At 59.8% G+C, this 57,671-nt stretch carries 49 protein-coding genes (1 of these 49 running past the window's edge); 28 read left to right on the top strand and 21 right to left on the bottom strand.

The annotated features are described in order from the left end of the window. Positions 1–142: 142 nt before the first annotated feature. Together nfuA and AC1DHT_RS12370 are read right to left on the bottom strand one after the other, a co-directional pair. A complete protein-coding gene (nfuA, locus tag AC1DHT_RS12365; protein ID WP_007946504.1) occupies positions 143–727 on the bottom strand; it encodes a Fe-S biogenesis protein NfuA in 585 nt (194 codons plus the stop codon). Positions 728–838: 111 nt separating this feature from the next. Next, positions 839–3,130, bottom strand: a complete 2,292-nt coding sequence (locus AC1DHT_RS12370) for a fatty acid cis/trans isomerase (protein ID WP_427536601.1) — start codon at positions 3,128–3,130, stop codon at positions 839–841. A 155-nt stretch (positions 3,131–3,285) separates the two neighbouring features. On the opposite strand from AC1DHT_RS12370, the gene metH reads away from it, so the two are divergent. Continuing rightward, a complete protein-coding gene (gene metH / locus AC1DHT_RS12375) occupies positions 3,286–6,996 on the top strand; it encodes a methionine synthase (protein ID WP_427536599.1) in 3,711 nt (1,236 codons plus the stop codon). Between the two features lie 553 nt (positions 6,997–7,549). Here the strand turns inward: metH and AC1DHT_RS12380 are convergent. Further along, a complete protein-coding gene (locus AC1DHT_RS12380; RefSeq protein ID WP_427536597.1) occupies positions 7,550–8,020 on the bottom strand; it encodes a DUF1289 domain-containing protein in 471 nt (156 codons plus the stop codon). 408 nt (positions 8,021–8,428) lie between these two features. Here AC1DHT_RS12380 and acnB point away from each other — a divergent pair, with 408 nt between their 5' ends. Then, on the top strand, positions 8,429–11,029 hold the full coding sequence (acnB, locus tag AC1DHT_RS12385) for a bifunctional aconitate hydratase 2/2-methylisocitrate dehydratase (RefSeq protein WP_427536645.1): 2,601 nt from the start codon (positions 8,429–8,431) through the stop codon (positions 11,027–11,029). A 94-nt stretch (positions 11,030–11,123) separates the two neighbouring features. Here acnB and AC1DHT_RS12390 read toward each other — a convergent pair whose 3' ends face one another. Together AC1DHT_RS12390 and AC1DHT_RS12395 are read right to left on the bottom strand one after the other, a co-directional pair. Beyond that, positions 11,124–12,782: a SulP family inorganic anion transporter gene (locus tag AC1DHT_RS12390; protein WP_427536595.1), complete on the bottom strand. Its 1,659-nt coding sequence runs from the start codon at positions 12,780–12,782 to the stop codon at positions 11,124–11,126. A gap of 231 nt (positions 12,783–13,013) precedes the next feature. Next, on the bottom strand, positions 13,014–14,294 hold the full coding sequence (locus tag AC1DHT_RS12395; protein ID WP_427536593.1) for a serine/threonine transporter: 1,281 nt from the start codon (positions 14,292–14,294) through the stop codon (positions 13,014–13,016). Positions 14,295–14,760: 466 nt separating this feature from the next. Here AC1DHT_RS12395 and AC1DHT_RS12400 point away from each other — a divergent pair, with 466 nt between their 5' ends. Then, a complete protein-coding gene (locus AC1DHT_RS12400) occupies positions 14,761–15,711 on the top strand; it encodes a 2-hydroxyacid dehydrogenase (RefSeq protein ID WP_442114514.1) in 951 nt (316 codons plus the stop codon). Positions 15,712–15,726: 15 nt separating this feature from the next. Here AC1DHT_RS12400 and tssA read toward each other — a convergent pair whose 3' ends face one another. From tssA to AC1DHT_RS12425, 5 genes are read right to left on the bottom strand one after another with little or no spacing between them, the layout of a single operon-like run. Then, positions 15,727–16,827, bottom strand: a complete 1,101-nt coding sequence (gene tssA, locus AC1DHT_RS12405) for a type VI secretion system protein TssA (RefSeq protein ID WP_427536589.1) — start codon at positions 16,825–16,827, stop codon at positions 15,727–15,729. Beyond that, positions 16,824–20,642: a type VI secretion system protein gene (locus tag AC1DHT_RS12410; RefSeq protein WP_427536587.1), complete on the bottom strand. Its 3,819-nt coding sequence runs from the start codon at positions 20,640–20,642 to the stop codon at positions 16,824–16,826. Before AC1DHT_RS12410 ends, tssA begins: the two co-directional genes overlap by 4 nt. Further along, entirely contained in the window at positions 20,639–21,406 is a 768-nt protein-coding gene (locus AC1DHT_RS12415) for a DotU family type IV/VI secretion system protein (protein ID WP_427536585.1), read from the bottom strand. Before AC1DHT_RS12415 ends, AC1DHT_RS12410 begins: the two co-directional genes overlap by 4 nt. Before the next feature lie 18 nt (positions 21,407–21,424). Beyond that, positions 21,425–22,756 carry a type VI secretion system baseplate subunit TssK gene (gene tssK, locus AC1DHT_RS12420; RefSeq protein WP_427536583.1) on the bottom strand — a complete coding sequence of 444 codons (1,332 nt, stop codon included), beginning with the start codon at positions 22,754–22,756 and terminating at the stop codon, positions 21,425–21,427. 60 nt (positions 22,757–22,816) lie between these two features. Then, complete coding sequence (locus AC1DHT_RS12425) at positions 22,817–23,287, bottom strand: type VI secretion protein (RefSeq protein ID WP_427536581.1); 471 nt, start codon at positions 23,285–23,287, stop codon at positions 22,817–22,819. Between the two features lie 205 nt (positions 23,288–23,492). Here AC1DHT_RS12425 and tssB point away from each other — a divergent pair, with 205 nt between their 5' ends. From tssB to AC1DHT_RS12485, 12 genes are all read left to right on the top strand, one after another. Then, positions 23,493–24,065, top strand: a complete 573-nt coding sequence (gene tssB, locus AC1DHT_RS12430; protein WP_427536579.1) for a type VI secretion system contractile sheath small subunit — start codon at positions 23,493–23,495, stop codon at positions 24,063–24,065. A 28-nt stretch (positions 24,066–24,093) separates the two neighbouring features. Continuing rightward, a complete protein-coding gene (gene tssC, locus AC1DHT_RS12435; RefSeq protein ID WP_427536577.1) occupies positions 24,094–25,581 on the top strand; it encodes a type VI secretion system contractile sheath large subunit in 1,488 nt (495 codons plus the stop codon). Positions 25,582–25,655: 74 nt separating this feature from the next. Beyond that, positions 25,656–26,156, top strand: a complete 501-nt coding sequence (locus tag AC1DHT_RS12440) for an Hcp family type VI secretion system effector (protein WP_123583811.1) — start codon at positions 25,656–25,658, stop codon at positions 26,154–26,156. Between the two features lie 15 nt (positions 26,157–26,171). Continuing rightward, positions 26,172–26,615: a type VI secretion system baseplate subunit TssE gene (gene tssE / locus AC1DHT_RS12445; protein ID WP_427536575.1), complete on the top strand. Its 444-nt coding sequence runs from the start codon at positions 26,172–26,174 to the stop codon at positions 26,613–26,615. After that, positions 26,599–28,389: a type VI secretion system baseplate subunit TssF gene (tssF, locus tag AC1DHT_RS12450; protein ID WP_427536573.1), complete on the top strand. Its 1,791-nt coding sequence runs from the start codon at positions 26,599–26,601 to the stop codon at positions 28,387–28,389. The genes tssE and tssF overlap by 17 nt, the downstream gene beginning before the upstream one ends. Further along, complete coding sequence (gene tssG / locus AC1DHT_RS12455; protein WP_427536571.1) at positions 28,353–29,378, top strand: type VI secretion system baseplate subunit TssG; 1,026 nt, start codon at positions 28,353–28,355, stop codon at positions 29,376–29,378. Before tssF ends, tssG begins: the two co-directional genes overlap by 37 nt. A gap of 2 nt (positions 29,379–29,380) precedes the next feature. Beyond that, complete coding sequence (gene tssH, locus AC1DHT_RS12460; protein ID WP_427536569.1) at positions 29,381–31,930, top strand: type VI secretion system ATPase TssH; 2,550 nt, start codon at positions 29,381–29,383, stop codon at positions 31,928–31,930. 67 nt (positions 31,931–31,997) lie between these two features. Continuing rightward, positions 31,998–33,113 carry a hypothetical protein gene (locus AC1DHT_RS12465; RefSeq protein ID WP_427536567.1) on the top strand — a complete coding sequence of 372 codons (1,116 nt, stop codon included), beginning with the start codon at positions 31,998–32,000 and terminating at the stop codon, positions 33,111–33,113. Positions 33,114–33,204: 91 nt separating this feature from the next. Further along, positions 33,205–33,372, top strand: coding sequence for a hypothetical protein (locus tag AC1DHT_RS12470; protein ID WP_427536565.1), 168 nt, complete (start codon positions 33,205–33,207; stop codon positions 33,370–33,372). 6 nt (positions 33,373–33,378) lie between these two features. Beyond that, on the top strand, positions 33,379–34,827 hold the full coding sequence (locus tag AC1DHT_RS12475; protein ID WP_427536563.1) for a hypothetical protein: 1,449 nt from the start codon (positions 33,379–33,381) through the stop codon (positions 34,825–34,827). Positions 34,828–34,919: 92 nt separating this feature from the next. Continuing rightward, positions 34,920–36,929, top strand: a complete 2,010-nt coding sequence (locus AC1DHT_RS12480) for a type VI secretion system Vgr family protein (protein ID WP_427536561.1) — start codon at positions 34,920–34,922, stop codon at positions 36,927–36,929. Positions 36,930–36,942: 13 nt separating this feature from the next. Then, on the top strand, positions 36,943–37,485 hold the full coding sequence (locus AC1DHT_RS12485) for a toxin-antitoxin system YwqK family antitoxin (protein WP_427536559.1): 543 nt from the start codon (positions 36,943–36,945) through the stop codon (positions 37,483–37,485). A gap of 162 nt (positions 37,486–37,647) precedes the next feature. On the opposite strand, the gene AC1DHT_RS12490 is transcribed toward AC1DHT_RS12485, so the two are convergent. Beyond that, entirely contained in the window at positions 37,648–38,040 is a 393-nt protein-coding gene (locus AC1DHT_RS12490; RefSeq protein ID WP_347929641.1) for a DUF4280 domain-containing protein, read from the bottom strand. Positions 38,041–38,229: 189 nt separating this feature from the next. On the opposite strand from AC1DHT_RS12490, the gene AC1DHT_RS12495 reads away from it, so the two are divergent. The 3 genes from AC1DHT_RS12495 to AC1DHT_RS12505 all read left to right on the top strand — a co-directional run bounded on the left by AC1DHT_RS12495 (position 38,230) and on the right by AC1DHT_RS12505 (position 41,530). Then, a complete protein-coding gene (locus tag AC1DHT_RS12495; RefSeq protein WP_427536556.1) occupies positions 38,230–39,297 on the top strand; it encodes a phosphotransferase family protein in 1,068 nt (355 codons plus the stop codon). A gap of 37 nt (positions 39,298–39,334) precedes the next feature. Continuing rightward, positions 39,335–40,102: an SDR family oxidoreductase gene (locus tag AC1DHT_RS12500; protein ID WP_427536554.1), complete on the top strand. Its 768-nt coding sequence runs from the start codon at positions 39,335–39,337 to the stop codon at positions 40,100–40,102. A 312-nt stretch (positions 40,103–40,414) separates the two neighbouring features. Then, entirely contained in the window at positions 40,415–41,530 is a 1,116-nt protein-coding gene (locus AC1DHT_RS12505) for a Gfo/Idh/MocA family protein (protein WP_427536552.1), read from the top strand. Between the two features lie 28 nt (positions 41,531–41,558). Here the strand turns inward: AC1DHT_RS12505 and AC1DHT_RS12510 are convergent, their stop codons facing one another. The 3 genes from AC1DHT_RS12510 to AC1DHT_RS12520 form a co-directional block, all read right to left on the bottom strand. Beyond that, positions 41,559–42,986, bottom strand: a complete 1,428-nt coding sequence (locus AC1DHT_RS12510; RefSeq protein WP_427536550.1) for an FAD/NAD(P)-binding protein — start codon at positions 42,984–42,986, stop codon at positions 41,559–41,561. A gap of 421 nt (positions 42,987–43,407) precedes the next feature. Then, positions 43,408–43,746 (bottom strand): hypothetical protein, encoded by a 339-nt coding sequence (locus AC1DHT_RS12515; RefSeq protein WP_427536548.1) that lies wholly within the window; start codon positions 43,744–43,746, stop codon positions 43,408–43,410. Positions 43,747–43,928: 182 nt separating this feature from the next. Continuing rightward, a complete protein-coding gene (locus AC1DHT_RS12520) occupies positions 43,929–44,492 on the bottom strand; it encodes a helix-turn-helix domain-containing protein (RefSeq protein ID WP_427536546.1) in 564 nt (187 codons plus the stop codon). On the opposite strand from AC1DHT_RS12520, the gene AC1DHT_RS12525 reads away from it, so the two are divergent. The 7 genes from AC1DHT_RS12525 (at position 44,487) to AC1DHT_RS12555 (ending at position 51,825) form a co-directional block, all read left to right on the top strand. Further along, a complete protein-coding gene (locus AC1DHT_RS12525; protein ID WP_427536544.1) occupies positions 44,487–45,512 on the top strand; it encodes a DMT family transporter in 1,026 nt (341 codons plus the stop codon). The genes AC1DHT_RS12520 and AC1DHT_RS12525 overlap by 6 nt on opposite strands. A gap of 243 nt (positions 45,513–45,755) precedes the next feature. Further along, positions 45,756–48,674: a monovalent cation/H+ antiporter subunit A gene (locus tag AC1DHT_RS12530; protein WP_442114517.1), complete on the top strand. Its 2,919-nt coding sequence runs from the start codon at positions 45,756–45,758 to the stop codon at positions 48,672–48,674. After that, entirely contained in the window at positions 48,674–49,018 is a 345-nt protein-coding gene (locus AC1DHT_RS12535) for a Na+/H+ antiporter subunit C (RefSeq protein ID WP_003202835.1), read from the top strand. Before AC1DHT_RS12530 ends, AC1DHT_RS12535 begins: the two co-directional genes overlap by 1 nt. After that, positions 49,015–50,700: a monovalent cation/H+ antiporter subunit D gene (locus AC1DHT_RS12540; protein ID WP_427536540.1), complete on the top strand. Its 1,686-nt coding sequence runs from the start codon at positions 49,015–49,017 to the stop codon at positions 50,698–50,700. Before AC1DHT_RS12535 ends, AC1DHT_RS12540 begins: the two co-directional genes overlap by 4 nt. After that, positions 50,697–51,185 (top strand): Na+/H+ antiporter subunit E, encoded by a 489-nt coding sequence (locus tag AC1DHT_RS12545; protein WP_347929634.1) that lies wholly within the window; start codon positions 50,697–50,699, stop codon positions 51,183–51,185. Before AC1DHT_RS12540 ends, AC1DHT_RS12545 begins: the two co-directional genes overlap by 4 nt. Then, positions 51,182–51,460, top strand: a complete 279-nt coding sequence (locus AC1DHT_RS12550) for a K+/H+ antiporter subunit F (protein WP_019690998.1) — start codon at positions 51,182–51,184, stop codon at positions 51,458–51,460. Before AC1DHT_RS12545 ends, AC1DHT_RS12550 begins: the two co-directional genes overlap by 4 nt. Then, positions 51,457–51,825, top strand: coding sequence for a Na+/H+ antiporter subunit G (locus AC1DHT_RS12555; RefSeq protein ID WP_427536538.1), 369 nt, complete (start codon positions 51,457–51,459; stop codon positions 51,823–51,825). Before AC1DHT_RS12550 ends, AC1DHT_RS12555 begins: the two co-directional genes overlap by 4 nt. 142 nt (positions 51,826–51,967) lie before the next feature. Here the strand turns inward: AC1DHT_RS12555 and AC1DHT_RS12560 are convergent, their stop codons facing one another. From AC1DHT_RS12560 to AC1DHT_RS12575, 4 genes are all read right to left on the bottom strand, one after another. Continuing rightward, the gene (locus AC1DHT_RS12560) at positions 51,968–52,405 is read right to left on the bottom strand and encodes a DUF3995 domain-containing protein (RefSeq protein WP_427536536.1); all 438 of its coding nucleotides are present in this window, start codon (positions 52,403–52,405) and stop codon (positions 51,968–51,970) included. Positions 52,406–52,545: 140 nt separating this feature from the next. Further along, positions 52,546–53,559, bottom strand: coding sequence for an ABC transporter substrate-binding protein (locus AC1DHT_RS12565; protein ID WP_427536534.1), 1,014 nt, complete (start codon positions 53,557–53,559; stop codon positions 52,546–52,548). A 119-nt stretch (positions 53,560–53,678) separates the two neighbouring features. Next, a complete protein-coding gene (locus AC1DHT_RS12570; RefSeq protein ID WP_123583364.1) occupies positions 53,679–53,882 on the bottom strand; it encodes a hypothetical protein in 204 nt (67 codons plus the stop codon). Beyond that, positions 53,883–54,353 (bottom strand): hypothetical protein, encoded by a 471-nt coding sequence (locus AC1DHT_RS12575; RefSeq protein ID WP_371922481.1) that lies wholly within the window; start codon positions 54,351–54,353, stop codon positions 53,883–53,885. Between AC1DHT_RS12575 and AC1DHT_RS12580 the strand changes: the two genes are divergently transcribed. The 3 genes from AC1DHT_RS12580 to AC1DHT_RS12590 all read left to right on the top strand — a co-directional run bounded on the left by AC1DHT_RS12580 (position 54,327) and on the right by AC1DHT_RS12590 (position 55,354). Then, the gene (locus AC1DHT_RS12580; RefSeq protein ID WP_427536651.1) at positions 54,327–54,491 is read left to right on the top strand and encodes a hypothetical protein; all 165 of its coding nucleotides are present in this window, start codon (positions 54,327–54,329) and stop codon (positions 54,489–54,491) included. The two genes, AC1DHT_RS12575 and AC1DHT_RS12580, sit on opposite strands and share 27 nt — an antisense overlap. Before the next feature lie 273 nt (positions 54,492–54,764). Continuing rightward, a complete protein-coding gene (locus AC1DHT_RS12585) occupies positions 54,765–55,016 on the top strand; it encodes a hypothetical protein (RefSeq protein WP_427536532.1) in 252 nt (83 codons plus the stop codon). A 107-nt stretch (positions 55,017–55,123) separates the two neighbouring features. After that, positions 55,124–55,354, top strand: a complete 231-nt coding sequence (locus tag AC1DHT_RS12590; RefSeq protein ID WP_427536530.1) for a hypothetical protein — start codon at positions 55,124–55,126, stop codon at positions 55,352–55,354. A gap of 42 nt (positions 55,355–55,396) precedes the next feature. Here AC1DHT_RS12590 and AC1DHT_RS12595 read toward each other — a convergent pair whose 3' ends face one another. The 3 genes from AC1DHT_RS12595 to AC1DHT_RS12605 form a co-directional block, all read right to left on the bottom strand. Beyond that, positions 55,397–55,600, bottom strand: coding sequence for a hypothetical protein (locus AC1DHT_RS12595; protein ID WP_019691007.1), 204 nt, complete (start codon positions 55,598–55,600; stop codon positions 55,397–55,399). 135 nt (positions 55,601–55,735) lie between these two features. Continuing rightward, positions 55,736–57,388: a methyl-accepting chemotaxis protein gene (locus AC1DHT_RS12600; protein ID WP_442114518.1), complete on the bottom strand. Its 1,653-nt coding sequence runs from the start codon at positions 57,386–57,388 to the stop codon at positions 55,736–55,738. 173 nt (positions 57,389–57,561) lie between these two features. Then, on the bottom strand, positions 57,562–57,671 hold the final stretch of the coding sequence (locus tag AC1DHT_RS12605) for a TraR/DksA family transcriptional regulator (RefSeq protein ID WP_427536527.1). 295 nt of this gene lie beyond the right edge of the window; the window shows 110 of its 405 coding nt (coding positions 296–405); its start codon lies beyond the right edge, outside the window; its stop codon occupies positions 57,562–57,564.

A 57,671-nucleotide genomic window follows, 5' to 3' on the forward strand; every position in this document is an offset into this window, starting at 1 on the left:
CGCTCCCACAGGGGATACTCCGCTCCCACAGGGGATACTCGGTCAAATGTGGGAGCGAGCCTGCTCGCGATGGCGTCAGTGAATTTCACCCATAAAAAAACGGCGCTCACGGGCGCCGTTTTTTCATGTCGCAGCGAACACCTTAGTAGTAGGCGTTTTCTTTCTGCGTGTGGTCGGTCACGTCACGGACACCCTTGAGCTCGGGAATACGCTCAAGCAGCGTGCGCTCGATGCCTTCCTTCAGGGTCACGTCAGCCTGGCCGCAGCCCTGGCAGCCGCCACCGAACTTCAGCACGGCGATGCCGTCTTCAACCACATCGATCAGGCTGACCTGACCGCCGTGGCTGGCCAGACCCGGGTTGATTTCGGTTTGCAGGTAATAGTTGATGCGCTCGTTGACCGGGCTGTCAGCGTTGACCATCGGTACTTTGGCGTTTGGCGCCTTGATGGTCAGTTGGCCGCCCATGCGGTCAGTGGCGTAGTCGACCACCGCATCGTCCAGGAATGCTTCGCTGAACGAATCGATGTAAGCGGTGAAGCTTTTGAGCCCCAGCGCTGTATCTTCAGGTTTTTCTTCGCCCGGCTTGCAATAGGCAATGCAGGTTTCGGCGTATTGAGTGCCAGGCTGGGTGATAAAGACCCGAATGCCGATCCCCGGGGTGTTCTGCTTGGAGAGCAGATCAGCCAGATAATCGTGGGCGGCGTCGGTAATAGTAATGGCGGTCATGGAAGTTCCTCGCAGGCTTGGGCGCAGTTTACGCCAATCATCGCGCCGGACAAAGTCCCAGTATTTTTGTCGGGAAAGATCCAGTCGCCGCCAGGGCGACCGGCCGCTCGATCACAGGTTTTCATAGCGATTCATGTCCAGTACGCCCTCTTCCACCGGATCGGTTTCGTGGATATAGCGGCTCAAATCGTGGAAATACTGCCAGAACTGCGGGTGACTGCGACGAATCCCCCAGTGCTCGACGATTTTCTCGAAGCCCTGGGCATCCTTGGCGTTCTCCATCTCAGTGACAAATGCCGGCACTTGTTCAGCGGGAATGTTGAACATGAAGTTCGGGTAGCTGCTGAGCACACCGGGATAAATGGTCAAGGTGTCCAGCCCCGGTTGATAGCGCAACGCCTCGCCCAGCAGGAACGCCACGTTGCTGTGGGCACGGTTGCGCAGCAGGCTGTACACCTCGCGCTTGCCGCTACGACTTTCTATACGCAGCATCGTCGCTTCCGGCAACTGATCGATTACCTTGAGCCCGGCCGCCGGGCGTGCGGTCAGTCGACTCAACGCCTGCTCGGCATTCTGCAAGGCCGGATCGATATTGGGCCGTGAGCAATAAGCGCCATCGCAGCGATTGATCGGATCAGGACTGGCGTTCAGGTCACCATAACGCACCAGCAATTGCTGGACGAAATCGCGCTTCGGGTCTTTCTCGTCGAGTTTCAGCGCAGTCGGCTTATCGTTGTCGATGCTTTCGTAATCCAGCCACATCTTGAATTTGCCGCTGCTCTGATACCAGTCGTCCAGATACCCGTCACGCGAATCGGCCGGCATCAGGCGCAGGAAGTTCTGCTCGGCGCCGTTACGGATCAAGTCGAAATACAGCCGGGTCTGCGCCTGATGGGAAACGTTGCCGAACACGTCGAAGTTGACCGCCAATTGATAATAGGTGCGCTCCAGCAACGGGAAGTCGAACAACCACATGGTCTGTGGCACTTCACCGATCAGGCCCTTGTTCACCGAGGCACTGTCAAAGTGCCGGAAGATGCTCAACAAGGCGTTGTCATTACCGGCCCACAAGGTCGACCAACTCGGCGCGTGTGCCTTGGCGTAGGTGTCACGGCGCAAGGCTTCGTACTCGTTGCGCTTGTCGCGGTAGGCATGCCACAGGCTCAACACGCTGCCGACATCGTCATTCTGGCCAGGCATGGCCAGCAATGGCGTGGCCTTGCCGCGATAACTCGGATCGGTGATGTACAGGTCATGCTCCGGCGCCTGGAAGAACGCCCAGAAGTTGTCGCGGATTACGTCGGTGGCGATCTGCCCACGACAGACCGGGCCGCGAATGAAGGTGCGCACGAAGTATTCGGCGTTATCGAGCATGAACTGATAACGCGCCTGGGCCGGAATCGCCTGGAAGGTCTCGAACGGATTGGCCCGACGTTCCGGGCCATAACCCGGCAAGGCGTGGACCTGCCAGTTGCCGTTGTAGAACAGGGTTTTGATCCGGGCCATTTTCGCCGGGCTCAGCGGATAGGTGATGTGCGTCTTGTGCACAATCACCCCTTGCACCGGCCACAGGCGGTAATACACCTGGGTGCCCGGATCGTCGTTCGGGCGACGGCTGTTGATCAGGTCGATCGGCTGGCCCGTCGGTGTGCGCGAACGCACCCACTGGAAGAAGTGCCCCGGCTCGCCGTCCTTGAAGTAGATATGCGCCAGAAACCAGTGCTCGAACAACCAGCGTGCCACTAGACTTTCACGGGCGCCCGGGGCGTTGAGCAGGCTTTCCCACTGCACCACCTGCAAGGCTTCCCTGGCGCTCGGGACCAGGCCCTGCTGGTCGATTGGCGCACCGGAGGCCAGCCAGCGTTGCAGCGTCTGGTACTGCTGATCGGTCAGCCCGGTCACCGCCAGCGGCATGCCTTCTTTCGGATGGGCGCCGGCGTAGGCCTCGAACTCGCCCGGCATCGGGCACATGTTCTCGCGCTCGAGCCCAAGCACAATCTCTTCCGGCAACTTGGCGTTAGGTTGCAGCGGCGTCCGGTGGCCGAGTTCAAGCATGCGTGCCATCAGCGCAGCCTGGCTGCCCTGGGCATCGAGTACCGAGTAGAAGTCCTTGCGTTGCCAGGCGGCTTTGCCAAAGGCGTCATAAAACAGCCGTGTCGGCTCCGACGCCTTGCTGCGCTCGCCGGCGTAGACCGGAATCTTGTTCGCGCCCCGCACCGCGCCTTCGCCACTGCCCAGATTGAGCTGACAGGCGGCGTCATAGCAGGCATGGCAGGCCACGCATTTTTCAGTGAAGATCGGCTGAACGTCGCGGGTGTATGAGATCGCCGGCGCCGTGCCTTGTGCTGTGGCGGCACTGCTTATAAGCAGCACAAAGAGGCTGATGAAAACGCGATACGACATATCCCTGGTCCCGATCATGAAAAAACGTCGCGATTCTACCGTCCTGGCCCGTTCATCAACATGAGCGATATTCATGCAAAAGCAGCTCATGCTCTAATTGCACACAGGTTTGCTATTATTCCGACCCTTCGTAATGGCCTTACCAGGTAGTCCTAATGTCCGATCGCAGTGCTCGCCTACACGTCCTCAAGCAAGCCCTCAAAGAGCGCATCCTGATTCTCGATGGCGGCATGGGCACAATGATCCAGAGCTTCAAGCTCGAGGAGCAGGACTACCGTGGCAAACGCTTTGCCGACTGGCCAAGCGACGTCAAGGGTAACAACGACTTGCTGGTACTGAGCCGCCCGGACGTGATCGGGGCGATCGAGAAGCAATACCTGGATGCCGGCGCCGACATTCTGGAAACCAACACCTTCAACGCCACCCAGGTATCCCAGGCCGACTACGGCATGCAGGGCCTGGCGTACGAGTTAAACGTAGAAGGTGCGCGCCTTGCACGCAAGGTGGCGGACGCCAAGACCCTCGAAACCCCGGACAAGCCACGGTTTGTCGCCGGTGTCCTCGGCCCGACCAGCCGCACCTGCTCGCTGTCGCCGGACGTGAACAACCCCGGCTACCGCAACGTGACCTTCGATGAGCTGGTGGAGAACTACACCGAGGCTACCAAAGGCCTGATCGAAGGCGGCGCCGACCTGATCCTGATCGAAACCATTTTCGACACCCTGAACGCCAAAGCCGCGATCTTCGCCGTGCAGGGCGTGTTCGAAGAAGTCGGTTTCGAATTGCCGATCATGATTTCCGGGACCATCACCGATGCCTCCGGCCGCACCCTGTCCGGCCAGACCACCGAAGCCTTCTGGAACTCCATTGCCCACGCCAAGCCGATTTCCGTCGGCCTGAACTGCGCCCTTGGCGCCCGTGAACTGCGTCCGTACCTGGAAGAACTGTCGAACAAGGCCAGCACTTACGTGTCGGCGCACCCGAACGCCGGCCTGCCGAACGAATTCGGTGAATACGATGAGCTGCCGGTGGAAACCGCCAAGGTCATCGAAGAATTCGCCCAAAGCGGTTTTCTGAACATCGTCGGCGGCTGCTGCGGTACCACGCCGGGGCACATCGAAGCCATCGCCAAAGCGGTCGCCGGTTACGCGCCACGGCAGATTCCGGACATCCCCAAGGCCTGCCGCCTGTCGGGCCTGGAGCCGTTCACCATCGATCGCAGCTCGTTGTTCGTCAACGTCGGCGAGCGGACCAACATCACCGGTTCCGCCAAGTTCGCCCGCTTGATCCGTGAAGACAACTACACCGAAGCGCTGGAAGTCGCCCTGCAACAGGTCGAAGCCGGTGCGCAGGTGATTGACATCAACATGGACGAAGGCATGCTCGATTCGAAGAAGGCCATGGTGACCTTCCTCAATCTGATCGCTGGCGAGCCGGACATCTCCCGCGTGCCGATCATGATCGATTCGTCGAAATGGGAAGTGATCGAAGCCGGCCTCAAGTGCATCCAGGGCAAGGGCATCGTCAACTCCATCAGCATGAAGGAAGGCGTCGAGCAGTTCATTCACCACGCCAAACTGTGCAAACGCTATGGCGCTGCCGTGGTGGTGATGGCCTTCGACGAAGCCGGCCAGGCCGACACCGAAGCGCGCAAGAAGGAGATCTGCAAACGCTCCTACGACATTCTGGTCAACGAAGTCGACTTCCCGCCGGAAGACATCATCTTCGACCCGAACATCTTCGCCGTCGCCACCGGTATCGAAGAGCACAACAACTACGCGGTCGACTTCATCAACGCCTGCGCCTATATCCGTGACGAACTGCCTTACGCGCTGACCTCGGGCGGCGTGTCCAACGTGTCGTTCTCGTTCCGTGGCAACAACCCGGTGCGTGAAGCGATCCACTCGGTGTTCCTGCTGTATGCGATCCGCAACGGCCTGACCATGGGTATCGTCAACGCCGGTCAACTGGAGATCTACGACCAGATCCCGGCCGAACTGCGCGACGCCGTCGAGGACGTGATCCTCAACCGCACCCCGGACGGCACCGACGCGCTGCTGGCGATTGCCGACAAGTACAAGGGCGATGGCAGCGTCAAGGAAGCCGAGACCGAAGAATGGCGCAGTTGGGACGTCAACAAGCGTCTGGAGCACGCGCTGGTCAAAGGCATCACCACGCACATTGTCGAAGACACCGAAGAATCCCGGCAGTCCTTCGCCCGGCCGATCGAGGTCATCGAAGGCCCGCTGATGTCTGGCATGAACATCGTTGGCGACCTGTTCGGCGCCGGCAAGATGTTCCTGCCGCAGGTGGTGAAATCCGCCCGCGTGATGAAGCAGGCGGTGGCGCACCTGATCCCGTTCATCGAACTGGAAAAAGGCGACAAACCGGAAGCCAAGGGCAAGATCCTGATGGCCACGGTCAAGGGCGACGTCCACGACATCGGCAAGAACATCGTCGGCGTGGTGCTCGGCTGTAATGGCTACGACATCGTCGACCTCGGCGTGATGGTCCCGGCCGAGAAAATCCTGCAAGTGGCCAAGGAGCAGAAGTGCGACATCATCGGCCTGTCCGGCTTGATCACGCCTTCGCTGGACGAGATGGTCCATGTGGCTCGCGAGATGCAGCGCCAGGATTTCCATCTGCCGCTGATGATCGGTGGCGCGACCACCTCCAAGGCTCACACGGCGGTGAAGATCGAACCCAAGTACAGCAACGACGCGGTGGTCTACGTCACCGACGCTTCTCGCGCGGTCGGCGTGGCGACGCAGTTGCTGTCCAAGGAACTGAAGGCCGGTTTTGTCGAGAAAACCCGCGAGGAATACATCGAAGTCCGCGAGCGCACGGCTAACCGCAGCGCCCGCACCGAACGCTTGAGCTACCCGGCGGCGATCGCCAAGAAGCCGCAGTTCGACTGGAGTTCTTACGAACCGGTCAAGCCGACGTTCACCGGCGCCAAGGTGCTGGACAACATCGACTTGAAGGTGCTGGCCGAGTACATCGACTGGACACCGTTCTTCATCTCCTGGGACCTGGCCGGTAAATTCCCGCGCATCCTCCAGGACGAAGTAGTCGGCGAAGCCGCCACCGCGCTGTACGCCGACGCTCAGGAAATGCTCGCCAAACTGATCGACGAGAAGCTCATCAGCGCCCGTGCGGTGTTCGGCTTCTGGCCGGCCAATCAGGTGCACGACGATGACCTGGAAGTCTACGGCGATGACGGCAAGCCGTTGGCCCGCTTGCATCACCTGCGCCAGCAGATCATCAAGACCGACGGCAAGCCGAACTTCTCCCTGGCCGACTTCGTCGCGCCGAAAGACAGCGGCATTACCGACTATGTCGGTGGTTTCATCACCACCGCCGGGATCGGCGCCGAAGAAGTCGCCAAGGCCTATCAGGACGCTGGCGACGACTACAACTCGATCATGGTCAAGGCACTGGCCGACCGTCTGGCCGAGGCCTGTGCCGAATGGCTGCACCAGCAGGTTCGTAAAAACTACTGGGGTTATGCCAAGGACGAGGCCCTCGACAACGAGGCGCTGATCAAAGAGCAATACACCGGCATCCGCCCTGCCCCGGGCTATCCGGCCTGCCCGGACCACACCGAGAAAGGCACGCTGTTCTCGTTGCTGGACCCCGAGGCCAGCGAAATGCACGCCGGTCGCAGCGGAGTGTTCCTCACCGAACACTACGCGATGTTCCCGGCCGCCGCCGTCAGCGGCTGGTACTTCGCCCACCCACAGGCGCAATACTTTGCCGTCGGCAAAATCGACAAGGATCAAGTGCAAAGCTACACCGCTCGCAAAGGCCAGGAGCTGAGCGTGAGTGAACGCTGGCTAGCACCGAACCTCGGTTACGACAACTAAGGATCAAAAGATCGCAGCCTACGGCACACAATAAAGCGCAGCGCCCGCCCCCCACCACTCAACAGGCCGAGCGTTAGCTCGCCTGCCGCCGTTGATCTTGATCCACCCGCCCCTTCGGGAGGCCGAGTGGAGGTGTTCATCAGGGGGGGGCGCGCAGCGCCGTTCGACGAAGTCGAACACATCGAGAGGAGGTCGTAGCGAAGCAGACCGTAGGCGATGCCCCCTGATGAATGCCGGAGCGAGGGAACGCCGAGCCTAGGCGAGGTGCCGGACGCTTGGGGCGAAGCCTTTTGCTTACTTTTCGGCGTCTGGAAAAGTGAGTCGCCGTCAGGGCGAAACCCTAAGTGGCCGTTACCGCAGGAATGGATATGTACACCTGCAAGAGGTTGGTCGGCTGTCAGGCCGTCATCGCGAGCAGGCTCACTCCCACAATGGATTGGTGTACATCTGCGAGAGATAGGTCGGCTGTCAGGCCGCCTTCGCGAGCAAGCCCGCTCCCACATTTGGACTGTGTACATCTGTGAGAAATGGGTCGGCTTTCAGGCCGCCAGGATCAACCGCCAAATGCATCCTTGAGGAAACCCGGTGCGATATAGCGCTGGTAATGCGCTTCCGACAGCAGGAAGAATTCCCGATCAATGGCATCACGCAACTCCGGCAAGTTCCAATCGCGGAACTCCGGCAGCAACACCATCCCGTAGGCCTCCAGATTGTTGATCACCCGCGCCCCCCGGGCAATCAACTGGTACGCCCAGCAATATTCCGACTGATGCGGCACAAAACGAATCTTGCGCTGCTCCAGCTGCTCACGCAGACGCCAGGGATCGAAAATCTCGAGTTTCCCGGCCATCACTTGCACCAACAGCTGCTCAAGACGCAGCCAGACCGCGCGCTTTTCTTCCTCGTTGTAACCGTTCCAGTGAATCACCTCATGGTGGAAACGCTTGCAGCCGCGACACACCAGATCACCGTAAACAGTGGAACAGAGGCCGACACAGGGAGTCTTGATGGTTTGATTGGGCATAGGTAGGCAGAACGCGAGAAAGCAAAACAGGTCGGCATGTTAGCCCTTTGTCTAACATTCATCACCCCTCAAAGTTCAGGGCCTAACTTACCTTTAATTTTTTTTTGCCGTAGAATCAGCCAGCCTTTTAAGGCGCCAATGTCCGTTAGAAGCTGTTTTCAAAGCGTCACGAGCACAGTCGTTCCTTCAGAGCGGTGTTGGCGAAGGGTTTTTCCAGCGGGGAAAAACCCAACGCCAACCCTCATCAGCTCCCCGTTCTGCAGGCGTAAAACTTTGAAAGCAGCTTCTGTAAGGAATTGTCGGTAATTCTGGCTAAGCGGCCCACAACGCCACGCAGCGCATGAGTACGGCAATTTCGGGATGAGCGTCCCGGACACCCATTTGGGACCACTGATGAGGGTAATAACTGTGCTTGAAGCCTACCGCAAACATATCGAAGAGCGTGCAGCACTGGGTATCGTTCCCCAGCCGCTTAACGCCGAACAAACTGCAGGCCTGGTTGAGCTGCTGAAGAATCCTCCTGCTGGCGAAGAAGCTTTCCTCGTTGACCTGATCACCAATCGCGTTCCGCCTGGAGTGGACGAAGCAGCCTATGTAAAGGCCGGCTTCCTGTCCGCGTTGGCCAAAGGCGAAGCCACTTCCCCCCTGATCGACAAAAAGCGCGCTGTTGAACTGCTTGGCACCATGCAAGGCGGCTACAACATCGTGACCCTGGTTGACCTGCTCGACTCCGCCGAACTGGCCGCCGTCGCTGCTGCGCAACTCAAGCACACCCTGCTGATGTTCGATGCTTTCCACGACGTCGCGGAAAAAGCCAAGAACGGCAACGTCCACGCTCAGGGCGTACTGCAATCCTGGGCTGACGGCGAGTGGTTCAAGAACCGCCCGGTGCTGGCCGACAAGATCAGCCTGCGCGTGTTCAAGGTCACCGGCGAAACCAACACCGACGACCTGTCCCCTGCTCCTGATGCCTGGTCGCGTCCAGACATCCCGCTGCACGCCCTTGCCATGCTGAAAATGGCCCGTGACGGTATCGTGCCGGACGAGCAAGGCGTCACCGGTCCGATGAAGCAGATCGAAACCATGCGCGGCGAAGGTTTCCCGATCGCCTACGTCGGCGACGTCGTGGGTACCGGTTCTTCGCGTAAATCGGCAACCAACTCGGTGCTGTGGTTCTTCGGCGACGACGTTCCTTACGTGCCGAACAAGCGCGCTGGCGGTTTCTGCTTCGGCAGCAAAATCGCTCCGATCTTCTACAACACCATGGAAGATGCCGGCGCACTGCCAATCGAATTCGACGTCACCAACATGAACATGGGCGACGTGATCGACCTGTACCCTCATGCTGGTAAAGTCTGCAAACACGGCACTGATGAAGTCCTGACCACCTTCGAAATGAAGACCCCGGTCCTGCTCGACGAAGTCCGTGCTGGCGGTCGTATCCCGCTGATCATCGGCCGTGGCCTGACCGAGAAGGCGCGTGCCGAACTGGGCCTGCCACCGTCCGACCTGTTCAAGAAACCGGAAGCTCCGGCTGAAAGCACCAAGGGTTTCACCCTGGCGCAAAAAATGGTCGGCAAGGCGTGCGGCGTAGCCGGCGTTCGTCCAGGTACCTACTGCGAACCGAAAATGACCACCGTCGGTTCCCAGGACACCACTGGCCCGATGACCCGTGACGAACTGAAAGACCTGGCGTGCCTGGGCTTCTCGACCGATCTGGTGATGCAGTCCTTCTGCCACACCGCGGCCTATCCAAAGCCGATCGACGTCACCACTCACCACACCCTGCCAGACTTCATCATGACCCGCGGCGGCGTTTCCCTGCGTCCGGGCGACGGCATCATCCACAGCTGGCTGAACCGCATGCTGCTGCCGGACACCGTCGGCACCGGCGGTGACTCGCACACCCGTTTCCCGATGGGTATCTCGTTCCCGGCCGGTTCCGGTCTGGTCGCGTTCGCCGCAGCCACTGGCGTGATGCCACTGGACATGCCGGAATCGATCCTGGTGCGCTTCAAAGGCAAAATGCAACCGGGCGTCACCCTGCGTGACCTGGTTCACGCCATTCCTTACTACGCGATCCAGGCTGGCCTGCTGACCGTAGAGAAGAAAGGCAAGAAGAACGCCTTCTCCGGCCGCATCCTGGAAATCGAAGGCCTGGACAACCTGAGCATCGAGCAAGCTTTCGAGCTGTCCGACGCCTCGGCTGAACGTTCGGCTGCCGGGTGCACCATCAAGCTGTCGAAAGAGTCGATCACCGAGTACCTGAGCTCCAACATCACCCTGCTGCGCTGGATGATCGGCGAAGGCTACGGCGATGCGCGCACCCTGGAACGTCGTGCTCAAGCGATGGAAGCCTGGATTGCCAACCCTGAGCTGATGGTTGCCGATGCTGACGCCGAATACGCTGAAATCATCGAAATCGACCTGAACGACATCAAGGAGCCTGTGCTCTGCGCGCCGAACGATCCGGACGACGCCCGTCTGCTGTCCAGCGTTGCTGGCGAGAAGATCGACGAAGTGTTCATCGGTTCGTGCATGACCAACATCGGTCACTTCCGCGCTGCCGGTAAACTGCTGGATCAGGTCAAGGGTCAGCTGCCAACCCGTCTGTGGCTGTCGCCGCCGACCAAGATGGACGCTCACCAACTGACCGAAGAAGGCTACTACGGCATCTACGGCAAGGCTGGCGCGCGCATGGAAATGCCGGGCTGCTCGCTGTGCATGGGTAACCAGGCTCGCGTTGAACCGAACTCCACCGTAGTGTCGACCTCGACCCGTAACTTCCCGAACCGTCTGGGCGATGGCGCCAACGTCTACCTGGCTTCGGCCGAGCTGGCGTCGGTTGCTTCGATCCTGGGTCGCCTGCCGACCGTCGAGGAGTACATGGCCTACGCGAAAGAAATCGACACCATGGCCAGCGATGTCTATCGCTACCTGAGTTTCGACCAGATCGCCGAGTTCCGTGAAGCTGCAGCGAACGCCAACATCCCGGTCGTTCAAGCCTAACGCCTGTGGCGAGAGAGCTTGCTCCCTCGCCACAAAAAAACGCCGCGCATCGTAAGGTGCGCGGCGTTTTTTTTATGCCCGAAGGTTTTTGCCCTTAGCCTTTAAGCGCCTCCTGCACCGCCCCGTCGACGCTCAAGTCACAGAGAGTGACCCGCAAACGCTTGACTTCCGGTAGCACCGAGAGTGCCGCTTGCGCCTCGAGCTTAAGACGCGCCAGCACCAGGCGCTTGCCTTCGTTGTGTACCCGCAAGAAAAACTCCTGCAACGCCTCAATGCTGGTGCCGTCCAGGTTCGGTGACTCTTCCAGGCTGAGAATCACCGTATGAATCGGCGTTTCAGAGTGCCGAATCAAGTGCAAGGCACCGCCAAGAATTCGCTCCGCGTTAGCAAAAAACAGCGCTTCGCCCGGTCGGACAATCAGCATCCCTGGCACGGCCTTGGCCAAGGGATGACGTTGCACGTCGACGAAATCGTGCCCGGTGCCGATGTGCCCGAGAACCTGGATATCCGCCGCCGACATCTGCTTGAGCATCAGCAGCACACTGATCGCCACCGCCACCAGCAAACCGTCCAGCACCCCCAACACCAACACGGCCGCCACGGCGCAGATCACCAGCAGGCGATCACGTCGCCAGACAAAATAGCGCCCCAACGGTTGCAGGCTCAAGCCACGGCCCAGCGCGTGCATGACGATCGCGGCCAGTATCGGCTCAGGGGTCAAGGCGATATAAGGCAACACCGTCAGGACAATGATCAGCACCACCAGCGCTGCCACGCCCCCGGAAAATCGCGACGTCGCACCGGCGGCCTCATTCGCGGAAGTTGCGGAATAGCCTGCCCCTGCCGGCATCCCGTGAAACAACCCGGATAGCAGGTTCGACGCCCCCAGCGCCAGCAAATCCCGGTTCGAGGACACCCGATCACCGTGCTTGAGTGCAAACGAGCTGATCGAGCCGTAGGACTCCGCATACAGGATCATCACCATGGCAAAGCCCAGTTCCCCCAGGCGTAACCAGTCGGCAAAGGGCAGCACCGGCAGCTTCGGTACCTCAAGGCCAAGGTCGATAACCCCGATCATCCGGACCCCGTAGGCCGGCAGGTTCAGCCATTGCCCCGCCGCGATGCCGATCACCACCACCAGCAAGCCACCCGGCAAGCGCCGGAGCCGCCCGAATAACCACAACAAGGCCAGCGCCACTGCCGCCACGCCGGCGGCGACCCAGTTCCACTGAGGCAGTTGCTCCAGCAACTCCGGCAAAAAACGAATCGGATTGCCGTTGCTCAGGTGCACGCCGACTACGCTGGCGAGCTGTTTAAGGATGATCGTCAGCGCCAGGCCAAAGGCAAAGCCGCGTAATACCGGCTTGGCGATGAACGACGTCACCTTGCCAAGCTTGAACAATCCAGCCAGTAAAAAGAACGCGCCGGTCACCAGTACCAGACCGATGGCCAGGCTTGCGCGCAATTGCGGGTCGCCATTGGCCAGTGTCGCGGTGGCGGCCGCCAGCACGGCGGCTGACGAAGAGGTTGCGGAAACGATAGCAAACCGGCTGGTGCCAAACAGTCCATAGCAGAGTAACCCGGCGAACAGCGCAATCACCCCGGCCTGCGGCGCCAGGGCGGCAATACTGGAGTAAGCGACAGCCTCTGGCAGCAACAAACCGGCAATCGACAGCCCGGCCAACAGGTCCTGCCAGCGATTCGGACACTCCGGTGTGATTTGGGATGAAGTTATCAGCGGATCAGTCGGCAATCAGGTGTCTCCAGACAATCAATTTCAAGTCGGCCAGATCGACAACGGCACAAAACAGGACATCGATCACACTGCTTTGCAGGCACAAGCGTAGCCTCTAATCCGCAATGGCACGTGAGCTGGATCAGTTTGCCCCCGATAACCCGCACAGAGGGTCGCGTCGAGCTTTTCGACCGAGCAAAAAAAACGGCCGCTGCGCGTATAAAGCGCAGCGGCCGTTGCCTCACTGAATCAGGCGCTCAGCGAATAGATCAACGCCGAAATCGCCACCAGGCCCACCAATGTCACGAAGACGTTGGAGGCTTGGCCGCGATAACGCGCCATGGCCGGCACCTTGCGGATCGCGTACATCGGCATCAGGAACAGAATCGCTGCGATGACCGGGCCACCGAGGGTCTCGATCATCCCCAGGATGCTCGGGTTCAGTGTGGCGACGATCCAGCAGATCACCAGCATGAACGCTGCGGTCATACGGTCCAGGGTCTTCGGTGCCGGACGACGACCGCTCTTGACGATCAGCCCCTTGAGGCCTTCGCTGGCGCCGATGTAGTGGCCCAGGAATGACTTGGAAATCGCCACGAACGCAATCAACGGCGCGGCGAACGCGATCGTCGGGTTGCTGAAATGGTTGGCCAGGTACGACAGGATCGACAGGTTCTGCGCCTTGGCCTCGGCCAGTTGTGCGGGCGACAGGGTCAGCACGCAACTGAAGACGAAGAACAGCACCATCACCACCATCAGGGTGTGAGCGCGGGAGAGGATTTGCGAGCTGCGCTCTTCGGCGTGCACGCCATAACGACGCTTCTGGTCCACCGCAAAGGCCGAGATGATCGGCGAGTGGTTGAACGAGAACACCATCACCGGAATCGCCAGCCACAGCGTGTGCAGCAACGCCGAAGGCGCGGGCAAGGTGCTCGCGGTGGCGAGAATGCCGCCGTTCCAGTGCGGGATCAAAAACACTGCCAGAAACAGCAACGCAACGATGAACGGGTACACCATCAGGCTCATGGCCTTGACGATCATCTGCTCGCCGCAGCGCACCACGGCCAGCAAACCGAGGATCAGCACGAACGACAGAATCGCCCGTGGCGGCGGCATGATGTGCAACTGGTGCTCGAGGAAACTGCCCACGGTGTTGGTCAGCGCAACGCTGTAGATCAGCAGGATCGGGAAGATCGCGAAGAAGTACAGCAAGGTGATCAGGGCGCCGGCCTTGATCCCGAAATGCTCTTCGACGACTTCGGTGATGTCTGCCCCTGCGCGACCGGACAACACGAAGCGGGTCAGGCCACGGTGTGCAAAAAAGGTCATGGGGAACGCCAGCAACGCCAGGATCAACAGCGGCCAGAAACCGCCAAGGCCTGCATTGATCGGCAAAAACAGGGTACCCGCACCAATCGCCGTGCCAAACAGGCCCAGCATCCAGGTAGTGTCATGGCGATTCCAGCTGCTGAGGCTCGCTGGTGCCGCCGCTTCATAGCGTTCATCAACGCTATTGGCCTGATCATTCATCCGGTCAGATCTCCGCATTCCGGTCACTTGCCACTCGGTCAGGACGAGTCAGAAAAGGCTGACAGGCAGCGCCCTGGCCGAAACAGGGGCGCGATTGTCCGGGATTAATCAGCAGAAGCAAAGACTTAGCTGAGGAATGGTTGTGCGGATCAGATACTCGGGAATGGCTTTGCGCGCCACAGCCCACACAATCCGCCGGCTGAACGCGAGCAATCCGAAGAAACTGCTTTATAGGGGGGCGTTTAATAGTGAGCTGAGTGCACTCAATAGACGCCAGGTTCTGACGCGCTGAAAAGATCGTCCGAAGGCTCGGGCCGCATTCGGGCGATCTTTTGATCTCGCTTTCATTACTTTCCTCAGCTCCTACACTGAGTTCTGCGACTTTTGGTGATTGCCAAACCGATCCGGAGTCAGCAACCTGACGCGACATTCGAGCCCCGACATTCCGTGCCTACAGGAGCCCAGCATGCCTGCAACCGTACTGGTACTGGTTGAAACCATTAACGACTACCTGCCGATTCTCGAACATCAAGGCTTCCACCTGATTCTCGCCCCCACCCCCGCCGAGCGTGCCCAGGCCATCGCCAGTCACCGCGGGCAGATCGATGCCGTGCTGACGCGCGGCCCGCTGGGGCTGTATGCCGACGAAATCGCCGCGCTGGCGAACCTGAAAATCATCTGCGTGATCGGTGCCGGATACGAGCAGGTCGATCTGCAAGCCGCCAGCGATCGGGGCATAACCGTCACCAATGGCGCTGGCGTCAACGCCTCGTCGGTGGCCGATCATGCGATGGCCTTGTTGCTGTCGCTGGTGCGTGACATCCCTCGGTGCGACGCGGCGGTGCGCCGCGGTGAATGGCCGAAGATCATGCGCCCGTCACTGGCCGGCAAGCGCCTGGGTGTTCTGGGGCTGGGCGCCGTCGGCATGGCCATCGCCAAACGTGCCGCCAATGGCTTCGACATGACGGTGAGTTACCACAGCCGCCAGTTGCTCAGCGACGTCCCCTACGACTTTTGCTCGACGCCCACCGAACTGGCCCGGGCCTCCGACTTTCTGATCGTTTGCACGCCCGGCGACATCGGCACGCAGCACCTGGTCAACAAGCAGGTGCTGGATGCCTTGGGTCCCCAGGGTTTTATCGTCAACATTGCCCGCGCCAGCGTGGTTGCTACCAGCGACCTGATCAGCGCGCTCGAGCAACGGCGGATCGCCGGTGCCGCGCTCGATGTATTTGATGAAGAGCCTCAGGTGCCGGATGCGCTCAAGGCATTGAGCAATGTGGTCCTCACGCCGCATGTGGCCGGCCTGTCGCCGGAAGCGACCAAGGGAACCGTTGAACTGGTCGGGCAGAACCTGATGGCGTTTTTCTCCGATCGTCCGGTGTTGACGCCCATCAAGTTGCCCAAGCCGCTCTGAGAGGCGCTGCGATGTTTAGAGCACACCCAATAACGTCCAGAGTCGGCGCGACTCCGCGTCAGCCGATATCAACTCGCCCAACAGTTCACTCAGCGGTTTATTGCCCCACTCCACGCCACGCCTGATCAAGTAAGGCACCGGACTGTGGGGCTCGGTTCGCGCCAGGTACTCGGCAATCAGCAACAACTGCCGATAAGCCTCTTCGCGACTCGCCGGTTCACGCAGTGCCTGTTGAGCTGGCGCGGGTTCTGGCTCCGGAGTGTTTTGGGGCGCCCGGACCTGCGGCGGCTCGACCGGGGCCTGGGTGGGTTGACGTGGATGCATGGCGATGAACTCCTGAACGAGCGTCAACAGCGCCTCGATGATGCCCCGCAATGATTTGTAGCCTGGCGCCTGATTGCCCAGGTAGGCATCACTCCAGTCCTCCAGCCGTTGCAGATGCTGCAAGCTCAGCAACAGGCTGCCTTGGCTGCGCAACCAGAAGGACAGCGGTGTCGCGCGAATCTGTTCGGTGAGTTTTTTCTGCTCGTTGCGCGCAGCTTCAGCTGAGGTTTTTGCAGCCTTGGTGTCATTGACCATCACCTGCTGCACTTGCAAGCGCCGCCAGTCATCCAGGCAGAAATCCGCAAATTCGCTGGTGCGCGTGTCGAACAGCGGCACCCGGGTGAGCAGGATTTCGCTGTAGCGTCGCGCCAGCCATTCGAGAGGAATCACCCGCCACGACTGATCGCCCTCCTCGGCCTGAGGGTGAAGTTGCTCGGGGTAGCGCTCGCATAACCCCGCCACCAGCGCCAGGCTGCCCGGCAACCCTTCCAGGCCGTCCAGATGCAACCAGGCCTCGCCGAGCCAGGCACTGAGCATCAAGTCCTTGCTGCGCTCCAGCAGCAAGCGGCTGGCGAGCTTTGCCAGTTCCGGCCATTGGGCACGCTTGATCGACGACTGCCAGACCCCTGTCGGCAAACTGGTATCGTCCTCGCGGCGCAACTCACGCAACTGATCGAACTCAGGCTCATAGCGCAGGTCCTCGCCACAGGGCGCTTCATCGCTGATCGGCTCGAGCAGCTGTGCGATCAATTCCGGCAGCGGCGATGACAATGATAGTGACGGCAGACTCACAAGCCCTCCTCGTTCGTCACGATGGCCGCCGTCGAACCCGTCGAGACAAAGGGTGAACGCGGCGCACGGGTCGGCAATGGTTGAATGGACAACGGCAGTTTTGATCCCTGAGTCATCCATGACAGGCGCATGAACATCTGTGTCGGCTCCTCAATGCTGGTGCTCGCGGCGACCGGCAAGCGCAAGGTCAGTGGAAACTCCGTGTAGTCCATGCTCGGCTGGCGCTGATTCGACTGGTGCGAACGCATCAGCCGCAGCAGCGACCAAGGGCCACCGTACTCCCAGCCAGCCTCCAGATCCCGGATCACCAGGTTCGGTTGCAACGGGTCGCTGACCGGCCGCTGGGGACCATTCCTGGCCCAGCGCAACGTCAACCTGACGGGTTGGCCGACCATCCAGCGCAGGTTCTGCTGGGCCTCGCCGGGGTAGCTGATCTGTTGATTGCCGGCATTCAAGCCCCAGGCAATGACCTGATCGGCGCCGTGCTCTTCCTCGCGATCAGTGCGCCAGCGCACGTCCATCTCCACCCCGAGAATGCCGCTTTTATCTCGCACAAACAGCGGCCCGAGCCAGGTGCTGGCCTGCTTCAAGCGGTTGAGAAAGTCCTCGGCGGCCAACCGTTCCGGTGTCCGGCTGAGCTGCAAACCGGCTTGCGCCACGGGCAGGCGCTTGTCGATCAACTCCAGCAAATGCTGGACCCGCGCCGGGTCGGCATCGGTCACCTGCGTGCCATTGGAGAATGGAAAACGCTCGGCCAGGTACTGATTGAAATAGTTGGCCAGGTCGTTCCATGCCGCCGAAGCCTGTTGCTGTTGCAGCGACTGGCAGCGCTGCATGGCGGTTTGCTGCAGTTCCTGAGCCCTCAGGGCAAGCGTCCCACGGCCACCGGAAAGGTTGGCGGTTTGCAGGATTTGTGCGCAGGACCCGGCATCCATGTCGATAAAGTCCCGGCTCACCAACTGTTCGATCTGTGCCGCAGAACTGGCAGGATTCTGCTCCTTGTACTTGAGCAGTTCATCATTCAAGGCACTGAACTGCACAACCCGCTCGTAATCCAGTCCCGACAGATTCTGCTGCTGGACCTTCAGCCACTCCAGCGCCGACGTACGTTGTTCGGCAATACCCAACATGGTGTTGAACTGCTGTTTGAGGCTCAGCTTCAGGTCCTGCACATCACTGGCACCGTACAGCTGCAAGCCGAGGTTTTTCGAACCATCCCAGCGCGCAATACTGGTCCTTTCGCTGAACAGCGGCTGGGCGATTATTTCGTTCAGGCCATTGGCGACCTCGGCCAACGCGCGGCGGTTGAGTGCGTTCTGCAAACGGGTGGCCAGGTCACTGCGGCGCAACTCGACAAAGGCTTTTTGCAACGCCACCGCCTGCGAGGCCTGCACATTGAACCCTGTGCCTTGCTGCACCTGGCCGCCCTGCTCCTCCAGGCTGAACCACATCGCCTTGGCCGCCGCCCCTTCCGCCGCCTGAAGCAGCGCGCCCCGATAGGCTGGCGGGATACGTGGCAACTCTTCGCTGACGTAACTTTTGTAACTGGCGAAGTAATTCAATGCGCTGTTGAGACCATCGCTGTCGGCGCTCTGCCCCTGTGAAGCACTGAGGCTGGAATCGTCCTGACGCAGTGCGATGGCCACGAAATCGCGTTTGAACAAGGCCTGCACGGCGTTGTCCAGCTGGCTGACATGCTCTTGCAACGCCAGTTGTCCGCTGCCTTGCTGAACCAGCAAATTGCCACGCGAGCCGGCCTGGGCAATCCATTGATCACGAAAGCTCTGCTGCAACTTCGACGCCTGCATGTCCAGTTGTTGCTCCAGTTGCGGCCCGAGCAAGGCGCTTTGGCGGACTTTATCCATCAGCTCGCGGTAGCCCGGCACCAGGTCCTGGCCCTTGCCTCGTCCCCACGCCGAGTTGGTCAAGCCAATCAACGCTTGCAGGTCGTCAATCAGCGCCCTCAAGTCCTCGAGCTCGCTGAGTGAATTGCCACTGCCGGACTCCAGCCGCTCCAGGTGCAGCTTGAGATAGCCGGCCTGACGCACGAAGTTGTCAGCCAGGAAGTACTGGTCCAGCCAGCGCTCCATCAGGCCTTCAAAATTCGTCGAGATGGTCGAGCGTTCCGTGCTCAGGTCCAGCGCTTTCAACCCGCTGGTGTCGGAATTGAGCAGTACCCGGTTATAGAAGGCCGAGCGACGCAACGTGCCGACATTGAGGTTCAGCGACAAGGCGTTATTGCTCAACAGCACCAGGTCATCGAGCGGGCTCCGGGGATTGTTCAACGCCTGATTGAACCACTGGTTCTGTTGTTCGAGACGCACCGCGCGCTCGACCAGTTCCTTGGCCTTGACGTAGTTCTGCCATTGCGCCGGGTCTTCGCTTTCCACGTTCACTCGACGCTCGGTATTGCGGATCGCCTTGAGCTGCGCCAGGTCCGACACCAGCAACTCTTGCAGCGGCACCAGTAACTGCCGCTGGGCAGTGAGCCGCAACTCGTCTTCCAGCTGCGCATCCAGCGAGGAAAACCAGGAGGTGGGAAAGACCACCGAACTGAACGTCCAGCGCGGGGCTCGTTCCAGTACCCGCCAGAAACTTTCGACGTTACGTCGCGTCGGTTCCAGTCGATGGCTTTCGTCCGTGACCGCGACATAATTTTTCTGCGCACCTTGCAGCAAGCGTGACAACTCATGGGCATCCTTGACCGAGTCGTGCCAGACCCAAACCATACCGATCGCCCAGACCAGGCCGACCACCAGCGCCACCACGCCGGTCACCCGTTGCCAGCGTTGGCGCAGGCGCAAAATCCGCGGTACGACCTGAGCCACGCCACGTTCGGCGACAATCCGGCGCTGCCACAACTGCCGGGCAAACGCGCTCTGCTGCAACACCGTGTCATAGGCCGAGAAGCTCTCCCGAGTACTCTCCGGCGCTTGATTGGCGGTGAAGTAAATCCCGCGAAAACGTGGTGCCTCGCCTTGTGCGTTGCCCTGGAAAACCGGTTCAAGCAGGGTTTGCAGTGTGCGCCGCAGCGCTTCGAAACGGTCCGGCAAGGCAAACAACTCGCTGCTCAAATGCCCGGACAAGGCGCCGATTTCGATAATCGATTCCGACAATGCCCGACTCACCTGATCCAGCGCCTGATCACTCCATTGCGATTGCCAGACCGCCTCTGGCGAATACGGCGACGACCAGCCCAACGCACGTTCCTGCGCCTCGACCGGCAATGCAGCAATCAATGCCTGAAAGCCCGGCACTTCCTCCATGCCCGTGATGACCACATACACCGGCAGGCTCAGACCGAACCGCTGCAGCAGATCGATGAAGCGCCGCCGTGCCGCCAGACCGAGGCTGGCGGCCTGCTCCGGATCGCCCAGTTGACTGGCCGGCACGGTCCAGATCACCGCATCCAGCGGTCGCTTGCTGCGCAGGCGCACGATCAACCCCAACAGACGCCACCAGCCGCCTCGTTGCGGGTTCAAGCCTTCATCAGGCAAAAACAACGCCTGTGGCACCACCAGCACTGCGCCTTCGGGGTCCGACCACCAGCGCCCGAACCAGGCCGGTTTGTCGGTGGGTTGCAAGCGCCATTGGGCGCACAATTGAGTGCCCTGGGTTTCGTTGCCGAGCATCAGCAGCCACGGAATCTGATAGCGATCCTGCGTGCCCTGCTCCTGCTCCATGTGCCGGACCGACAGATAGAAACTGCGAATCGCGGCGCCGCTCTGGGTGCGCAGCCACCACACCGCCACCAGCAACACCGCCAGCAACAACAGCACCGCCACGATGGTTGCGACAATCCCCAGGGTACTCATGAGTCTTGCTCCGAGGTCGCCGCTGTTTCGGAAAGGTGCATGACCGGCTCAAGCTCCTGACGGATGTCGCGCCAGAACATCTGCCCCACCCCGGTCATCAACAGCACGACGCCGAGGATCGCCAGCGCCAGACGAAAGCCGTCGGGTAGCGACAGACGCAGGGGCAACTGCACGGGAATTACCGCCGAAGGCTGCTCCAGCCGGGCGCTGACATCGGCGTAATCAGGTTCGTGTTGCCAGGCAAACGCGAACAACGCCAACCGCCACTTCTCATGTTGGAGCTGGTTCTGCTCGCCTCGCAGACGGCCTTCAAAACCCAGCACCAGGCATTGCAGATAGACATTGGCCAGATCCCGGGTGGCCGGCACCTGGTCGTCGAGCAAGGTCTTGATCGCCAGTGGCAGCCGTTCGCCCGCCTGACGGCTGGCGTACATCCGCGACTCCAGCGGTTTGTCCTGCCAGCCAAGCTGACCCGGCCAGGCGGTAAACAACAGGGTCTCGTCGATCAGCGCGACAAACGCATACACCACGGCGGTCACCTGTTCGGTGGCGGCATCACCGACTTTGGCGAATGCCGTTCGCCACAAGCGCTGGGTAATCTGCGTGGAAAACTCGACGACGGCCTCGACCAACACCGCATCGTCACTGTCTTTGAATTGTTCGTTCCAGGCCTGCGACCACTCTTGCCAGGCCTGGCGAAAAGCGCTGCTCAGCGGCGCTTCGTGGAGGCCTCGCGCACCGCCGCCGACGTTCCCTTCTGGCATTGGATTCCCCTTCCCTGATCAAGCGTTTTCATTGGCCTGAGCGACAAACAGCACCACTTGCCACGGGCTACTCGCCAATTGCGAGGCTGGCGCGACAATCTGCAACGGCAGTTGCCCGTCGAACCATTGCCCCTGGGCGGTGACCACAAACAACCGGGTATCTTCGCCCACGCTGTAGGCCACCTGCTCGTTGCGACTCATGGCCTCATGCGCCAGGCCGCGCATGCGTTGTCGACCGAGCAAGGCAATGTGCGGCGCAGAGGCGATGATCGCGCGGCTCAACCACTCGCTCGCAGATTGCTCGCTTGCGCCGTTGGGCATGCGCAAGCCAATCACCAGCCGCTGGCTTGGCTGATCGTCGGGCAACTGGATCGAGAAGGTATGTTCATGGCGTTCGAACGGCAGGCTGCGATAGCCGGCGCGAATCAATTCGAGGGTCTTGTCCAGCCAGTCGAGTACGCTCTCGTAGCCGCGCTGCAACTCGAGAAAATCCAGCGCGGCGAAGGCCGGCACCCCTGCCAGCGGATCAAGCGCCGACCAGGCACCGGCCAGCCCCAGCAGCAGACCATACAACGCCTGAGGCGTCGCCAGCCGACTGCTCAACAAACCCTCGACTTCCGGCAGACGCGCCCAGAGTGCGGTCAATTGGCGACGAATTTCCGCAGCGTCATCCTGATTGCCAGCTTGCTGCGCCTGGCGCAAGCGACCGGCCAGAAACATGCATTTCTCTCGTGCCCGGGCGCACACACCGGCGACCCGACGACCCAACACCGACTCGGGCAACAGACACGGCGTCGGCGCGGTGTAGGGCAACTGCAAAAAGCCGCCGCCTTCCTTGCGAATACGCACCAGCGGTACACAGATCGAATCGGCCTTGTTCAGTTGCGTGCATAAACGCGGATTGGGCCGCCACACCGTAATCGATTCGGGGTATTGACCGCTGGTGAGGTCTGGCAAGGCATCGCCGATTACCGATTGCAAGCGTCCGGTGAGCGGCAGTAATTGCCCGGCACGCCACAACGGGCTGACTGCCAGGTACACGGTCACAGTGGCATTGTCCGTTGCATTGACCGCTTCGCTGACATCAAGCTCCAGCATCGGCCCGACACCGGCCTGCACATTGATCGGCAAACCATCCGGCAACGTCGCCTGCAAGGCGAGCAAGCGAACGTGCCCGGCACTGAGTGCCGAGGGGTCGATGTCGAGATGGGTGACACCCCAGAACCAGGGGTTGCAGGCCTTGGCAAAATGCGCGACCAACGCTTCGGCGCGCAGCCCTTGCAACTGAAAATGCTGGGGCAGCAATTGCATGCCCTCGTGCCAGCAAACCGCATCAGGTAGCAAACTCATACGATTCCCTTCGATGTCGAATGGTGCCGCGCGTGCCAGCGGCCTGGCGATCAGTGCAAATCAGTGCGCAGCGTCGCTGACCAGTGTCATCTCGCGACTGTCGAACTTCAGCCAGGCCTTGCTCTGATCGTCCAGTCGAAGTCGGTGCGCTCCGGGTGTGTTATAGCTCGCGAAGATCAAAAGTCCAGCGGCCCGCTTGCCGCCCAGAGGGAAGGGTTGTTGATCGATAAACTGCCCCGGAACCAGCTCCAGTCCCCAGACGGTCATCAGTTGCCGGTAGTCGCGTTGAAACTGCTCGCGCTCGCTGAACCATTGCCGAGCAGTCAGTGCCGACAGCTGTTTGAGCAGGTCCGGATCATTCACCGCGACGAAATCCACGGCAATCGGCGTGTCGTCATTGGCATGGGCGGCGACGTCCAGCGTCAGGCTATCGAGATCGACTCGCGGCCCGAACAACGAACAGCCCGCGAGTAACAGGAACGAGAGAGAAATAAAAAAACCGGCGCGCACAATGAATTTTCCTTTTCTCATGACGGTCAAAAATTGTTTTTGTTTGCTTTTTTATAGACCTGTTCTAGCGTCTTGGATAGTTCGGTCAGCACGACGAATGTGGAAGGTTCGTCAAGGGAATGACAGGTCCCACTGCCTCCCTTTCTAACCTACGGTTCAGCAAGGGAATGCGATGAGCGGGTCTCCCGAAGCATTGCTCCCCCTCAATGCAACGGAGTCCGCCACCATGGCAGAAAGTACTCAGCACAAGCTCGACAGGGTCCGCCCGCCCCGTGTGCAAATCACCTATGACGTCGAAATAGGTAACGCCATCGAGAAGAAAGAATTGCCTCTGGTGGTCGGCATTCTTGCCGACCTTTCTGGCAAACCGCTGGACCCCCTCCCAAAACTGAATGAACGGCGCTTCACCGAGATCGATCGCGACAACTTCAACGAAGTGCTCGCCTCGATCGCCCCGCGCGCCACCTTGCAGGTCAACAACACCCTCACCGGCGATGACAGCAAGCTCAACATCGAGCTCAAGTTCGGTCATATCGATGACTTCGACCCGGTCAAGGTGGTCGAGCAAGTGACACCGTTGCGGCGCCTGTTCGAAGCGCGTCAGCGTCTGCGCGACCTGCTGACCAAGCTCGATGGCAACGATGACCTGGACAAGCTGCTGCGCGATGTCATCGCCAACACCGAAGGCCTGCAAGAGATCAAGTCGGCCCGGCCTGAAGCGCAGCCTGAAGCGCAGCCTGAAGCGCAGCCTTCCGCACCTGCCGGCGATGCCGACGCGGCGCCAGAAGCTCAAGCCTGATCGTCCATTCACTTAGGGAGAAATTGCCATGCCCGCCTCATCCAGCGCCCAGGCCCAAGCCAGCGAGAATGTGAACGAGACCTTGTCTCTGCTCGACCGAATCATCGCCGAAGGGCGAATGGCCCACGACGAAAGCCAGAAGGATTACGCCCGCGACATGCTCGCGGAGTTCGCCACCCAGGTTCTTGATAAAGGCATGGCTGTCGACAAGGACACCGTGGCGATGATCAACGACCGCATCAGCCGGATCGACGAGCTGATCAGCGCCCAGCTCAACGAAGTCCTGCACCATCCGGACCTGCAAAAACTCGAAGCGTCCTGGCGCGGCCTGCACCTGCTGGTGCAGAACACCGAAACCAGTTCCCGGCTGAAACTGCGCCTGCTCAACGTGACCCAGAAAGAACTGCAGAACGATCTGGAAAAAGCCGTCGAGTTCGACCAGAGCGCGCTGTTCAAAAAGATCTACGAAGAAGAATACGGGACCTTCGGCGGTCACCCGTTCAGCCTGCTGGTCGGTGACTACACCTTCGGCCGGCATCCGCAGGACATCGGCCTGCTGGAGAAACTCTCGAACGTCGCCGCTGCCGCCCATGCCCCGTTCATTGCCGCTGCCAGCCCGCGACTGTTCGACATGAACAGCTTCACCGAGCTCGCGGTACCGCGTGACCTGTCGAAAGTCTTCGAGAGCCAGGAGCTGATCAAGTGGCGCTCCTTCCGTGAAAGCGAAGACTCGCGCTACGTCTCGCTGGTGCTGCCGCACTTCCTGCTGCGCCTGCCTTATGGCCCGGAAACCAAGCCGGTAGAAGGCATCAACTACGTTGAAGACGTCAACGGCAGTGACCACAGCAAATACCTCTGGGGCAATGCGGCCTGGGCCCTGTCGCAACGCATCACCGAGGCCTTCGCCAAGTACGGTTGGTGTGCGGCGATTCGCGGTGCCGAAGGCGGTGGCGCCGTCGAAGGACTGCCCGCCCACACATTCCGCACCACCTCCGGCGATCTGTCGCTCAAATGTCCGACCGAAGTGGCAATCACCGACCGTCGTGAAAAAGAGCTCAACGACCTCGGTTTCATCGCCTTGTGCCACAAGAAAAACAGCGACGTGGCGGTGTTCTTCGGTGGCCAGACCACCAACAAGTCCAAGGTCTACAACACCAACGAGGCGAATGCCAACGCGCGGATCTCGGCCATGCTGCCTTATGTGCTCGCGGCGTCCCGCTTCGCCCACTACCTGAAGGTCATCATGCGCGACAAGGTCGGCAGCTTCATGACCCGCGACAACGTGCAGACCTACCTCAACAACTGGATCGCCGACTACGTGCTGATCAACGACAACGCCCCACAGGAAATCAAGGCGCAGTACCCGCTGCGCGAGGCCCGCGTGGACGTTTCGGAAGTCGCCGGCAAACCCGGCGTCTATCGAGCCACGGTGTTTCTGCGGCCACACTTCCAGCTCGAAGAGCTGACGGCCTCGATCCGCCTGGTCGCCACCCTGCCGCCACCGGTAGCCGCCTGACCTGCCTCCCGCCGGCCAGGCCGGCGGGTTTTCCTTTGCTTATCTAACGCGATTTTCTTCAGGAGTTTCATGCGATGGATGCAATCATTCTCGACCTCGGCGGCGACATCAAAGGCGACAGCCTGCTCGAAGGTTACAAGGACAAGATCGAAGTCATGTCCTACAGCCACAACGTCGCGATGCAGGTGACCAACGACGTCAGCAACTCGGAGCGCACCTCCGGCAAGCCGCACATCGGCGAGTTCACGCTGACCAAGTTCGTCGACAGCTCGACCCCCTCTCTCAACGAGTACTGCTGCGCCGGCAAACCGATCCCGGAAGCCAAGATCACCATCGGACGCAACGCGGCCGAAGGCAGCGGCCAGTTGATGCCCTTCATCATCTACACCCTGAACAACGTGGTGCTGTCCAACGTCAGCGTCAGCGGGGGCACGGGCGGCAAACCGGTGGAAACCCTCTCGCTGAACTTCACCAAGATCAAGTGGGAACTGACCGCCCAGAAAGACGATGGCACCAAGGAAGGCACGGCCGCTTCGACCTGGGACATGGCCGCGAACAAGCTGATCAAGGGCTGACGGAGTACCCCGACCATGACCGGCACCGGCATGCTGCCGCCGCTGTTCGAACGCCTTTCCGCCAGCGAGGCGGATACCTTGCAGGCGTTCGATCGCCAGGCACTGTTGGAGTCAGTCCGTATCGAGTTGCTGCGGTTGTTCAACACCCGTCGTGGCCAGCGCCCGCTGACCACGCCACCCAGCGTTATTGACTACGGCATCGCTGACTGGACTGCATTGCAGCAACAGCGCAGCGATGACCGCCGTCAACTGATGCGACAGATTCGCGAAGCCATCGACGCCTTCGAACCACGTCTGCGACTCGACGCGATCGACGTCACGCCGGTCCCCGAAAATCCGCAGCAGCTCAGTATCAGGCTGCAAGGTGAGCTACGCAGCGGCAAGCAGCATTGGCCTGTCGCATTCGTCATCGAGAACGCCGTCGATGGCCTTGAGGTGCGCCATGAGCGACTCGATTGACCCGCAACTGCTCGATTACTACCAGCGAGAACTGACCTGGCTGCGCCATGCCGGGAGCATTTTCGCCGAACGCTACCCCAAGGTTGCCAGACGCCTGGAGCTGTCTCCCGGCGAATGCCCGGACCCGCATGTCGAACGTTTGCTGGAAGGTTTCGCCTTGCTCGCGGCGCGCCTGCAACGGCGACTCGACGACGATTACGCCGAGTTCAGCGACGCGCTGCTGGAACAACTCTATCCGCTGACCATGCGGCCGCTGCCGTCCTGCGCCATCGTCCAGTTCGAGCCCGATCCGAGCAAGGGCAACCTGGCCGGTGGTTACCCGCTGCCGCGCGACACGCCGTTGTTCGTCACCACCCGCCACGGTGAAAGCATCCACTTTCGCACCAGTGCCGCTGTTCACCTCTGGCCGCTGGAAATCAACGAAGCCTTGCTGCTGGGAAGCGACGAAGCCCAGGCCCTGACCGGCGTCGCCCACGCACGCTCGGCGCTGCGCTTGAGCCTGCGCTGCCTGGGTCAAAGCCAATGGGCAGAGCTCGGCATCGAGCAGTTGCGCTTGCACCTGGCCGCATCGCCGGTGATCAACGCCAAACTCTACGACTTGCTCGGCGCCCATGCGATTCAGCTCCTCGCCGGGCCACCCGGCAGCACACCAAAAGCGCTGGCCGGGCTGCCGAAGATCGTCGGTTTTGCCAATGATGAAGTGCTGCTACCCGATGAAGACGGCGTGCATCCCGGGATGCGTTTACTCGCCGAGTACTTTGCCTTTCCGGACAAATTCAATTTTTTCGACGTGCCGCTGGCGGGTGCACTCAGCGACAGTCAGACGCTGTATTTGTACATCGTTTTCGACCAGGCGCCCGGCAGCCGTTTGCATTTACAAGCCAGTGATATCGCGTTGGGTTGCGCACCGGTAATCAACCTGTTCCCGCGAACGTCCGAGCCACTGCGCCCGGACGGTACTCGCAGCGAATACCGCCTGGTTGCCGACAGCCATCGGGAAAACAGCGTCGAGATCCACAGCATTCGCGCCCTGCGCGCCAGCACCTCGCAGGGCGTGCAGCGCGTACCGGCGTATTACGGCAGCCAGCACGGCGGCAACCACCGCTGCTATTGGCACGCCCGGCGAATCAGCGGCATGACCCCAAACCGCTTGGGCACTGACCTGATGCTGAGTCTGGTGGACACCCAGCTCGACCCGTTTGAAGAAGTGACTGAACTGAGCCTGACTGCCGAGTTGCTCTGCACCAATCGGCACTTGGCCCAGAGCCTGTCGGCCGGAACACCGCTGGGTTTCGAGCGGCCGGGGCCGGTCGCCTCGGCGCGCTTGCGTAATCCGCCGAGCCCGCAAAGCCTGCCGCGGCTGGACGGTGAATCGCGCTGGCGGCTGGTGTCGCAATTGACCCTCAACCACTTGTCATTGGTCGAAGGTCCACAGGCGCTGGACGCACTCAAGGAAATCCTCGCGCTGCATAACCTGCGCGACGAGGCCAGTGCCCTGCGGCAGATCGAAGGCCTGCTGAGCCTGAGCTGCGAGCGCGTCATTGCACATGTCGGTGAAGACGCCTGGCGCGGCTGGCGCAATGGACTGGAGGTTCGCCTGCAACTCGATCCGCAGCATTTTGTCGGCACTAGCGCGGTGCTGTTTTCAGCGGTGCTGGCGCAGTTTTTCTCACTCTATGCCACGGCCAATCGCTTCGTGCGTACGGTGCTGGTTGAATCAGACAAGGAGATCAAGGCATGGCAACCCCAAGCCGGCATGCCGCTCTCCCTCTGAGCCTGAGCCAACGACTGCGCCGCGATCCTCAAGCGTTCGAATTGTTGCAGGCGTTGTTGCTGCTTGAGCGCGAGCATCCACAAGCCGAATCGCTGGGCAGCGGCACCGCGCCGCAGGCTGAAGCGCTGCGTCTGCGCGGCCCGCTGACGCCGTTGTTCGCTGCCAGCCAGGTTGAAAACCTGACCGACGATACCGACCACAAACCGACCCTGACCACCCCGGTTTTCGGCCTCGGCGGGCCGGACGGACCACTGCCCTACGCCTATCAGGAATGGCTGCAACAACGTGCCCGCGCCAAGGATTATGCACCGGCCGAGTTCCTCGACCTGTTCCAGCACCGACTGCTCAGCCTGCTCTACAAAGTGCTGCGCAAACACCGGATTGCCGTGGGCTTTTCAGTACCCGGTGCGACACCGGTGCACGCTCATCTGCGAGCGTTGACCGGCCTGCTGCCCAAGGCCCTGCATGATCGTCAGGCGATTCCCGATGCCGCCGTGCTGGCGTGCAGCGCGTTGTTTGCCGACGGGCGCCGTTCGCTCTCAGGCTTTGCCGCGATCGTGCGCGAGCAGTTCGAATTACCGGTCGAGCTCAACGCCTATGAAGGCGCCTGGCGCGAGATTCCACCCGCCAGTCGCAGCCGCTTGCAGCCCGGTGGACGCAACCTGCAACTGGGGCGCAGCGCCGTGGCCGGCACGCGGGTCTGGGACGAACATGCCGGAATCCGTCTGACTCTCGGCCCGCTGACGCCCGTCCAGGCCGCTGCCTTATTGCCGGACGGTGAAACACACGCGGCCTTGGCCAGCCTCAGCGCGCTGTATTTCGGTCCGGACCTGGAGTGCGCACTGGTACTGCTGGTGCGTGGTGCCAACCCAATCAAACTCGGTCGTCAGACACCACCACTGTTGAGCTGGAACGGTGGCCTGCAACGCCAGTCCAGCCTCACCCTGCAACGCATCGAGACTCGTCTTCGTCAGCTGGAGATCACCTGAACATGGAACTCGCCAGCCTGATCGGACGCCTCAACCCGGACAACCGCCGCGCCCTGGAACGGGCCGCCCAGCGTTGCCTGCAACGCGGTCATCATTACGTTGAAATCGAGCACCTGTTGCTTGAACTGCTGGAGATCGAAGGCGGCGACTTCGCCTACCTGCTACCGCGCTTCGGCCTGGAACGCGATGCCTTGACGGCGGAAATCAACAAGGCCCTGGAATTGTTCAAGACCGGCAGTACCCGCACTCCGGCACTCTCGGCACAAACCATCGGCCTGCTGGAGGACGCCGTGGTGCAGGCCAGCGTGCTTGGCCTTGAGAGCATCCGTTCCGGACTGTTGCTGTTGGCGCTGCTCGACCGCGATGAACGCCGCAGCCTGTTGCTCAACAGTGCTTCGTCGCTGCTGCGCATTCCTCGGGACGCCCTGCGCAGCAACCTGCTGGAATGGACCGAAAGCTCCCGCGAGCACGTCGGCGCCGCCCGCTCGGTCGCCGCAACCGCGGGCAAACCGCAGCAGAAACAGGACTCGATACTTGATCAGTTCACCCAGGACCTGACCGCCGACGCGCATGCCGGACGCATCGACCCGATCGTCGGGCGTGATGGCGAAATTCGCCAATGCATCGACATCCTGCTGCGCCGTCGCCAGAACAACCCGATCCTGGTCGGCGCGCCGGGCGTCGGCAAAACTGCGGTAGTCGAAGGCCTGGCCCTGCGCATCGCCGCCGGGGACGTACCACCGTCACTGCAAGAGGTCAGTCTTCGGGTCCTAGACCTTGGTTTGTTGCAGGCCGGCGCCGGGGTCAAAGGTGAATTCGAGCAACGGCTCAAAGGCGTGATCGATGCCGTCCGCAGCGCGGAAAAACCGATCATCCTGTTCATCGACGAAGCCCACACTCTGATCGGTGCCGGCGGTGTCGAGGGCGGCAGCGACGCCGCCAACCTGCTCAAACCGGCGCTGGCCCGTGGCGAACTGCGGACCCTGGCCGCGACCACCTGGCTCGAGTACAAAAAATACTTCGAGAAAGACCCGGCCCTCGCCCGACGCTTCCAACTGGTGCAAGTCGAAGAACCGGATGAAATCACTGCCGTGGAAATGCTCCGTGGTGTCGCCGCCAAACTCGAACAGCACCACGGCGTGCAGGTGCTGGATGCGGCGATTCATGAGGCAGTGAAGCTGTCCCATCGCTACATCTCTGGCCGGCAACTGCCCGACAAAGCCATCAGCGTGCTCGACACCGCCTGCGCGCGGGTCGCCCTCGGCCAACACGACGTACCGCCGCCACTGGAAAGCCTGCGTCATCGCCAGCAAAGCCTCAAGGATGAAGTCGAACGCCTGCGCCGCGAACAGGCCACCGGCCTCGATCACCGTGAGCGCATTACCGTGCTGGAGACCGAGTCCACCAGCAACGTGCAGGCCATTCGCGAGCTGGAGATCCGCTGGGGCGAAGAACGCGTCGCCGTGCGCGAGCTGCTGGAAACCCGGCGCGAGCTGCTGGCCTTGAGCGAACGCGCCGACAACGACAAACCGGACGACGTCACCGATGGACGCCTCGACCATCTGGCCGCCGAACTGCTGCGCCTGGAAGCCGGCCTCGACGCCATTCGCCAGGATGACCCGCTGGTGCCGGAGCAAGTCGACGCGAAAACCGTCGCCGCGGTGATTGCCGGTTGGACCGGCATTCCGGTCGGCAAGATGCTCGCCGACGAAGCCCACGCCGTGCGCACTCTCGGCCAGCGCATGAGCCAACGGGTGATGGGCCAACGCACCGCGCTGAACACCATCGCCCAACGCTTGCAGGCGTATCGCGCCGGCCTCACCGATCCGCAAAAACCGGTCGGCGTGTTCCTGCTGGTCGGCCCCACCGGCGTCGGCAAAACCGAAACCGCCTACGCCCTGGCCGATGCACTGTATGGCGGCGAACGCAACCTGATCAGCATCAACCTCTCGGAATACCAGGAAGCCCACACCGTCAGCCAACTCAAAGGCGCCCCACCCGGCTACGTCGGTTACGGCAGCGGCGGCGTGCTCACCGAAGCCGTGCGCCGCAAACCTTATTCCGTGGTGCTGCTCGACGAAATCGAAAAAGCCCACCCGGATGTGCTGGAGGCTTTTTATAACGTCTTCGACAAGGGCCTGATGGAAGACGGTACCGGCCTGGTGGTCGACTTCAAGAACACCGTGATGCTCGCCACCAGCAATGTCGGCGCCGAACTGCTGCTCGACACACCGACCGCGCACCTGGACAGCGATGCCTTCACCGAAGCCCTGCACAACGTGCTGCTGAAAGCCTTCCGCCCGGCGTTCCTGGCGCGGATGACCGTGGTCGCGTACCGACCGCTGGATGAGGCGACGCTGGAAGGGATTGTGTTGGCGAAACTGGAGAAATTGCGTGGCCGCTACAAGGCCGCGACCGGCAAGCAATTCGAGTTTGATACCGGGATTGTGCAGGCGGTGCTGGCCAAGTGCAGTGCGGCGGGCGCGCGGGATGTCGAGAATGTGCTGATGACGCAGGTGACGGGGAAGTTGGCGGAGTGGGTACTGGAGTAAACAGAAAACGCAGCCCGCCCCGTGCTTGGCGCAATGCAAACCACTGCAGCGAACAACGAGCGTTTATATGGCATTTACAACCGTACAACTGGCCGCACAGATCAATAACAGTCGCGCTGACCTGGAGCAATGGGCGAACTCGACCCCGCAGAACCAGGGCCCCATGGTCCTGGCCTTCACCACCTACTTCAACAACCTCCAGACCAAGATCCCTCAGGATGGAGTTATTGATCTATCGTCGTGGGCGACTCAGGCACGCAGAAAAAAATCTCCGGCTTTTTCTAATGGTAAAACTTGCAGGAGCAATCAAATGTTCAAATCATTAGGATCCATAACCGAACCCGAGGCACATAAATTTGTGCAATTAATTGCCAATGAAGCATTCAGTGAGTTCGCCAAGAACGTAGTGCACTTTCCAAAAAAAGTCATCACCTCAAAATGTTTATTCTACAGACACACTCAAAAAGCCTACACCTTCACGCCCGGGGGAAAGATCGACAAAGAAAAACTCCCTTTCAACAATAGTAAAAAGACCAATCGTTTCAATGGAACTCGACCTTACCTTGTATCAGGATTACGAGAAAAATTTCCCGATTTAGAAATCGACTCTTTTAATGCGCAAGCAGGAACATACCTTACAAACAAGGGAAAGAATGGGATACCGGGGGCAATTACAGCAGAGGTAGCGCACTACCGAGGAAAACAAAATACGCCACCTTCCGAACATAGTAAAAGCCGCTTCGACCCCACACTGTTGATGACTGACGGTGATGTGGTGGTTGAATACGAAACCATTGAACCGATTACCACAATTGAACTTATCGACCCTTCAACGCAAAGGGCAATTTACGAAATAATTTACCAAAAATACCTTGAGCTCGCACTTTTCCTCAATGACAACAACATTCCGACAAAACTAAAATTCAGAGATGCACAACACTTTTTTGACGAAGTGATCATGCACCCCCAAAGCTATCTAATATCACAAGCCATGGGCAATGCTTTCTTGAGCCAGAATATCGCACTTACATATAACTCAGCTCGTTCAGAGAGCATCCCGGTCAAGGAGTACCTGGAAGGCTCATATAATTCAGTCCTACCGCTATTTACATCAGCAGCCATTCGACTAACAGGATCATACTTCAGGCGCGACAAAGAAAAAATTGAAAGAATAACAGAGTAGAACACCAAACAGCCAACTCACAAACACCAAGAAAAATAAGAGTAACGTATTTATTGACGACTTAAACAACAGGAAATGATCATGTCTGCCCATGACTTACCACACGACTCCCAGCTCAGGTTTTTTAGAAAATCAGGACGGGTATATTTTTATGGACAGCCTCGCCAACGTCGAAAATAAATCCGTCCGCTTTTCTGCCTTTTCTGCCCTGTCCCTGCAAAAAGACACCACTGATAAATTGGTCACAGAAGAGAGGTGAGCCATTATGCCAACGCGACTGATCATAGGTGCGGGTGTTTCCGCCGCAGTGTTCCTCAGCACCTCATCCGATGACTATAAAACTATCGTTGTCGGTGAGGATGGGCTATGGGCAAAACTCGTAGAGCATCCCATGGGCCAACCTGCTCATCTCTTACATTTACCTGGTTCGCCTCCCCCGAAGTTTACGGTTGCCAATGGTGAAATGAGCCTGGAAAACTTCCTTTCCTCAGGTGTTTTTCAGCAAGGCGTCACTGAAACCGTCAATGGTAGCCGCTACAGCCACAACCCCTCACGCAAAGTACGGCGAATATCCAAGTCACTGACTCAACCAGGAAACTACGTCGCCTGGTTTGATACCACACATGCGTTAATCGTTGAAAAAATAATTATTGCCACCGGCATTGGCGCCCAACGCAAGCCCCCCTCAGTAAAGGGAACGCCAGCACCCGACATTGAGTACTCACAAGTTATTGAAGGTATCGAGTTTCTGGAACAGGAAGAGCAACAGGTTTCCGGTATTGACCGCGCCATCTACGGCGGTAGTGCCACCGCCGCTTGGGTCGTGGACATTGCCAGCAAAAACTCCCCAAAAATGAACTGGTTTGCCCGCCCCAAAGGTTCAGAGTTTACCGGAGCAGTATTACCCGGATCCAGAAATGCAAAAATCATCGAACTATGCGAATCCCATAATCTAAAGCTATTAAAAGAAGTTACCGAGATCGAATACGTTGGTAAACGGTTGCACATACACGTCCGAGACGAAGAGTTCTGCTATATCGCCGATCAGTTCATTTATTCATTAGGCGGGGACGACAACCCGACTGTTACGGATCATATCTATCAGATAATGGACCCAGACATAAGGGATGACCTTACCCCTGTCCTCGACGAGAGCGGTGCATTGGGCAGGCAGTACAAAAGCGTATTGGCACTGGCTAACAGTGACAAAGGAGTCATGATTGTCGGAGCCGCCACTTACAACTTTACCTCTCTGGCATTTAATTCTTCAGGAGAACTGCGTCCCACTAAAAAAAAACCGGCACCCATGGCTCATCTACCCTGGAATGCCCAAGTGCCCGATGGCATCGCCGTTGTAGTGGCCAGCATTTCCGCCCTGAACCACTATATCCCCATCAAACAGCGCCTGACACTCAACTATCAGAACACGTATCACGAATACGCTATCACCGAAAACAACACCAATATCAACCTGGCAGACGCAAACCAGTTGGCCGTGCTGTTCACCTTAATGTTTGATGAGCTATCGGCCAACCAAATCAACGATCTGGTAATGCGGACCATCGCGGCCCGCAGCATAAAAAACAAAGACAGCGTTGACGTATTTGGCCTCAACAAACGCGACTTCTATAACGTTATCAAATCGAGAATTGTTTTCATGTCGGACAGATCAATCGATGAACGCTGCTCACTGGCCGGACTTAAGCTCGACTGACGCCCTCAACACTGTGCCTGCAAAGGTGGGTTTCGTACATTCGGTCATAAAGAAAGAGACGTGAATCGTTAATCAAATCTTGAGGTCGCTCGATGCCCCGCACCACCGACAGCAACACCAGCCTTTCCCTAACCGCCACCACGCTGTCGGCGCTTTACCCTGAGTCGCTTTCCGGTGAGGAAGCCCTGAATACCCTCGGATCGCAAACCCTCAACGGCCTCAACGACGGCGCCTCCCTCGCCCTGACCAGCGCCGTCGCCACCCACGTCACCACCACCCTGCACAACGACGCCCTGACCCGCCCCTTCGACGCACTGGTCGCGGAAATCCGCCAACTCCCCGCCGACGCCACCGCCGAGCGCTATCAGCTTGTTCTAAGGCCATGGCTCTGGTGGCTGACCCTGGCCAGCAACAACCGGGTGTTCCAGAACCTTGCCACCTCGGACATCGTCACCACAATCTTCAAGGCCCACGGCTTCACCGATTTCCAGTTGAAACTCACCGGCAGTTACACGCCCCGCGAGTACTGCGTGCAGTACGGCGAAACCGATTTTGCCTTCGTTTCGCGGTTGCTGGAGGAAGAAGGGATTTTCTGGTTTTTCACCCACGAGGACGGCAAGCACACGCTGGTGCTCGGGGACAGTAACGATGCCTTCGTGCCGATACCCAATGGACCCAAGGTGAGCTATCTCGGGCAGCGAATGGGCGAGCGCGAATTGCATGGCATTCGTTCCGGGCAAGTCTGTGTGCAGGCGGTATCCGGGGTGTATCGGGCGACGGATTATGAGTTCACCACACCGAGTACTTCACTGTATGGTCAGGCCGAAGCGGTGGCCGGGCCACTGTCCATCTATGAACATCCGGGCGGTTACAACGCCAAGGCTCGCGGCGATGCGCTGACCAAGCAGCGGGTGGACGGTTTGCGCAGTCAGGAAAAACGTTTTGTCGGCGAGAGCGATTGCCGTTGGCTGGTGCCGGGGCACTGGTTCACGCTGGCCGGTCACGATGACCCGACGCTGAATATCGATTGGGTGGTGACGGCGGTCACTCATGAGGCCAGTCATGACAGCTACCGCAACCGCTTCGAAGCCATCCCCAAAGCCACACCTTATCGTCCGGCGCGGCTCACGGCCAAGCCGCGGATGCATACGCAAACGGCGCTGGTGGTCGGCAAATCCGGTGAGGAAATCTGGACCGACCAATACGGCCGGATCAAGTTGCAGTTCCCCTGGGATCGCGACGGCAAGAATGACGAAAGCAGTTCCTGCTGGGTCCGCGTGGTGCTGCCGTGGAGCGGCAAGGGTTTTGGCATGCAGTTCGTACCGCGGATCGGTCAGGAGGTGATCGTGACCTTTATCGACGGCGACCCGGACCGGCCACTGGTCACCGGTTGCGTCTACAACGGTGACAACGCCCTGCCCTATGCGCTGCCAGCGAACCAGACCCAATCCGGGATCAAGACCAACTCATCCAAAGGTGGCGGCGGTTTCAACGAGCTGCGCTTCGAGGACAAGAAGGACGCCGAAGAGGTGTTTCTGCAGGCGCAGAAGGACTTCAAGATCAATGTACTCAACGACACCACTGCCAGCGTCGGCCATGATGAAATCCTTACGGTAAAGAACGCCCGCACCCGCACGGTCAAGGAAGGCGACGAGACCGTGACCCTGGAAAAAGGCAAACGCAGCGTAACGATCCAGACCGGCAGCGACAGCCTCGACGTCAAGGACAGCCGCACGGTGAAGGTCGGCGCCGATCAGAAGCACAGTACCGGCGGCAACTACGAGCACAAGGTCACCGGCGATTACAGCCTGACGGTGGACGGCAACCTGACCATCAAGGTAAGTGGCACTCTCACACTGCAAAGCGGTGGCAGTTTCGCGATCAAGAGTGGCGCCGATCTGGCGGCCCAGGCCAGCACCTCGATCAGCCAGAAGGCCGGCACCTCCCTGAGCAATCAGGCCGGCACGGAGCTGACCAACAAGGCCGGCACCTCGCTGACCAATGATGCCGGGGTCAGCCTGACCAACAAGGGCGGCGCCGAGCAGACCGTGGACGGCGGCGGCATGCTGACCATCAAGGGCGGACTGGTGAAGGTCAACTGAGGAGCGAGCGAGGATGTCATCGGACAAACTGGAACTGGAACGCGGTGACAGCCGGCTCGACGGACGAATGCTCGACGGCCAGCTGGAAGGTCCGCTGCATATCAAGGAAGCCGGAAAGCCCCAGGCGGCCTTGAATTACAGCCAGGGCGAACTGCAAGGCAGGAGCCTGCTGTATCACCCCAACGGCAAGTTGTCGGCACAGCTGCCTTTTGTGCATGACAAGTTAGAAGGTGTCGCGACGTTTTATGCGCCGCAAGGCTGGCTGCAACGCAAGGCCACCTATCGCCGGGGCCTGCTGCATGGCGAAGCCAGCAACTATTTTCCCGATGGGCAAGTGGCTGAAATGGAGTTTTACCGCGACGGTGTACGTGAAGGGGTTTACCAGCGTTTTCATCCCAACGGCAAACCCGCTGTAAACGCCCGCTACCTCAACGGTCAGTTGCTCGAACCGGAGCAAGCCTTTGCCAGCGATGGACGACCGCTGGATGCCGAGGGCAAGCCGATCTCGCGGATGCGCTGGTGGTATCGGCGCTGGGCTGATCCGACACAAGCCTGATGCAGACCTGTAGCAGCTGGCGTAGCCTGCGTTCGGCTGCGCAGCAGTCGTGAAGTCAGACGCCGCGGTCTTTCAGGTCGACCGCGTGTAATGGATTGACGACTGCTACGCAGCCGAACGCAGGCTACGCCAGCTGCTACAAGGGCAGCGGCGCTCTTCGGATCAGGGGATAAGCATCTGCATCTGCCCCGGCATTGCAATCTTGATCACCCCGCCCCAGTTGCACATCAAGCTGCAGTTGGCATCGAGGGCAGGCATTCCCCCCAGCAAAAGGGTCGGTGCTCCGGGGATCCACGGGGCAGCGGTGGCCGGAATGCACGGCATCGGCGTCAGCACCCCAAGCGCGGCGGCCGTGGCCGCGGCGACCATTGGATTGGCCGGGCTCATGCACATGCCGAACGGCATGATGTTCAGCAGCGGAATGTGATCCATGATGTTCGCCGCCGGCATGCCCCCGGTCAGCGTGCGGTTTACCGGCAGCACGTTGAGCACCCCCGGCGCCGCACCGAAACTGCATTGCAGGGTCGCGGTGGCGCACACTTGCGGACAGCCCATGTCGAATCTCCTTCCTGGACGCGATACTCCTCTGAACCATAGTCCGCCGAGCCTGTTCTCGCACATCAGGAACGCTGATTATCCGGCAACACGCTAACCTATAAGACCTTGCCGCGCTTGTGGCGACCCCGGCACGCCATTAGATTAGTCAATGATGTCTGGCCTCCAAAATAAGCAGAAGGGATAAGCATGGCGCTTACTGACCAGTCCACCCGTATCCGCTCTGGCGAAGAACTTGATGCCAGCCTGATCGATCCGTACCTCAAGGCGCACATTCCGGGCCTGAGCGGGTTGCCACAGATCAGCCAGTTCCCCGGTGGCGCTTCAAACCTGACGTACCTGCTCGAATACCCCGAGCAAGAGTTCGTGCTGCGTCGGCCGCCGTTTGGCCACAAGGCCAAATCCGCCCACGACATGGGCCGTGAGTTTCGCATTCTCAACCAGCTCAAGGACGGCTTTCCGTACTGCCCGAAAGCCTACGTGCACTGCACCGATGAATCGGTGATCGGTGCCGAGTTCTATGTGATGGAACGGGTCAAGGGGATCATCCTGCGCTCCGAGCTGCCAGCGGAACTGGGCCTCGACGCCGCTAAAACCGAAGCCTTGTGCAGGAGTTTCATCGACAAATTCGTCGAGCTGCACCGCGTCGATTACCAGGCCTGTGGCCTGGCCGACCTGGGCAAGCCGCAGGGTTATGTCGCGCGGCAGATCCGTGGCTGGAGCGAGCGCTACGAAAAGGCCCTGACACCTGATGCTCCGAGCTGGGAAGCGGTCAAGGCTTGGCTCAACGACAAGATGCCAGCCGATCATCCGACGTCGAGCATCGTCCACAACGACTACCGTTTCGACAACGTGATCCTCGATCCGAACAACCCGATGCAGATCATCGGCGTACTGGATTGGGAACTGACCACCCTCGGCGATCCGCTGATGGACCTGGGCAACACCCTCGCCTACTGGATCGAAGCCGGCGACCCGGCGCCAGTGCAACTGATGCGCCGCCAACCGAGCCATGCCCCCGGCATGCTGACCCGCCGCGAGTTCGTCGATTACTACGCCGAACGCTCGGGGATCAAGATCGACAATTTCGACTTCTACTACACCTACGGGCTGTTCCGCCTGGCCGGTATCGTGCAGCAGATCTACTACCGTTTCTTTCATGGCCAGACCCAGGACAAACGCTTCGCGCAGTTCATTCACATGAACAAGCTGCTGGAGCACATGAGCCTGCAAGTCATCCAGAAATCCAGCCTCTGATCACGCGCCCGGCGCCTGCCCACCTCAAGGAAAAACCATGTCCAAGACCCATCTGTTCGACCTCGACGGTAAAATCGCTTTCGTCTCCGGCGCCAGCCGTGGCATCGGTGAAGCGATCGCCAAACTGCTGGCCCAGCAAGGCGCCCACGTGATCGTATCGAGTCGCAAACTCGACGGCTGCCAACACGTTGCCGACGCGATCATCGCTGACGGCGGTAAAGCCACCGCCGTCGCCTGCCACATCGGCGAGATGGAACAGATCACTCAAGTGTTCGCCGGCATCCGCGAGCAATTCGGTCGCCTGGACATCCTGGTCAACAATGCCGCGACCAACCCACAGTTCTGCAACGTGCTGGACACCGACCTCGGTGCCTTCCAGAAAACCGTCGACGTGAACATTCGCGGCTACTTCTTCATGTCGGTGGAAGCCGGCAAGCTGATGCGCGAAAACGGTGGCGGCAGCATCATCAACGTCGCCTCGATCAACGGCATCTCACCAGGCATCTTCCAGGGCATCTACTCGGTGACCAAGGCGGCGGTGATCAACATGACCAAGGTCTTTGCCAAGGAATGCGCGCAGTTCGGTATCCGCTGCAATGCCCTGCTGCCAGGCCTGACCGACACCAAGTTCGCCTCGGCGCTGGTGAAAAACGACGCGATCCTGAAGACCGCGCTGCAGCAGATTCCGCTCAAGCGTGTGGCGGATCCGAGTGAAATGGCTGGTGCGGTGCTGTATTTGGCGAGTGATGCGTCGAGCTATACGACTGGGGTTTCGTTGAATGTGGACGGTGGTTTCCTGTCCTGATTCTGAGTCTCCTGCGGCATAGGTATCTACATATATGCAATGCAGGACTACTCCCGTAGCAGCTGACGAGCCCGCGAGGCTGCGTTCGGCTGCGAAGCAGTCGTAAAATCAGAACTCGCGGTACATCAGACAGATCCCGCACACCGGGTTTACGACTGCTCCGCAGCCGAACGCAGCCTCGCGGGCTCGGCAGCTGCTACGGGAAAAGGGCCGCCCCCAGAATTTAGTGAATTTTAATTCCATTATTTGCATTTAGAGAATATTTATTCCATAACTAGGCATCCCGAAAACAATAATCCAAAGGACCCTGTTATGCGCGAACTCGGAATCGGACTTATCGGCACGGGCTTCATGGGCCGTGCCCACGCCCTGGCCTTTCGCAATGTCAGCGCGGCGTTCGAACTGCCCTTCAGGCTGCGCCTCGCGGCTCTTGCCGATGCCGATCCTGCTCGCGCACAAGCGTGCGCCACTGCCTGGGGCTTCGAACGGGCCCACAGTGACTGGCAACAGTTGATCGACGACCCCAAGGTCAACCTGATCGCTATCACCACCCCCAACCATCTTCATTACCCGATGGCCATGGCTGCAATCGCCGCCGGCAAACCGGTGTACTGCGAAAAACCACTGGCAGTCAGTCTTGAGCAAGCCAGCGCCATGCACCTGGCGGCCAAAGCGGCCGGCGTGGTTACTCGCGTGGGCTACAACTACCAGCACAACCCGATCATTGGTTTGGCTCGCCAGCTGATTCGAAACGGCGACCTGGGCGAGATCATCAGCTTTCAAGGCGAATTCAGCGAAGACTTCATGGCTGACCCGAACTCGCCGTGGTCCTGGCGCTGTGAAGCCGAACATGCCGGCGGCGCGCTGGCGGACCTGGGCAGCCATTTACTGGCCATGGCGCGCTATCTGGTGGGCGATGTCGAGGCGGTGTGCGCCGATACCCAAACGGTGCACCGCCAGCGTCCGGCTACGGTGGGCAGCCCGGAACAACGCAGCATTGCCGTCGACGATCAAACCCACGCCCTGTTGCGCTTTGCCAACGGCGCTCGTGGCACCTTCAGCAGCAGTTGGCTCAAGCACGGCTACAAGAATCACCTGAGTTTCGAGATCAGCGGCACCAAAGGCACTCTGGTGTTCGATCAGGAACGCTTGAATGAGTTACGCCTGTGCCGCGTTGGCCAGGACAGTTTCCAGCGTTTACTGGCCGGACCGAACCTGCCTGGCTATGCGGCGTTCAGCCCTGCCCCCGGGCATCAGCTGGGTTACAACGAATTGAAGACGCTGGAAGTGCATGCGCTGATCATGGCTCTGGCCGGACAAGGCCAGGACGGCACGGATTTCGAGGAGGCCTGGGAAGTGGAACGCCTGGCGGCGGCGATTCGGCTGGCGGCGCGGGAGCAACGCTGGGTCAATATCAGGGAGGTCTGATCGCGCCAGCGCTGCCTTACGACAACGCTCAGCGCGCCAGGCGTAGTGCCAACGCCTTGGCCTGGCTCGCCACGTCGGTCACTGCCGTGCTTTCCCACCACATTCCACGCAGAGGTGGGCCCATGGCGAACAGGCGTCGGGCAACCTGCCCCTCGGCATCCATCACCGCCCCGTTCGCATCTGCCGCGATCCCCAGCGCCAAAGGCCCCGGCTTTATCAAGCCGCGGGCCAGCAGTTGCTGAGGCAAGGGTCGGGCGACCCGACGCCAGTCGTATTCGATACCGCTGGAGTTGATCAGCGCGTCGCCACTGACCACCGTCACTTCAGACTCCCCGCGCCGACGAATGCGAATACTCACCTGCCCCTCCGCCGAGGGTGCCAGGCCCTTGAACGACGCAGCCTGAATCCGCAGCCGTCCTTCCTGGTGCAAACGCGCCACCAGCTCCGCACTCAAGGGCGGCGACCGGTGATGATGGCTTTCCCACCATGGCCGCACATGCCGCACAAACTGCCGGCGTTGCACGTCCGTTGCCTGGCTCCAGAGCCGCCCGATATGCGCCCGCACGGTATCCAGCGGCGCCTGCCAGTCAACACCCTCCGCCATCGCCGCACGGCAATGGCGCCGCAGTTCATGCATCAACTGACGCGGGCTGCGAATGCCGGGATCTTCGGCCAGAAAATCCACCCACGCCGGCGGTTGCCGACGCACATGCGGCAACAAGCCGTGACGGGAAAACACTTCGATCGGTCCACGATGCCCGGCCTGCTCCAGCGACACCACGGCATCGACCATGGTCAGGCCCGAGCCGATGATCAATACCGTCGATTGCGGATCAAGCCGTGTCATGGCCGCCACATCCCAAGGATCGACGGCTGCAGCGTTCAAGCCACTGGATTCGGTTTGCGGGGTCCGCGCGGCCGGGAACAACCCCGTCGCCAGCACCGCAAAAGCGCCGCGCAAGCGTGTTCCATCACTCAAGGTCAGTAACGTGGCATGTTCATCGGTTTGCAGGTCGACCACTTCCCCGCGCACATGCTCGACGCTTGAGCCATAACGCGCGCCGACGGCCTGGGCTTCGGCCAACCGCTGCTGTACATACAGACCAAAAATGCCCCGAGGCGGGAACAACTCGGCGACCGGCACCGACTGCTGGTCCGACTCCGGCCAGCCGCCGTTGGTTATAAATGCGCTCAGCCATTGGGTCAGGTCATCGGGGTTGTCCGGGTCGACCCCCATCCGCGCGGCGTTGCCATTCAACGTATGGCCCAATTCAACCGCGCTGTAGGCTTCGCCCCGCCCCAACTCGGCGCGGGGCTCAACCACCAGAATCTGACGCTTGCCGGGCAAACGCAGCAACTGCATGGCCAGTAACGCGCCACTCAGGCCACCGCCGACGATCAGGATGTCAGCGTTGCGAAAAATGTCTGTTGCCTGTCCGCTTGGGGTTTCGGTCATGCGATTCTCACGGGACGTTTTTTGTCTGAAATGTATCATCGGACTTGAACTGGTTGAAGTCGATCCCGTAGATGAGCCTACAGACAGGGCGACTGCTGGCTGACGCAGTTCATATCGAGGGTGTTGAGACGATTTTCACAAGACGGCAGGCAGCACTCCCCAAACTGCGCAGACTATGGATACGATAAAGCCGGATATGGCAAAAGGATCATGGCGACATTCAGGCTCCGGATTAATACCAGGGGCCAAACGCGTAAGCCACGCAACCAAACTGAGTTGTCAACTTTTCAACAGATTAAAAACAACAGAACAAGCCCCCATCAAGCTAACAGTACAAACTGTCAGACCACTGTTTTCAGTGGTAACACTTGAGAATCAAAAGTGCTCATCACAAAAAAATGAAGAGCACCCTTGGGAAGGGTTAATGACTGATCTTAAATAGTGTTTCAGCAGACGGAATCGACGGATTACCGTTGTCATCATTTATGACGCGGTAGTAAATCAGGACTTCACCACCTGCAAGCTTCAACAGTTCTGTCCTCGAAAGCATAAAGACGATATTTTTATTCAACACTTCTACAGTAGTGCTACCAACTTTTACGACCTCACTATCCTTTTTAGCGAAAACCTGAACTTCATCCCTGACATGCATAATTTCAGAAAAGGGGATTACTAATGGAAAGCCTTCGTCAGGAACATATTTAAGTTTAATCTCGGCAAATGGAGCTTCCAAAGCGACGTCTGTAGTGTGCGTTGACATACCGTAGTTCCTTTTAGTCAATCCGTGCGGAACAGCCTGTCCGTAACACCAGGCTATCGACGGCTATTTACCTGTCAGTGCACCCATTGCACTGATAGTGCAATTCAATAATGGTGCACGGAGGCTGTCTACTGTCAGAAATAACAGGTATTAGGACATACTCGACGAACGGTAACGCAAGTTCAAAGCACCACATTACGCACAAACCGCGTCGCCACCGTCCCCTCATTGCGATAGGCGTGGGGCCGGTTACTGGCGAAGCTGACAAACTCGCCTGTCGCGAGAATGCGCTCTTCATCCCCCAGCACCAGCGTCAGGCTGCCTTCGAAGACATACAGCTGCTCACTCCAGCCATCGGCATCCGGCTCCGAAACGTATTCTTCGCCCGGCTCCAGCCGCCACTCCCAGAGTTCGACTTCACGACTGGCATTCGCCTTGGCCAACAGCACCGCTTTACTGCCGGGAATCAAACCGGCCCACGCCAGTTCGTTGATGCGGCTTGGGTCGCGCACCTCGGGAGCCTGAATCAGGTCGCTGAAGGCTACGTCCAAGGCTTCGGCCACCCGGTCGAGAGTGGTCAGGCTGACGTTTTTTTCACCTGCCTCAATGGCCACCAGCATTCGGCGACTGACCCCGGATTTTTCCGCCAATGCGGTCTGGCTCAGCTCTGCGGCATGGCGCAGGCGTCGGACGTTCTGGCTGACGTGTTGCAGGACGGAGGCCCGTTGACCGGAATCTTTGTGCACTATATTGCTCACTTAGTAGGTTTGCGCAGTATACTGCCCAACTTCGGGCGCATTGTGCGTCCCCCTCAGGTAGTGCGCAAGGCCATGACGTCGGTGAATTCTTCCAAACCCTCTGCCTTTTTCTCACGCTTCAGCAAGGCTGAATGCGTGCTGGTGCTGATTACAATGGTCTGGGGCGGGACATTCCTGCTGGTGCAGCATGCGATGACGGTCAGTGGGCCGATGTTTTTCGTCGGCCTGCGCTTTGCCGCAGCGGCGAGTATCGTCGCGCTGTTTTCCTGGCGCAGCCTGCGGGACCTGACCTTGTTTGAACTCAAGGCCGGCATGTTCATTGGTGTGGCGATCATGCTCGGCTATGGCCTGCAAACCGTCGGCTTGCAGACCATCCTCAGCAGCCAATCGGCGTTCATCACTGCGCTTTACGTGCCGTTCGTGCCATTGCTGCAATGGCTGGTGCTCGGGCGTCGACCAGGGTTGATGCCGAGTATTGGCATCATGTTGGCGTTCACCGGGTTGATGCTGCTCTCCGGTCCTGCCGGGGCGTCGTTGAATTTCAGCTCGGGGGAAATCGCCACGCTGATCAGCGCCGTCGCTATCGCTGCCGAAATCATTCTGATCAGCACTTATGCTGGCCGAGTCGACGTGCGTCGGGTCACGGTGGTGCAACTGGCAACTACATCAGTACTGGCATTTTTGATGATTGTGCCGACTCAAGAAGCGCTTCCCGATTTCTCGTGGTTGCTGCTGGCCAGCGCGGTGGGCCTGGGCGCCGCCAGTGCGGCGATTCAGGTGGCGATGAACTGGGCGCAGAAAAGCGTTTCACCGACCCGCGCGACGCTGATCTACGCTGGCGAACCGGTCTGGGCTGGAATTGCCGGGCGTATCGCGGGCGAGCGGCTGCCGGGGCTGGCGCTGTTTGGTGCGGCATTGATTGTCGCGGCGGTGATCGTTAGTGAACTGAAGACCAAGGGCAAGACTGCTGCGACTGAAGAAGAGTTGGAGCAGGAAGCACAAGGTTAAGGCGTGAAATCTGCAGCGCTTGAAAAATAGCTATCGCGAGCAGGCTCGCTCCCACATTTGGTGCGTACCCCTGTGGGAGCGAGCCTGCTCGCGATGGCGTCCGAGTGGTCGGACACAGCCCTTCGAAACAATGTGAATCAGGCGTTTTCAGCCTACCTTGTAGGATCCTGCCACAGCTTGGCAGTTGGTGATCAGGGACTCGGCACGTATGATCCTTCACAAACTTCCGCAGATTAGAAGCCTATGTCCCTGATAGTTCTACTGCTTCTGCCTTTTATTGGCAGCTGTCTGGCAGCCTTGCTGCCGCACAACGCGCGTAATACCGAGTCGATACTCGCTGGCCTGGTTGCCTTGATCGGCACCGTCCAGGTGGCGTTGCTGTATCCGCAGATCGCCCACGGTGGCGTGATTTGCGAAGAGTTTTTCTGGCTACCGAGCCTGGGCTTGAATTTCGTCCTGCGCATGGACGGTTTCGCCTGGCTGTTCTCAATGCTGGTGCTGGCCATCGGCACGCTGGTTTCGCTGTACGCGCGGTATTACATGTCGCCGGACGACCCGGTGCCGCGCTTCTTTGCATTTTTCCTGGCGTTCATGGGCGCCATGCTCGGGCTGGTGATCTCCGGCAACCTGATTCAGATGGTGTTTTTCTGGGAGCTGACCAGCCTCTTCTCGTTCCTGTTGATCGGCTATTGGCATCACCGCGCCGACGCTCGCCGTGGTGCCTACATGGCGCTGATGGTGACCGGCGCCGGTGGCTTGTGCCTGCTGGCGGGGGTGATGCTGCTCGGCCATGTCGTGGGCAGCTATGACCTGGACAAGGTCCTGGCCGCCGGCGATCTGATTCGCGCCCATGCGCTGTACCCCATCCTGCTGCCGCTGATCCTGATCGGCGCCTTGAGCAAAAGCGCCCAATTCCCCTTCCACTTCTGGCTTCCCCACGCCATGGCCGCACCGACACCGGTCTCGGCGTACCTGCACTCGGCGACCATGGTCAAGGCCGGGGTTTTCCTGTTGGCACGGCTGTGGCCGTCGCTGTCCGGCAGCGAAGAATGGTTCTACATCGTCAGCGGGGCTGGCGCTTGTACATTGTTGCTCGGCGCTTACTGCGCGATGTTCCAGAACGACCTCAAGGGCCTGCTGGCCTACTCGACCATCAGCCATCTGGGCCTGATCACCCTGTTGCTGGGCCTGAACAGCCCGCTGGCCGCCGTCGCGGCGGTGTTTCATATTCTCAACCACGCGACCTTCAAGGCCTCGCTGTTCATGGCTGCCGGGATCATCGACCACGAAAGCGGCACCCGCGACATTCGCAAGCTCAGCGGCCTGATCAAACTGATCCCGTTCACCGCGACCCTGGCGATGGTCGCCAGTGCCTCGATGGCCGGCGTGCCGTTGCTCAACGGCTTCCTCTCGAAAGAGATGTTCTTCGCCGAAACCGTGTTCATCAATGCCTCGGCCTGGATCGAGACCACCCTGCCGATCGTCGCGACCATCGCCGGTACGTTCAGCGTCGCTTACTCGCTGCGCTTTACCGTAGATGTGTTTTTCGGCCCGACCGCCACCGACCTGCCGCACACCCCGCACGAACCACCGCGCTGGATGCGGGCGCCGGTGGAGTTGCTGGTGTTCACCTGCCTGGTGGTGGGGATCTTCCCGGCCCAGGTGGTCGGCCCGTTACTCGCCGCTGCGGCCCTGCCGGTAGTGGGTGGAACCTTGCCCGAATACAGCCTGGCGATCTGGCACGGCTGGAACGCGCCGATGATCATGAGCCTGATCGCCATGTCCGCCGGTATCGTTGTGTACCTGCTGCTGCGCAATCAGCTCAAACGCGGGCGGTTCAACTACCCGCCGCTCATTGGCCGCCTCAACGGCAAGCGCCTGTTCGAACGCAGCCTGGTGGTGATGATGCGCCTGGCTCGACAGCTTGAGCGGCGGATCAGTACCCAGCGCCTGCAAACCCAATTGTTCCTGCTGGTGCTGGTAGCGGTGTTGGCGGGGTTGATTCCGCTGCTGCACAGCGGCTTGAGCTGGGGCGAGCGGCCGAAGATCCCCGGCTCGATCGTCTTCGTCACGCTCTGGTTGCTGGCGATTGCCTGCGCGCTGGGCGCCGCCTGGCAAGCCAAGTACCACCGGCTCGCGGCCCTGACCATGGTCAGTGTCTGCGGCATGATGACTTGCGTCACCTTCGTCTGGTTCTCGGCGCCGGACCTGGCCCTGACCCAACTGGTGGTCGAGGTGGTGACCACCGTGCTGATCCTGCTGGGCCTGCGTTGGCTGCCGCGACGGATCGAAGAGGTCTCGCCACTGCCCGGCAGTGTATCCAGGGCACGGGTTCGCCGTTTGCGCGACTTGCTGCTGTCGGGCGCGGTCGGCATCGGTATGGCGCTGCTCGCCTACGCCATGTTGACCCGCCAGACACCGAACGATATTTCCTCGTTCTACCTCAGTCGCGCGTTGCCCGAAGGTGGCGGCAGCAACGTGGTGAACGTGATGCTGGTGGACTTCCGCGGCTTCGACACTCTCGGTGAAATCACCGTGCTGGTGGCCGTGGCGCTGGCCGTGTTTGCCCTGCTGCGACGCTTCCGCCCTCCGAAGGAAAGCATGCAGCTACCGGCACAACAGCGCCTGCTGGCACCGGACGTGGTCACCGATCTGGTCAACCCGCGTCACGCCAGCGATACCGCACTGGGCTTCATGATGGTGCCGGCGGTGCTGGTGCGGCTGTTGCTGCCGATTGCAGTGGTGGTGTCGTTCTACCTGTTCATGCGCGGGCACAATCAGCCGGGCGGCGGATTTGTCGCGGGGCTGGTGATGTCGGTGGCGTTCATCCTGCAATACATGGTCGCCGGCACTCAGTGGGTCGAGGCGCAGATGAACCTGCGGCCGGTGCGCTGGATGGGCACCGGGCTGCTCTTCGCCACGCTCACCGGCCTGGGTGCGATGCTCGCCGGTTATCCGTTCCTGACCACCCACACCTGGCATTTCGGATTGCCGTTGCTGGGCGAGATTCATATTGCCAGTGCGCTGGGCTTCGACATCGGCGTGTACGCGGTGGTGGTGGGTTCGACACTGCTGATCCTGACTGCCCTGGCGCACCAATCGGTGCGTGGCCACAAGCCGGGCAGCCAGCCTAAACCCATTGCCAAGCCAGGAGCTGCCTGATGGAAGAAGTCATCGCAATCGCCATCGGCGTACTGGCCGCCTCCGGGGTCTGGCTGGTGCTGCGCCCACGGACCTTTCAGGTGGTAATGGGTCTGTGCCTGCTGTCTTACGGGGTCAACCTGTTCATCTTCAGCATGGGCAGCCTGTTCATCGGCAAGGAGCCGATCATCAAGGACGGCGTACCCCAGGACTTGTTGCATTACACCGATCCGCTGCCCCAGGCGCTGGTACTCACCGCCATCGTCATCAGTTTCGCCATGACCGCACTGTTCCTGGTGGTGCTGTTGGCGTCCCGGGGCCTGACCGGTACCGACCACGTCGATGGCCGGGAGCCTAAAGAATGAGCTGGATGCCCCATCTGATCGCTGCACCGATTCTGCTGCCGTTACTGACGGCGGCGTTGATGTTGATGCTCGGCGAAAAACACCGCCCGCTCAAAGCCCGGATCAACCTGTTCTCCAGCCTGCTGGGCCTGGGGATTTCCGTGCTGTTGCTGCAGTGGACCCAGGCGCAAGGCGTACCCGGTTCCATCGGCGTCTACCTGCCGGGTAACTGGCAGGCCCCCTTCGGCATCGTGCTGGTGGTCGATCGCCTGTCGGCGCTGATGCTGGTGCTGACCGGGATCATCGGCGTCAGCGCCCTGCTGTTCGCCATGGCCCGCTGGGACAGTGCCGGCGCAAGCTTCCACGCGTTGTTCCAGATTCAACTGATGGGCCTCTACGGGGCCTTCCTGACCGCCGACCTGTTCAACCTCTTCGTGTTTTTCGAAGTGCTGCTGGCGGCGTCTTACGGCTTGATGCTGCACGGCTCGGGGCGCGCCCGGGTGTCGTCGGGTCTGCATTATATTTCGATCAACCTGCTGGCCTCGTCGCTGTTCCTGATTGGCGCGGCGCTGATCTATGGCGTCACCGGCACCCTGAACATGGCCGACCTGGCGTTGAAGATCCCGCTGGTGCCGGAAGCCGATCGCGGCTTGCTGCATGCCGGCGCGGCGATTCTGGCCGTGGCCTTCCTGGCCAAGGCCGGGATGTGGCCGCTGAACTTCTGGCTGGCCCCGGCCTACTCCTCGGCCAGTGCCCCGGTGGCGGCGCTGTTCGCGATCATGACCAAGGTCGGCGTCTACACCTTGCTGCGTCTGTGGACCCTGCTGTTCTCCGGCCAGGCCGGTGCGTCGGCATACTTTGGCGGCGACTGGCTGACCTACGGCGGCATGGCGACAATTATCTGCGCGGCGTTGGCGATCCTTGCCACGCAGCGCCTGGAGCGCATGGCCAGCCTGAGCATCATGGTGTCGGCGGGCATCCTGTTGTCGGCCATCGGTTTCGCCCAACCGAGCCTGATCGGCGCTGCGCTGTTCTATCTGGTCAGCTCGACCCTGGCACTCAGCGCGCTGTTCCTGCTGGCAGAGCTGATCGAACGCTCGCGCACCGCCATCGAGATGCCGCTGGACGATGAAATCGAAGCGCTACCGCGACCATCGCAATCTTTACCGCCGACCAAGGGCATCAACCTCGACGACGATCAGAAAGCCGTGGTCGGTCAGGTGATTCCCTGGACCATGGCCTTCCTGGGCTTGAGCTTCATTGCCTGCGCCCTGCTGATCATCGGCATGCCGCCGCTCTCCGGGTTCATCGGCAAGCTCGGCTTGCTCAGCGCCCTGCTCAACCCGCTGGGCCTCGGCACCTCGGGCGAGCAGCCGATATCGAACGCGGCGTGGAGCCTGCTGGCGCTGTTGATCCTGTCCGGGCTGGCCTCGTTGATCGCCTTCTCGCGCTTGGGCATCCAGCGCTTCTGGACGCCCGCAGAACGCCCGTCACCGGTGCTGCGACGTCTGGAATGCGTACCGATCTTTGCCTTGTTGGCCTTGAGCATCGTGTTGACCTTCAAGGCCGAACCGCTGATGCGTTACACCCAGGCGGCCGCCGACACCTTGAACAATCCGCAGCAATACGTGATGGCGGTACTCGGTACCCGCGCCGTACCCAGCCCCGAAGCCAAGGCTGCGATGCAGGAGGTGCAACCATGAAACGTCTGTTCCCTGCCCCCTGGTTGTCGTTGGCCCTTTGGCTGCTGTGGCTGGTGCTGAACCAGTCCATCAGCCCGGGCAACCTGCTACTGGGTGCGATACTGGGTTTTTGCGCACCGCTGATGATGCGCAAGCTGCGACCGCTGCCGATCCGTATTCGTCGTCCCGGAGTAATCCTGCGCCTGATCTTCCTGGTCGGCTGTGACGTGTTGGCGTCCAACCTCGCCGTCGCCTGGGGCGTGCTGAACGCCGGTCGACGGCCGCCACACTCGAAGTTCATCAAGGTGCCGCTGGACCTGCGTGACGCCAACGGCCTCGCGGCGCTGTCGATGATCACCACGGTGATTCCCGGTACGGTCTGGTCGGAGCTGGCACTGGATCGCAGCATTTTGCTGTTGCATGTGTTCGATCTGGATGACGAGGCGCATTTCATCCAGCACTTCAAGGCGACTTATGAGCGCCCCTTGATGGAGATTTTCGAATGAGCGCCCTGCTCTCGAATGCGGTCCTGTTCAGCCTGTTCATTTTCTCGCTGGCGATGGGGCTGACGCTGATTCGCCTGTTCAAAGGTCCGTCGGCACAGGACCGGGTTCTGGCGCTGGATTACCTGTATATCCTCGCCATGCTGATGATGCTGGTGCTGGGCGTCCGCTATGCCAGTGACACCTACTTCGAAGCGGCGCTGCTGATCGCGCTGTTCGGCTTCGTCGGCTCGTTTGCCCTGGCGAAATTCCTGTTGCGTGGCGAGGTGATCGAATGAATGAGCTGGGTCAGTTGTCTTTGTGGGTCGAGATCCCGGTGGCGATCCTGCTGGTGGCCAGCAGTCTGTTCGCGTTGATCGGTGCCATCGGCCTGCTGCGCTTGAAGGACTACTTCCAACGCATGCATCCGCCGGCGTTGGCCTCGACCTTGGGCGCCTGGTGCGTGGCACTGGCGTCGATAATCTTTTTCTCGGCACTCAAGTCGAGTCCGGTGTTGCACGCCTGGCTGATTCCGATACTGCTGTCGATCACCATGCCGGTCACCACCCTGCTGCTGGCGCGTGCGGCGCTATTTCGTAAACGCATGGCCGGGGATGATGTGCCGGCCGAGGTCAGCAGTCGGCGGACAGAAAGTGGTAGCTGAATGCAAAGGGTTGTGGTGAATGGGAAGGCCTCTTCGCGAGCAGGCTCGCTCCCACACTGGATACTGGTGTACACAAGTGTTGTGTTCACTGAAAATCTAATGTGGGAGCGAGCCTGCTCGCGATGGCGATAGCCCGGTCGCCTCAAGCCCACGCAACGGCTAACAACCCCGCTCCCAACACTACACACAGCGGTGAATAGGCCCAGGTGTCGAGGCGCGCGAACTTCGACCCGGCCTGTTCCTTGAAAAAGCCGACCAGGTTCGAATCACCGATCGCGCGGGCAAACATCAGCAAGGCGATTGCACTGATCAACCATTGCAGCGACCAGTGCCCGACTGCCGGCACAAACAGGCCAACTCTCAGGCACACCATCAAGGCTATCAGCAACAATCCGACAGCCACTGCCAGGGTTCCCAATGCAGAAGGTTTGAAAGCCGGCCGCAGCCCTTCCTCCGCACCGTCTTGTATCTGAGGTACCGCAGCGTCACTGGCCCAACGACCGCCGAGCGCCCAGTACAAATGAATCAGGCTGATCAGCACAAACGCGGCGACGATCCATTGGGCAAGCACAAACGTCATGAGCGGGGTTCCTGGAATCAATGGCTGAAGCAACAGCCTAGACCAGAGTTTTTGTCAGTGCGTTGTTCCATGGCAATGTTGCAGTCACACCCCATGAAATTCGCCTGAACGCTGCCCCCTTCATTGATCGATTCGCTGCCCTACAGACTGGCAGAGACCTTGTCTGCGACATCCTTGGGCAACCACGCCCGCCAGACATCCGGGTGCGCCTTCATGAAGGCTTCGGCCGCCTGGCGCGGCGCTGTATGTTTCTCGCTGATTTCGGCCAGGGCTTTGTTCAACGGCCCGATAGGCAGGTCGACCTTGCTGAAAAACTCGGTCACCTGCGGATACTGTTTCTGGAACGGCGCGGATACCCCAATCGACAGTTTCGAGGGCAGCGAGCGTGTTGGTTTCGGATTGGGGTTATCGGCATCGGTCAGGGTCTTCCAGGCCTCGGCATCGAACGGCGGCTCTTCCAGCTGAATCAGCTTGAAGCGTCCGAGCAATGGCGTTGGCGACCAGTAATAAAACAGCACCGGCTTGCCACGGCGAATGGACGAGGTGATCTCCGCGTCCAGCGCCGCACCGGAACCGCTGCGAAAATTCACATAGCTGTCCGTCAGGCCATAGGCCTTGAGCTTCTGCTTGTTGACCACTTCCGAGGTCCAGCCGATCGGGCTATTGAGAAAACGTCCCTTGCCGGGGCTTTCCGGATCGCTGAAGACATCCTTGTAGCGCGGCAGGTCCGACACGCTGCGCAAGTCCGGCGCCAATGGCTTGATGCCTTTGGCCGGATCGCCCTTGATCACGTATTCCGGCACCCACCAGCCTTCGGTTGCGCCTTTGACCGTATCGCCGATACTCGCCACCTTGCCTTCAGCCTCGGCCTTGACCCAGACCGGACTGCGACCGGCCCACTCTTCGCCAATGACCTGAATGTCATTGTTGGCCAGCGCGGTTTCCAGGGTGATGGTGGTGCCCGGCAAGGTATCGGTCGGCAGGCCGTAACCTTTCTCGACAATGATCCGCAATATGTCGGTGATCAGACTACCGCTTTCCCAGTTCAGGTCGGCGAAGTGGATCGGCGCCGGGGCGGCCATTACGGTCACGGGCGACACCAACAGACCAACAGTGGTTAGCAGACTTCCCAGCAGCAGACGAAAACCTTTCATGCGTTACACCTCGTGCTGTTCACAGCCATGGCAGGACGGCTTTGTGCGCAAAGGCCGCGCACCTGCGAATACTCAGTCAACTGACTGTAGTAGAGGTTTGTGCGTTCGAGGTCCAACGATCAACTTTCAGAAGAGTCCTGCAAGTGCTGCAACTCCCTTCGCACCATGCTGGCGTACTCCGCCGGACGCAAGGTGTAGATCTGTGATGCCACCCAGCTTAGCCAGGCGCCCTGCAGAACAGCCTTCTGAGCGAACAGGCGCTGGGCTTGTGCACGAGCACTGTCGAGGTTTTGCTCATGGAAGTCGGCCCGGGACAGGCTCATTTATTCGCTGGCCTTGAACGTCGTGAGCTCGCCTTTGCGCCACTTGGCAGCTTTGCCGGTCACCGCTTTCAAGGTTTTGGTCAGGCCTTCCTGCAGCTGTTGGTGAGCGGCAAACACTGTCACTACGCTATGGCCTTCCTTGAACAGAATGGCGTGGCCATCTGCCGTGGTCACAAATGCGTAATCACCGAGGCCGTAGACCGTCAGTTTGATCTCGCGAAACTTGATTTCGAATTTGCCACCTTCGCGACTCGGCAATACCGCTGCGCGGAAATGATCGCCGACCTTGAGTTCCAAGCGAGGCTTGTCATCCACCACCAGTGCCGACTCGGTGTCGATCTCGGCGACGTAAATACCTTCAGGGGTCTGTTCGGTGATGTAAACGAAACGTGATTGAAACTGCTTGACCAGCTTTGCGCGCAGATCACCCAGCACGAACAAAGCATGCATATCGAGATTACTTACTGCCAAGGAAACATCCCCACATCTGAAAATGACGCTACCCGCAGAAAAAACAGGCAGCAGAAAAACGGTCATACCGAAAATATCGCAACGATGGCCCCAGCTGAAATCGTGAAGCGAGCAGAAAGCTCCTTCATCGCAGGGTAGGAAAAGACTACTGGAATGCCCATCCTCCCGTCTTCCCTGGCGGTCGTCAGATGCTGAAGGAAATCGCCCTTCTAACGGCCAGAGAATACTGGACTATCTACTTTAGGGAGAAAACTCTTTAAAAAAAGCACTTTTCTGACATATCGCCAGAAAAAAATTGCTTTAGATAGGCATGAGCCTCCAACCCGTGGAGGCGATTCTAGAGCAGCCATGCGCCCCTAGACTACCTAAAGCGACGTGTATCCGTCGGCAAACCATAGAAAAGGAATTCATATGAGCACGCTGACCCTCCCTGACCAGCACGCAAACACCCCGACCTATAGCCCTCACCTGCGTTATCAGGTGGTTCTGGCGGGTAACCGCTTTTTCCATATCAAAGAAACGGCAACGGGTCGTGTAAGAGGTTTCCGTGGCGACCACAACGAAGCCTGCGCTCTCGCCAGAAACCTCGAAACCTCGAAACCCACCTCTGACACACCCGATTGCGTTTGCCTGCGCTGTCGTTTCGTCACACCGATGACTTAACTGCGCCGCAGGCAAGCAACAACTGCCATACTGCCCGACCATTGAAACTCGGCCCCCTCGGCGGACTGCGTTGAAAACAACAGAATAATTTCCAAGGGAAGGCGTACGTGACGGAATTTGATATCGGCGATTTTTTTATTTGGGGCGAAGCCAGAGACGTCGATGGCGAATTCCAGGCGGTGATTGTCATGCGCGCCAAGCCGCCGCTGGCCACCGTGACTTACCACCAGGTCGAAAAAGACCGCTGGTTCAAGACCAAAGACGTCGCCGCAGCGGCGGCCATGGAATCTGCCAAGGCGCTGAAGCTTGCCGTTGACGGAGGCGCATTGAAAGCCTGATCGACAGGTCGCGACTTGAGCAGACTCATTAGCGAAAACGATTTAATGCAGGCTGTCGGGCTTTTCGGCGTTCAGTTGCGCCAACCAGGCAGCCTTGCATTCCTCGGCCTCATTACGGCTCGAGAATGCAGTGCCACGTTGTTCGCCATTGAGCAAGACGACCCAGCACACGCTTTGCCCCACCGCCCGCAATCCGGCAGGCACGCCACTGCCAATCATCACCGCCACATCGACTTTGCTTTGCATGAGAGCACCTCGGATTTTTTCATTAGCTTCCTAACAATATAGAAATATTAATGAGTCCCGCTCGCTGGAAATAGCCGCCTGCCTGCACAATTTCCTTGCATTACCGGTAACAATCGCGTGTTCCCAGGACCAGCCTTAACGTGGGTTTTCAGGCTTGTAACCTAAGCGTAATCCACCCCAATGCCGCCCTTTGAGCATGATCGGAACCGACAGGTCATGCATCAATTCGCCCGTATCACGAGTATAGGTCTGAAGTAGTACAGGCTGTTGATGGCTGCCACAACGGATACCGGTACGGTCGCTGAATTTGCGTTTGGTGCGGTTCTGCAACGTGTCGACCTGTACGTCGCCGGTCAGCGGCTGACTGAAGACCGCATTGTGCGTCGGTACGTAGCCTTGCTGGGTGCAGGCGATCGCAAACACCAGACCCTCATGCCGCTTGAGCAAGGGTTCCTGTATCCCCGGCAGCACCTGATCGGCGTAGCGATCAAAACGGGTCTGGAACTTGGTGGGCGCCGTGTTGGGAATTGCCTGATAGTTGCGGTCGAACAGGTCCTCCAGACTGACGCGTCCTTGATCAATGTCCTGCGTGAAACGCTCAGCGATCTGACTGGCACCTTCGCGTGCCAGGTCATAGATCCGTTGGTGGTAGTCGTCCAGTCCGACTTCCGCGAGGCGTTCGCTGATGGTCTCGGCCTGCCCCTCCATTTGCACCGCCGCTTGCGCCAGGTGCCGGGTTTGCTGATCACTGACTGCCAGATCGCTGCGCATCTGTTCGATGGCATGAAACAGGCTGTCCAGTTGTTGGTGATTGTTACTTGAACCACTGGCGATCTCACCGACCTGGGCTTCAACCCCGGCGGCCAGTCGGGCGATGTGTTGCAATTGTTGCCCGGTGTGCTCGACTTGCTCGACACCGTTGTTCAAGTCACCGGACAGCTGACGGATCTGCTCGACCACCTGCGCGGTGCGCTGCTGGATGTCGGCCACCATCAACCCGACCTCCCCCGTTGCGGCTGCAGTGCGCCCGGCCAGCCCGCGGACTTCATCGGCAACCACTGCAAAGCCACGACCATGTTCCCCGGCCCGCGCCGCTTCAATCGCCGCGTTCAGTGCCAACAGATTGGTCTGGCTGGCGATCGTCTGAATCACCAGCGTCACTCGCTGGATGTCTTCACTGCGCACACTCAGGGCTTCGATCAGCTCTCGACTGTCGTTGGCACGCACACTGAGTTGATGCATCCGCGTGATGGATTCGGCCAGCACGGTGCTCCCCAGGACGCTGCTTTGGTGGGCTTCGCTGGCGGCACTCAAGGCTTGCTGGCTGAGTTGTGAAGTCGCCTTCTCGGTCCCGATCATGACTTCGGCGCTGCTGACGATCTGCGCGGCAGCATCGAGTTGCGACTGCAGTTTGCCGGCCAATTGCTTGACCGAATAGGCCACGCCAGCGGCAGACAATGCGTTATGACTGGTCGAATAAGAAAGATCGCGGGTCAGTTCGATGATCGCACTGGACGTGTCGGCGACGGGAACGTCGACGGTTGCCCGCGAACGCAGGCGGGGCAGCCAGATAATCAGCACCGCCACCGGTAAACAGAGGTAAAGCGACCAGCCGCCGAGTGCCAAGGCGCACAGCAACAGCATCAAGGCGACGCTTTGCAGCGCAGGCGCCAACCAGCGCGCATCAGTCTTGGGTGAAATCCGCGATTGCGCTGCTGCGCCAGCCAAAGATCCGTCGCGTGCCATGTTCGTTACCCCCACTGCGTCTTCTATTTGTTGTGTCAGCATTAAGCGCCACTAGAAGGCCATTATCTATGGTCCATTAGTCGTGGTGCTTGCAGCAGATCAATAGAAGTGCGGGGATATTTTCCAGGCAGCAAAAAGCTTCGCGGGCAAGCCCGCTTCCACAGGTGAAGTGTGACCTGTGGAAGCGGGCTTGCCCGCGAATGGGCGCTACTGAATCAGGCCTGACGCTGGTGCTTGTCGATTTGCTCGTGACGCTCTTGAGCTTCGATGCAGTACTTGGTGGTCGGGCTGATCAGCAGGCGTTTCAGGCCGATTGGCTCGCCGC

Source organism: Pseudomonas sp. 05N432 (genome assembly GCF_056396945.1).

Excerpts from the sequence above, each read along its gene's own strand:
- nfuA (WP_007946504.1), bottom strand. The coding sequence starts at position 727 with ATGACCGCCATTACTATTACCGACGCCGCCCACGATTATCTGGCTGAT.
- AC1DHT_RS12370 (WP_427536601.1), bottom strand. The coding sequence starts at position 3,130 with ATGTCGTATCGCGTTTTCATCAGCCTCTTTGTGCTGCTTATAAGCAGT.
- metH (WP_427536599.1), top strand. The coding sequence starts at position 3,286 with ATGTCCGATCGCAGTGCTCGCCTACACGTCCTCAAGCAAGCCCTCAAA.
- AC1DHT_RS12380 (WP_427536597.1), bottom strand. The coding sequence starts at position 8,020 with ATGCCCAATCAAACCATCAAGACTCCCTGTGTCGGCCTCTGTTCCACT.
- AC1DHT_RS12395 (WP_427536593.1), bottom strand. The coding sequence starts at position 14,294 with ATGAATGATCAGGCCAATAGCGTTGATGAACGCTATGAAGCGGCGGCA.
- AC1DHT_RS12400 (WP_442114514.1), top strand. The coding sequence starts at position 14,761 with ATGCCTGCAACCGTACTGGTACTGGTTGAAACCATTAACGACTACCTG.
- AC1DHT_RS12410 (WP_427536587.1), bottom strand. The coding sequence starts at position 20,642 with ATGAGTACCCTGGGGATTGTCGCAACCATCGTGGCGGTGCTGTTGTTG.
- AC1DHT_RS12415 (WP_427536585.1), bottom strand. The coding sequence starts at position 21,406 with ATGCCAGAAGGGAACGTCGGCGGCGGTGCGCGAGGCCTCCACGAAGCG.
- tssK (WP_427536583.1), bottom strand. The coding sequence starts at position 22,756 with ATGAGTTTGCTACCTGATGCGGTTTGCTGGCACGAGGGCATGCAATTG.
- AC1DHT_RS12425 (WP_427536581.1), bottom strand. The coding sequence starts at position 23,287 with ATGAGAAAAGGAAAATTCATTGTGCGCGCCGGTTTTTTTATTTCTCTC.
- tssB (WP_427536579.1), top strand. The coding sequence starts at position 23,493 with ATGGCAGAAAGTACTCAGCACAAGCTCGACAGGGTCCGCCCGCCCCGT.
- tssC (WP_427536577.1), top strand. The coding sequence starts at position 24,094 with ATGCCCGCCTCATCCAGCGCCCAGGCCCAAGCCAGCGAGAATGTGAAC.
- AC1DHT_RS12440 (WP_123583811.1), top strand. The coding sequence starts at position 25,656 with ATGGATGCAATCATTCTCGACCTCGGCGGCGACATCAAAGGCGACAGC.
- tssE (WP_427536575.1), top strand. The coding sequence starts at position 26,172 with ATGACCGGCACCGGCATGCTGCCGCCGCTGTTCGAACGCCTTTCCGCC.
- tssF (WP_427536573.1), top strand. The coding sequence starts at position 26,599 with ATGAGCGACTCGATTGACCCGCAACTGCTCGATTACTACCAGCGAGAA.
- tssG (WP_427536571.1), top strand. The coding sequence starts at position 28,353 with ATGGCAACCCCAAGCCGGCATGCCGCTCTCCCTCTGAGCCTGAGCCAA.
- tssH (WP_427536569.1), top strand. The coding sequence starts at position 29,381 with ATGGAACTCGCCAGCCTGATCGGACGCCTCAACCCGGACAACCGCCGC.
- AC1DHT_RS12465 (WP_427536567.1), top strand. The coding sequence starts at position 31,998 with ATGGCATTTACAACCGTACAACTGGCCGCACAGATCAATAACAGTCGC.
- AC1DHT_RS12470 (WP_427536565.1), top strand. The coding sequence starts at position 33,205 with ATGACTTACCACACGACTCCCAGCTCAGGTTTTTTAGAAAATCAGGAC.
- AC1DHT_RS12475 (WP_427536563.1), top strand. The coding sequence starts at position 33,379 with ATGCCAACGCGACTGATCATAGGTGCGGGTGTTTCCGCCGCAGTGTTC.
- AC1DHT_RS12480 (WP_427536561.1), top strand. The coding sequence starts at position 34,920 with ATGCCCCGCACCACCGACAGCAACACCAGCCTTTCCCTAACCGCCACC.
- AC1DHT_RS12485 (WP_427536559.1), top strand. The coding sequence starts at position 36,943 with ATGTCATCGGACAAACTGGAACTGGAACGCGGTGACAGCCGGCTCGAC.
- AC1DHT_RS12490 (WP_347929641.1), bottom strand. The coding sequence starts at position 38,040 with ATGGGCTGTCCGCAAGTGTGCGCCACCGCGACCCTGCAATGCAGTTTC.
- AC1DHT_RS12495 (WP_427536556.1), top strand. The coding sequence starts at position 38,230 with ATGGCGCTTACTGACCAGTCCACCCGTATCCGCTCTGGCGAAGAACTT.
- AC1DHT_RS12500 (WP_427536554.1), top strand. The coding sequence starts at position 39,335 with ATGTCCAAGACCCATCTGTTCGACCTCGACGGTAAAATCGCTTTCGTC.
- AC1DHT_RS12505 (WP_427536552.1), top strand. The coding sequence starts at position 40,415 with ATGCGCGAACTCGGAATCGGACTTATCGGCACGGGCTTCATGGGCCGT.
- AC1DHT_RS12510 (WP_427536550.1), bottom strand. The coding sequence starts at position 42,986 with ATGACCGAAACCCCAAGCGGACAGGCAACAGACATTTTTCGCAACGCT.
- AC1DHT_RS12515 (WP_427536548.1), bottom strand. The coding sequence starts at position 43,746 with ATGTCAACGCACACTACAGACGTCGCTTTGGAAGCTCCATTTGCCGAG.
- AC1DHT_RS12530 (WP_442114517.1), top strand. The coding sequence starts at position 45,756 with ATGTCCCTGATAGTTCTACTGCTTCTGCCTTTTATTGGCAGCTGTCTG.
- AC1DHT_RS12535 (WP_003202835.1), top strand. The coding sequence starts at position 48,674 with ATGGAAGAAGTCATCGCAATCGCCATCGGCGTACTGGCCGCCTCCGGG.
- AC1DHT_RS12540 (WP_427536540.1), top strand. The coding sequence starts at position 49,015 with ATGAGCTGGATGCCCCATCTGATCGCTGCACCGATTCTGCTGCCGTTA.
- AC1DHT_RS12545 (WP_347929634.1), top strand. The coding sequence starts at position 50,697 with ATGAAACGTCTGTTCCCTGCCCCCTGGTTGTCGTTGGCCCTTTGGCTG.
- AC1DHT_RS12550 (WP_019690998.1), top strand. The coding sequence starts at position 51,182 with ATGAGCGCCCTGCTCTCGAATGCGGTCCTGTTCAGCCTGTTCATTTTC.
- AC1DHT_RS12555 (WP_427536538.1), top strand. The coding sequence starts at position 51,457 with ATGAATGAGCTGGGTCAGTTGTCTTTGTGGGTCGAGATCCCGGTGGCG.
- AC1DHT_RS12560 (WP_427536536.1), bottom strand. The coding sequence starts at position 52,405 with ATGACGTTTGTGCTTGCCCAATGGATCGTCGCCGCGTTTGTGCTGATC.
- AC1DHT_RS12565 (WP_427536534.1), bottom strand. The coding sequence starts at position 53,559 with ATGAAAGGTTTTCGTCTGCTGCTGGGAAGTCTGCTAACCACTGTTGGT.
- AC1DHT_RS12570 (WP_123583364.1), bottom strand. The coding sequence starts at position 53,882 with ATGAGCCTGTCCCGGGCCGACTTCCATGAGCAAAACCTCGACAGTGCT.
- AC1DHT_RS12580 (WP_427536651.1), top strand. The coding sequence starts at position 54,327 with ATGCATATCGAGATTACTTACTGCCAAGGAAACATCCCCACATCTGAA.
- AC1DHT_RS12585 (WP_427536532.1), top strand. The coding sequence starts at position 54,765 with ATGAGCACGCTGACCCTCCCTGACCAGCACGCAAACACCCCGACCTAT.
- AC1DHT_RS12595 (WP_019691007.1), bottom strand. The coding sequence starts at position 55,600 with ATGCAAAGCAAAGTCGATGTGGCGGTGATGATTGGCAGTGGCGTGCCT.
- AC1DHT_RS12600 (WP_442114518.1), bottom strand. The coding sequence starts at position 57,388 with ATGCTGACACAACAAATAGAAGACGCAGTGGGGGTAACGAACATGGCA.